This window comes from Conexibacter arvalis (genome assembly GCF_014199525.1).
GTDB classification, from domain to species: domain Bacteria; phylum Actinomycetota; class Thermoleophilia; order Solirubrobacterales; family Solirubrobacteraceae; genus Conexibacter; species Conexibacter arvalis.
Genome location: NZ_JACHNU010000008.1, coordinates 1 through 54,177 on the forward strand (window position 1 = coordinate 1; position 54,177 = coordinate 54,177).

58 protein-coding genes, 3 tRNA genes and 2 pseudogenes (1 of these 63 only partly in view) are annotated in these 54,177 nt (G+C 72.7%); 20 read left to right on the forward strand and 43 right to left on the reverse strand.

Annotated elements, in window-relative coordinates:
• Positions 1 to 115 precede the first annotated feature (115 nt).
• The 4 genes from BDZ31_RS20760 to BDZ31_RS20775 form a co-directional block, all read right to left on the reverse strand.
• Positions 116 to 188 (reverse strand) — tRNA-Val (locus BDZ31_RS20760).
• Between the two features lie 125 nt (positions 189 to 313).
• A tRNA-Cys gene (locus tag BDZ31_RS20765) sits at positions 314 to 384 on the reverse strand.
• Positions 385 to 489: 105 nt separating this feature from the next.
• Complete coding sequence (locus tag BDZ31_RS20770) at positions 490 to 1,176, reverse strand: GntR family transcriptional regulator (RefSeq protein WP_343075652.1); 687 nt, start codon at positions 1,174 to 1,176, stop codon at positions 490 to 492.
• Positions 1,173 to 2,447: a hydroxyacid-oxoacid transhydrogenase gene (locus BDZ31_RS20775; protein ID WP_183344737.1), complete on the reverse strand. Its 1,275-nt coding sequence runs from the start codon at positions 2,445 to 2,447 to the stop codon at positions 1,173 to 1,175. The genes BDZ31_RS20770 and BDZ31_RS20775 overlap by 4 nt, the downstream gene beginning before the upstream one ends.
• Before the next feature lie 79 nt (positions 2,448 to 2,526).
• Here BDZ31_RS20775 and BDZ31_RS20780 point away from each other — a divergent pair, with 79 nt between their 5' ends.
• Positions 2,527 to 3,900 (forward strand): FAD-binding oxidoreductase, encoded by a 1,374-nt coding sequence (locus BDZ31_RS20780; protein ID WP_246345684.1) that lies wholly within the window; start codon positions 2,527 to 2,529, stop codon positions 3,898 to 3,900.
• Between the two features lie 55 nt (positions 3,901 to 3,955).
• On the opposite strand, the pseudogene BDZ31_RS20785 reads toward BDZ31_RS20780, so the two are convergent.
• Positions 3,956 to 4,422, reverse strand: a pseudogene (locus BDZ31_RS20785) (peroxiredoxin).
• 72 nt (positions 4,423 to 4,494) lie between these two features.
• Here BDZ31_RS20785 and BDZ31_RS20790 point away from each other — a divergent pair.
• A tRNA-Gly gene (locus BDZ31_RS20790) sits at positions 4,495 to 4,568 on the forward strand.
• Positions 4,569 to 4,795: 227 nt separating this feature from the next.
• Entirely contained in the window at positions 4,796 to 5,659 is an 864-nt protein-coding gene (locus tag BDZ31_RS20795; protein WP_183344739.1) for a hypothetical protein, read from the forward strand.
• Between the two features lie 100 nt (positions 5,660 to 5,759).
• Here the strand turns inward: BDZ31_RS20795 and BDZ31_RS20800 are convergent, their stop codons facing one another.
• A complete protein-coding gene (locus tag BDZ31_RS20800) occupies positions 5,760 to 6,083 on the reverse strand; it encodes a helix-turn-helix domain-containing protein (protein WP_183344741.1) in 324 nt (107 codons plus the stop codon).
• Between the two features lie 284 nt (positions 6,084 to 6,367).
• Here BDZ31_RS20800 and BDZ31_RS20805 point away from each other — a divergent pair, with 284 nt between their 5' ends.
• Both BDZ31_RS20805 and BDZ31_RS20810 read left to right on the forward strand, forming a co-directional pair.
• The gene (locus tag BDZ31_RS20805) at positions 6,368 to 6,646 is read left to right on the forward strand and encodes a helix-turn-helix domain-containing protein (RefSeq protein WP_246345686.1); all 279 of its coding nucleotides are present in this window, start codon (positions 6,368 to 6,370) and stop codon (positions 6,644 to 6,646) included.
• A gap of 18 nt (positions 6,647 to 6,664) precedes the next feature.
• Positions 6,665 to 6,895, forward strand: coding sequence for a hypothetical protein (locus tag BDZ31_RS20810; RefSeq protein WP_221243238.1), 231 nt, complete (start codon positions 6,665 to 6,667; stop codon positions 6,893 to 6,895).
• Positions 6,896 to 6,933: 38 nt separating this feature from the next.
• On the opposite strand, the gene BDZ31_RS20815 is transcribed toward BDZ31_RS20810, so the two are convergent.
• Both BDZ31_RS20815 and BDZ31_RS20820 read right to left on the reverse strand, forming a co-directional pair.
• The gene (locus tag BDZ31_RS20815; protein WP_183344747.1) at positions 6,934 to 7,368 is read right to left on the reverse strand and encodes a putative toxin-antitoxin system toxin component, PIN family; all 435 of its coding nucleotides are present in this window, start codon (positions 7,366 to 7,368) and stop codon (positions 6,934 to 6,936) included.
• Complete coding sequence (locus BDZ31_RS20820; RefSeq protein ID WP_246345688.1) at positions 7,365 to 7,586, reverse strand: hypothetical protein; 222 nt, start codon at positions 7,584 to 7,586, stop codon at positions 7,365 to 7,367. Before BDZ31_RS20820 ends, BDZ31_RS20815 begins: the two co-directional genes overlap by 4 nt.
• A gap of 348 nt (positions 7,587 to 7,934) precedes the next feature.
• Here BDZ31_RS20820 and BDZ31_RS20825 point away from each other — a divergent pair, with 348 nt between their 5' ends.
• Positions 7,935 to 8,222: a helix-turn-helix domain-containing protein gene (locus tag BDZ31_RS20825; RefSeq protein WP_183344748.1), complete on the forward strand. Its 288-nt coding sequence runs from the start codon at positions 7,935 to 7,937 to the stop codon at positions 8,220 to 8,222.
• 17 nt (positions 8,223 to 8,239) lie between these two features.
• Here the strand turns inward: BDZ31_RS20825 and BDZ31_RS20830 are convergent, their stop codons facing one another.
• Positions 8,240 to 8,716: a tyrosine-type recombinase/integrase gene (locus tag BDZ31_RS20830; protein WP_183344750.1), complete on the reverse strand. Its 477-nt coding sequence runs from the start codon at positions 8,714 to 8,716 to the stop codon at positions 8,240 to 8,242.
• A 20-nt stretch (positions 8,717 to 8,736) separates the two neighbouring features.
• A complete protein-coding gene (locus tag BDZ31_RS20835; RefSeq protein ID WP_183344753.1) occupies positions 8,737 to 9,159 on the reverse strand; it encodes a site-specific integrase in 423 nt (140 codons plus the stop codon).
• Between the two features lie 75 nt (positions 9,160 to 9,234).
• Here BDZ31_RS20835 and BDZ31_RS20840 point away from each other — a divergent pair, with 75 nt between their 5' ends.
• Positions 9,235 to 9,495: a type II toxin-antitoxin system Phd/YefM family antitoxin gene (locus BDZ31_RS20840; RefSeq protein ID WP_183344756.1), complete on the forward strand. Its 261-nt coding sequence runs from the start codon at positions 9,235 to 9,237 to the stop codon at positions 9,493 to 9,495.
• Entirely contained in the window at positions 9,483 to 9,884 is a 402-nt protein-coding gene (locus BDZ31_RS20845) for a PIN domain-containing protein (protein ID WP_183344758.1), read from the forward strand. Before BDZ31_RS20840 ends, BDZ31_RS20845 begins: the two co-directional genes overlap by 13 nt.
• A 19-nt stretch (positions 9,885 to 9,903) precedes the next feature.
• On the opposite strand, the gene BDZ31_RS20850 is transcribed toward BDZ31_RS20845, so the two are convergent.
• Entirely contained in the window at positions 9,904 to 10,800 is an 897-nt protein-coding gene (locus BDZ31_RS20850; RefSeq protein WP_183344760.1) for an oxygenase MpaB family protein, read from the reverse strand.
• Positions 10,801 to 11,032: 232 nt separating this feature from the next.
• Here BDZ31_RS20850 and BDZ31_RS20855 point away from each other — a divergent pair, with 232 nt between their 5' ends.
• The 5 genes from BDZ31_RS20855 to BDZ31_RS20875 all read left to right on the forward strand — a co-directional run bounded on the left by BDZ31_RS20855 (position 11,033) and on the right by BDZ31_RS20875 (position 16,799).
• Complete coding sequence (locus tag BDZ31_RS20855; RefSeq protein ID WP_221243239.1) at positions 11,033 to 11,596, forward strand: PadR family transcriptional regulator; 564 nt, start codon at positions 11,033 to 11,035, stop codon at positions 11,594 to 11,596.
• 16 nt (positions 11,597 to 11,612) lie between these two features.
• On the forward strand, positions 11,613 to 12,368 hold the full coding sequence (locus BDZ31_RS20860) for an ATP-binding cassette domain-containing protein (RefSeq protein ID WP_183344764.1): 756 nt from the start codon (positions 11,613 to 11,615) through the stop codon (positions 12,366 to 12,368).
• A gap of 6 nt (positions 12,369 to 12,374) precedes the next feature.
• The gene (locus BDZ31_RS20865; protein WP_183344766.1) at positions 12,375 to 13,100 is read left to right on the forward strand and encodes an ATP-binding cassette domain-containing protein; all 726 of its coding nucleotides are present in this window, start codon (positions 12,375 to 12,377) and stop codon (positions 13,098 to 13,100) included.
• Positions 13,100 to 15,652, forward strand: a complete 2,553-nt coding sequence (locus tag BDZ31_RS20870; RefSeq protein ID WP_343075666.1) for an FtsX-like permease family protein — start codon at positions 13,100 to 13,102, stop codon at positions 15,650 to 15,652. The genes BDZ31_RS20865 and BDZ31_RS20870 overlap by 1 nt, the downstream gene beginning before the upstream one ends.
• 214 nt (positions 15,653 to 15,866) lie before the next feature.
• Entirely contained in the window at positions 15,867 to 16,799 is a 933-nt protein-coding gene (locus tag BDZ31_RS20875) for a formylglycine-generating enzyme family protein (protein ID WP_246345690.1), read from the forward strand.
• A gap of 28 nt (positions 16,800 to 16,827) precedes the next feature.
• On the opposite strand, the gene BDZ31_RS20880 is transcribed toward BDZ31_RS20875, so the two are convergent.
• Complete coding sequence (locus BDZ31_RS20880; RefSeq protein ID WP_183344770.1) at positions 16,828 to 18,756, reverse strand: sulfatase-like hydrolase/transferase; 1,929 nt, start codon at positions 18,754 to 18,756, stop codon at positions 16,828 to 16,830.
• Positions 18,757 to 18,896: 140 nt separating this feature from the next.
• Here BDZ31_RS20880 and BDZ31_RS20885 point away from each other — a divergent pair, with 140 nt between their 5' ends.
• Complete coding sequence (locus BDZ31_RS20885) at positions 18,897 to 19,784, forward strand: MYG1 family protein (protein WP_183344772.1); 888 nt, start codon at positions 18,897 to 18,899, stop codon at positions 19,782 to 19,784.
• A 39-nt stretch (positions 19,785 to 19,823) separates the two neighbouring features.
• Here the strand turns inward: BDZ31_RS20885 and BDZ31_RS20890 are convergent, their stop codons facing one another.
• The gene (locus tag BDZ31_RS20890; protein ID WP_183344774.1) at positions 19,824 to 20,513 is read right to left on the reverse strand and encodes an ArsR/SmtB family transcription factor; all 690 of its coding nucleotides are present in this window, start codon (positions 20,511 to 20,513) and stop codon (positions 19,824 to 19,826) included.
• On the reverse strand, positions 20,510 to 20,977 hold the full coding sequence (locus BDZ31_RS20895; RefSeq protein WP_183344776.1) for an RNA polymerase sigma factor: 468 nt from the start codon (positions 20,975 to 20,977) through the stop codon (positions 20,510 to 20,512). Before BDZ31_RS20895 ends, BDZ31_RS20890 begins: the two co-directional genes overlap by 4 nt.
• A 116-nt stretch (positions 20,978 to 21,093) precedes the next feature.
• Here BDZ31_RS20895 and BDZ31_RS20900 point away from each other — a divergent pair, with 116 nt between their 5' ends.
• Positions 21,094 to 21,897: a methyltransferase domain-containing protein gene (locus BDZ31_RS20900; protein WP_183344778.1), complete on the forward strand. Its 804-nt coding sequence runs from the start codon at positions 21,094 to 21,096 to the stop codon at positions 21,895 to 21,897.
• 208 nt (positions 21,898 to 22,105) lie between these two features.
• Entirely contained in the window at positions 22,106 to 22,858 is a 753-nt protein-coding gene (locus tag BDZ31_RS20905) for a Crp/Fnr family transcriptional regulator (protein WP_183344780.1), read from the forward strand.
• Positions 22,859 to 22,945: 87 nt separating this feature from the next.
• Here the strand turns inward: BDZ31_RS20905 and BDZ31_RS20910 are convergent, their stop codons facing one another.
• The 7 genes from BDZ31_RS20910 to BDZ31_RS20940 form a co-directional block, all read right to left on the reverse strand.
• The gene (locus tag BDZ31_RS20910; RefSeq protein ID WP_183344782.1) at positions 22,946 to 23,515 is read right to left on the reverse strand and encodes a hypothetical protein; all 570 of its coding nucleotides are present in this window, start codon (positions 23,513 to 23,515) and stop codon (positions 22,946 to 22,948) included.
• Between the two features lie 140 nt (positions 23,516 to 23,655).
• On the reverse strand, positions 23,656 to 24,057 hold the full coding sequence (locus BDZ31_RS20915) for a reverse transcriptase-like protein (RefSeq protein ID WP_183344784.1): 402 nt from the start codon (positions 24,055 to 24,057) through the stop codon (positions 23,656 to 23,658).
• Positions 24,054 to 24,263, reverse strand: coding sequence for a hypothetical protein (locus BDZ31_RS20920; protein WP_183344787.1), 210 nt, complete (start codon positions 24,261 to 24,263; stop codon positions 24,054 to 24,056). Before BDZ31_RS20920 ends, BDZ31_RS20915 begins: the two co-directional genes overlap by 4 nt.
• Positions 24,264 to 24,343: 80 nt before the next feature.
• The gene (locus tag BDZ31_RS20925) at positions 24,344 to 25,048 is read right to left on the reverse strand and encodes a hypothetical protein (protein WP_183344789.1); all 705 of its coding nucleotides are present in this window, start codon (positions 25,046 to 25,048) and stop codon (positions 24,344 to 24,346) included.
• Between the two features lie 52 nt (positions 25,049 to 25,100).
• Positions 25,101 to 27,173, reverse strand: a complete 2,073-nt coding sequence (gene fusA / locus BDZ31_RS20930) for an elongation factor G (protein ID WP_183344791.1) — start codon at positions 27,171 to 27,173, stop codon at positions 25,101 to 25,103.
• Positions 27,174 to 27,293: 120 nt separating this feature from the next.
• Entirely contained in the window at positions 27,294 to 28,112 is an 819-nt protein-coding gene (whiG, locus tag BDZ31_RS20935) for an RNA polymerase sigma factor WhiG (protein ID WP_343075667.1), read from the reverse strand.
• Positions 28,099 to 29,001 (reverse strand): tyrosine recombinase, encoded by a 903-nt coding sequence (locus BDZ31_RS20940; protein WP_343075654.1) that lies wholly within the window; start codon positions 28,999 to 29,001, stop codon positions 28,099 to 28,101. The genes whiG and BDZ31_RS20940 overlap by 14 nt, the downstream gene beginning before the upstream one ends.
• 22 nt (positions 29,002 to 29,023) lie before the next feature.
• Between BDZ31_RS20940 and BDZ31_RS20945 the strand changes: the two genes are divergently transcribed.
• Positions 29,024 to 29,326 (forward strand): hypothetical protein, encoded by a 303-nt coding sequence (locus tag BDZ31_RS20945; protein ID WP_183344794.1) that lies wholly within the window; start codon positions 29,024 to 29,026, stop codon positions 29,324 to 29,326.
• Here BDZ31_RS20945 and BDZ31_RS20950 read toward each other — a convergent pair.
• On the reverse strand, positions 29,314 to 30,351 hold the full coding sequence (locus BDZ31_RS20950) for a L,D-transpeptidase family protein (protein WP_183344797.1): 1,038 nt from the start codon (positions 30,349 to 30,351) through the stop codon (positions 29,314 to 29,316). The two genes, BDZ31_RS20945 and BDZ31_RS20950, sit on opposite strands and share 13 nt — an antisense overlap.
• 128 nt (positions 30,352 to 30,479) lie before the next feature.
• Positions 30,480 to 31,052 carry a 5' nucleotidase, NT5C type gene (locus tag BDZ31_RS20955; protein WP_183344799.1) on the reverse strand — a complete coding sequence of 191 codons (573 nt, stop codon included), beginning with the start codon at positions 31,050 to 31,052 and terminating at the stop codon, positions 30,480 to 30,482.
• Positions 31,053 to 31,148: 96 nt separating this feature from the next.
• Here BDZ31_RS20955 and BDZ31_RS20960 point away from each other — a divergent pair, with 96 nt between their 5' ends.
• A complete protein-coding gene (locus BDZ31_RS20960) occupies positions 31,149 to 31,985 on the forward strand; it encodes an alpha/beta fold hydrolase (RefSeq protein WP_183344801.1) in 837 nt (278 codons plus the stop codon).
• Between the two features lie 146 nt (positions 31,986 to 32,131).
• Here BDZ31_RS20960 and ilvD read toward each other — a convergent pair whose 3' ends face one another.
• The 6 genes from ilvD to BDZ31_RS20990 all read right to left on the reverse strand — a co-directional run bounded on the left by ilvD (position 32,132) and on the right by BDZ31_RS20990 (position 38,542).
• Positions 32,132 to 33,820 (reverse strand): dihydroxy-acid dehydratase, encoded by a 1,689-nt coding sequence (gene ilvD / locus BDZ31_RS20965; protein ID WP_343075655.1) that lies wholly within the window; start codon positions 33,818 to 33,820, stop codon positions 32,132 to 32,134.
• A complete protein-coding gene (locus tag BDZ31_RS20970; RefSeq protein ID WP_183344805.1) occupies positions 33,817 to 34,617 on the reverse strand; it encodes a hypothetical protein in 801 nt (266 codons plus the stop codon). Before BDZ31_RS20970 ends, ilvD begins: the two co-directional genes overlap by 4 nt.
• Before the next feature lie 11 nt (positions 34,618 to 34,628).
• Positions 34,629 to 34,865, reverse strand: coding sequence for a hypothetical protein (locus BDZ31_RS20975; RefSeq protein ID WP_183344807.1), 237 nt, complete (start codon positions 34,863 to 34,865; stop codon positions 34,629 to 34,631).
• Positions 34,866 to 35,071: 206 nt separating this feature from the next.
• Positions 35,072 to 35,887 carry a bifunctional hydroxymethylpyrimidine kinase/phosphomethylpyrimidine kinase gene (thiD, locus tag BDZ31_RS20980; protein WP_343075656.1) on the reverse strand — a complete coding sequence of 272 codons (816 nt, stop codon included), beginning with the start codon at positions 35,885 to 35,887 and terminating at the stop codon, positions 35,072 to 35,074.
• Positions 35,888 to 35,897: 10 nt separating this feature from the next.
• Positions 35,898 to 37,019, reverse strand: coding sequence for a DNA-processing protein DprA (dprA, locus tag BDZ31_RS20985; protein WP_183344811.1), 1,122 nt, complete (start codon positions 37,017 to 37,019; stop codon positions 35,898 to 35,900).
• Complete coding sequence (locus tag BDZ31_RS20990) at positions 37,016 to 38,542, reverse strand: YifB family Mg chelatase-like AAA ATPase (RefSeq protein ID WP_183344813.1); 1,527 nt, start codon at positions 38,540 to 38,542, stop codon at positions 37,016 to 37,018. The genes dprA and BDZ31_RS20990 overlap by 4 nt, the downstream gene beginning before the upstream one ends.
• A 145-nt stretch (positions 38,543 to 38,687) precedes the next feature.
• On the opposite strand from BDZ31_RS20990, the gene BDZ31_RS20995 reads away from it, so the two are divergent.
• A complete protein-coding gene (locus BDZ31_RS20995; RefSeq protein WP_183344815.1) occupies positions 38,688 to 39,056 on the forward strand; it encodes a YraN family protein in 369 nt (122 codons plus the stop codon).
• A gap of 1 nt (position 39,057) precedes the next feature.
• On the opposite strand, the gene BDZ31_RS21000 is transcribed toward BDZ31_RS20995, so the two are convergent.
• From BDZ31_RS21000 to ftsY, 12 genes and pseudogenes are all read right to left on the reverse strand, one after another.
• Positions 39,058 to 39,732 carry a ribonuclease HII gene (locus BDZ31_RS21000; RefSeq protein ID WP_183344817.1) on the reverse strand — a complete coding sequence of 225 codons (675 nt, stop codon included), beginning with the start codon at positions 39,730 to 39,732 and terminating at the stop codon, positions 39,058 to 39,060.
• Positions 39,733 to 39,795: 63 nt separating this feature from the next.
• The gene (gene lepB, locus BDZ31_RS21005) at positions 39,796 to 40,428 is read right to left on the reverse strand and encodes a signal peptidase I (RefSeq protein ID WP_183344819.1); all 633 of its coding nucleotides are present in this window, start codon (positions 40,426 to 40,428) and stop codon (positions 39,796 to 39,798) included.
• A gap of 261 nt (positions 40,429 to 40,689) precedes the next feature.
• Positions 40,690 to 41,031, reverse strand: a pseudogene (gene rplS / locus BDZ31_RS25180) (50S ribosomal protein L19); the annotation flags it as partial.
• A gap of 81 nt (positions 41,032 to 41,112) precedes the next feature.
• Complete coding sequence (gene trmD, locus BDZ31_RS21015) at positions 41,113 to 41,841, reverse strand: tRNA (guanosine(37)-N1)-methyltransferase TrmD (protein ID WP_246345692.1); 729 nt, start codon at positions 41,839 to 41,841, stop codon at positions 41,113 to 41,115.
• Positions 41,841 to 42,506, reverse strand: a complete 666-nt coding sequence (gene rimM / locus BDZ31_RS21020) for a ribosome maturation factor RimM (RefSeq protein WP_183344821.1) — start codon at positions 42,504 to 42,506, stop codon at positions 41,841 to 41,843. The genes trmD and rimM overlap by 1 nt, the downstream gene beginning before the upstream one ends.
• 3 nt (positions 42,507 to 42,509) lie before the next feature.
• Entirely contained in the window at positions 42,510 to 42,743 is a 234-nt protein-coding gene (locus BDZ31_RS21025; protein ID WP_183344823.1) for a KH domain-containing protein, read from the reverse strand.
• 29 nt (positions 42,744 to 42,772) lie between these two features.
• Complete coding sequence (gene rpsP / locus BDZ31_RS21030) at positions 42,773 to 43,018, reverse strand: 30S ribosomal protein S16 (RefSeq protein WP_183344825.1); 246 nt, start codon at positions 43,016 to 43,018, stop codon at positions 42,773 to 42,775.
• A 70-nt stretch (positions 43,019 to 43,088) separates the two neighbouring features.
• On the reverse strand, positions 43,089 to 44,423 hold the full coding sequence (gene ffh / locus BDZ31_RS21035) for a signal recognition particle protein (RefSeq protein ID WP_183344827.1): 1,335 nt from the start codon (positions 44,421 to 44,423) through the stop codon (positions 43,089 to 43,091).
• An 88-nt stretch (positions 44,424 to 44,511) separates the two neighbouring features.
• Positions 44,512 to 45,495, reverse strand: a complete 984-nt coding sequence (locus BDZ31_RS21040) for an SPFH domain-containing protein (protein ID WP_183344829.1) — start codon at positions 45,493 to 45,495, stop codon at positions 44,512 to 44,514.
• A 52-nt stretch (positions 45,496 to 45,547) separates the two neighbouring features.
• A complete protein-coding gene (locus tag BDZ31_RS21045) occupies positions 45,548 to 45,979 on the reverse strand; it encodes an NfeD family protein (protein ID WP_183344830.1) in 432 nt (143 codons plus the stop codon).
• An 88-nt stretch (positions 45,980 to 46,067) separates the two neighbouring features.
• Entirely contained in the window at positions 46,068 to 48,668 is a 2,601-nt protein-coding gene (locus tag BDZ31_RS21050; protein WP_183344831.1) for an MMPL family transporter, read from the reverse strand.
• Between the two features lie 146 nt (positions 48,669 to 48,814).
• Entirely contained in the window at positions 48,815 to 49,807 is a 993-nt protein-coding gene (gene ftsY, locus BDZ31_RS21055; RefSeq protein ID WP_183344832.1) for a signal recognition particle-docking protein FtsY, read from the reverse strand.
• Positions 49,808 to 49,829: 22 nt separating this feature from the next.
• Here ftsY and BDZ31_RS21060 point away from each other — a divergent pair, with 22 nt between their 5' ends.
• The gene (locus tag BDZ31_RS21060) at positions 49,830 to 50,348 is read left to right on the forward strand and encodes a GNAT family N-acetyltransferase (RefSeq protein ID WP_183344833.1); all 519 of its coding nucleotides are present in this window, start codon (positions 49,830 to 49,832) and stop codon (positions 50,346 to 50,348) included.
• Positions 50,349 to 50,363: 15 nt separating this feature from the next.
• Here BDZ31_RS21060 and BDZ31_RS21065 read toward each other — a convergent pair whose 3' ends face one another.
• Entirely contained in the window at positions 50,364 to 53,615 is a 3,252-nt protein-coding gene (locus tag BDZ31_RS21065; RefSeq protein ID WP_183344834.1) for a chromosome segregation SMC family protein, read from the reverse strand.
• Positions 53,616 to 53,622: 7 nt separating this feature from the next.
• Positions 53,623 to 54,177 carry the 3' portion of a ribonuclease III family protein gene (locus BDZ31_RS21070; RefSeq protein ID WP_343075668.1) on the reverse strand. Its footprint extends 123 nt past the window's final position, so 555 of the gene's 678 nt are visible here — the last part of the coding sequence; its start codon lies beyond the right edge, outside the window — the gene reads right to left on this strand; the stop codon is at positions 53,623 to 53,625.

The following is a 54,177-nucleotide window of genomic DNA, read 5'->3' on the forward strand; positions in this document are numbered from 1 at the left end:
CAGCACCTCCCCGACGACGCCGACCACGGCATCGTCTTAAAGCCCCCGGACAGCACAAACCCCGGCCACAGGCCGGGGTTTGTGCGACACCCTCACTTGCGGGGCTTTCGAGGAGTGGGCGATACTGGGCTCGAACCAGTGACCTCCGCCTTGTCGAGGCGGCGCTCTCCCAGCTGAGCTAATCGCCCTGGGAGATCGGAAGCATACCGTGGCGCTTCCGTTCGTGCTGCCCGGCTGTGCTCTTGCGAGGCCCGGACGAGCGGAGCGGCATCCTAACCGAATCGCCGCCCGCGGCGCGCTGCGGCGCCGGCGAAGGCGACGACCGGAATCGAACCGGTGTACACGGCTTTGCAGGCCGCTGCGTAGCCACTCCGCCACGTCGCCAGGGAGGCGTAAGGGTAGATGATCGGGGCCTCTCGCGGTCGGCTTGCCGTCAGCGCGGCGATGCGCCGGCCGCGCTGGTCGGGCCGGACGGGGCGGCGCGGCCGCTCACAGGCCGCCCGCGGCGGCGACGAGCAGCTCGCGGGTGCGCTCGAGGTGGGTGCGCATCGCGGCGGCGACGGCGGCCGGGTCGCCGGCGCGGAGCGCCTCGACGATCGCGACGTGCTCGTCGTAGATCGCGCGCAGGTCGCGGCCGCGGCCGACGGTGCTGGCGCCGCGGAGGCGGACGTGGTCGCGCAGGTCCGCGACGATCGCGGCGAGGCGCGCGTTGCCGGCGGCGCGCAGGAGCAGCTGGTGGAAGTCGCGGTCGCGGGCCATGAAGGCGTGCTCGTCGGGCGGGTCGAGCTGGGCCTCCATCGCCGCGAGCATCGCCTCGACCTCGCGCACCAGCGCGTCGTCGGCCCGCCGCGCCGCCTCCTTGGCGGCGGGGACCTCGAGCAGCAGCCGCAGCGCGAAGACCTCGTCGAGGTCGCGGGCGCTCGTCTCCAGCACGCGCGCGCCGCGGTTGCGCTCGAAGCGGACCATCCCCTGCCGCTCCAGCAGCAGCAGCGCCTCGCGCACGGGCGTGCGCGAGACGCCGAGCCGGTCGGCGAGCCGGGCGACCGAGTACAGCTCCCCCGCTCTCAGGCGGCCGTCGACGATCGCCGAGCGCAGGGCGTCGGTGGCGCGGTCGGTCAGCGTCTCGCGCCGCTCCCGACCGTCCTCCCGGAGCGGATCGAGCGGCGGCCCGCTCACCAGTTCTCCAGGGAGGCGGTGAAGATGTCGCGCAGGTCCTCGGCGCTCGGCTCGCGCGGCGCGATCACGAGCAGCCGCTGCTGCTTGAGCGCACCGTCGACGAGCGCCGGGACGTCGTCGGCGTCGTAGCCCAGCTCCGCGATCCCGCGCGCGGCGCCGACGTCGCGCATCAGCTCCCGCAGCGCGTTCGGCAGCGCCTCGGCGCCGGCCTGCTCGTCGCGCGAGCCGGTCAGCAGCCCGGTCACGTGGTGGTGGCGGTCGGGCATCGCCTCGTAGGTGAAGCGGAAGGCCGCGGGCGCCGTGACGATCACCGAGTGGCCGTGCGGGACGAACGGGTGGTCGGAGGGGTAGCCGGGCGGCTGGTAGAGGTGCTTGAGGCCGGCGATCGGATACGCGCAGGCATGCGGGATGTGGACGCCGGCCGAGCCGAAGCCGACGCCCGCGAGGCTGGCGGCGAGCATCATCGCGCCGCGCGCCTCCATGTCGTCCGGGTTCTCGACCGCGCGGCGCAGGTAGCGGCCGCCGTACTCGAGCGCCTTCGCCGACCAGACGTCGGCGACCGGGTTGGAGCCCTGGTAGGGCGGGCGGTCGTCGGGCGTGGCCGGGCGCGGGCGGGCGTCGAACGGCTTGGAGAGGAACGACTCGGCGGCGTGGCAGACGACGTCGAGGCCGGCGGAGGCGGTCACCTCGGGCGGCAGCGTGCGCGTCAGCTCGGGGTCGACGATCGCCTGCGCGGGGCGCAGGTAGCGGTGCGAGATGCCGCTCTTCACCCTCAGCTCCGGGATGTCGAGCACCGCTACGGTTGTCGCCTCCGAGCCGGTGCCCGACGTGGTGGGGATCGCGAGGTGGGGCATCAGCGGCGACGGCGGCTTGCGTCCGCCGCCGACCGGGGCGTTGACGTAGTCCATCACCGGCGCCGGGTGGCTGGCGACGAGGTTGGCGACCTTCGCGGTGTCGATCGCCGAGCCGCCGCCGATCGAGACGAAGCCGTCGACGCCGTGTGCGACGGCGACGTCGGCGGCCTGCTGGAAGGAGTCGAGCGTCGGCTCGACGCGGCTGTCTTCGAAGCGGACGACCTCGATCCCCTCCGCGGCGGCGAGCGCGGCGACGCGGTCGGGAAGGCCGAGCGCGGCGACTCCTGGGTCGGTGACGAGCAGGACGCGGCGGACGCCGAGCCGCTTCAGCTCCCAGCCGGCGTCCTCGACGGCGCCGGGACCGAACTTCACCGGCGTCGCCTCCAACGTGAACACGGTCTCGCGGCCTGCGGCCATCGGGTGCAGCCTCCTCGATTCGTTCCGTGCGGCGGCGCCGGGGCGGTCGATCCCGCCGGTGAGTAGCATGCTACATGCTATGGGCCTCGCAGATGTGCTGCGCGACGTCGTCGGACCCGCTCACGTCCTCGACGACCCCGACACAACCGCCCCCTTCGAGCGCGACTGGACCGGCCGCTTCGGCGGGCGGGCGGCGCTCGTCGTGCGTCCGGCCGACACCGCGCAGGTCGCCGCGGTCGTCGCGGCGTGCGCGCGGGCCGGCGCGGCGATCGTCCCGCAGGGCGGCAACACCGGCCTGGTCGGCGGCGGCGTCCCGCGCGGCGGCGAGGTGGTCGTGTCGCTCGTGCGGCTGAACGCGATCGGCGCGGTCGATCCGGCGCTCGGCGTCGTCGAGGTCGGAGCGGGCGCGACGCTCGCGGCGCTGCAGCAGACGGCCCGCGCCGCCGGCTTCGACGCCGGGCTGGACTTCGGCGCGCGCGACTCGTGCACGATCGGCGGCGCGGTCGCCTGCGACGCCGGCGGGGCGCGGGCGCTGAGCCACGGGACCGCGCGAACCCGGGTCGCCGGCCTGGAGGCGGTGCTGGCCGACGGGACGGTCGTGACACGGATGGCGGGCCTGGCGAAGGACAACGCCGGCTACGACCTGCCGGCGCTGCTGGTCGGGTCGGAGGGGACGCTCGGGATCGTGACGCGCGTGCTGTGGCGGCTGGAGCCGCGGTTCGACGCGCGCGTCGCGGCGCTCGTGCCGGTCGCGTCCGCGGACGCGGCCGCGGCGCTGCTGACGGCGCTGCGGGCGGAGGCCCCGACGCTCGAGAGCTGCGACTTCTTCCTCGACGACGGGCTGGAGCTGGTGCTGCGCTACCAGCGCAGAGCATCGCCGATCGAGCCGCGCGCCCCGTTCTACGTGCTCGCCGAGTGCGCCGGCCGCAGCGACCCGACCGACGAGCTGGCCGCGGCGCTGGAGCGGGCGGGGATCGAGGAGGCGCTGATCGCCGACGACACGCCCGGGCGCGACGGGCTGTGGGCGCTGCGCGAGCTGCACCCCGACGCGATCAACGCCGTCGCGGTGCCGCACAAGCTCGACGTCGGGGTGCCGCTGGCGGCGCTGGGCCGCTTCCTCGACGCGGTGCCGCGGGTGCTGGCCGAGGCGGCGCCGGACGTGCCCGACGCGCGCGCGATCCTCTTCGGCCACCTCGGCGACGGCAACGTCCATGTCAACCTGCTCGGCCCATCGCCCGACGACGAGCGCGCGGACGACGCCGTGCTGGAGCTGGTGCTCGCCTCCGGCGGCACGATCAGCGCCGAGCACGGCGTCGGCGTGGCGAAGGCCCGGTGGCTGGAGCGCGCCCGCGGCGCCGGCGAGGTCGCGGCGCTGCGCGCGCTCAAGCGGGCGCTCGATCCCGACGGCATCCTGAACCCGGGCGCGGTCCTTCCCTCCCCCGGCCTTCGCTGAGAGCGCCGCGCGATCGGGCCGGTCGGGCGGAACCGCGCCGCGCCGGCCCGGCGCTTCAGCCCGCGGCCGCCGGCAGCCCGGCGATCACCCGCTGCAGCTCGTCGACGGTGACGTAGGTGAGACCGACTGCGTGGACCTTCTTCCACACGACGGTCCCCGCCTCGTCGACGAGGAAGGTCGCGCGCTTGGTCCCCGTCAGGCGCGAGCCGACGCCGTAGAGGCGCGCGACGGCGTGGTCGGGGTCCGCGAGCAGCGGCACGGTCAGCCCGTGGCGGTCCCGGAACGCCTCCTTCTGGCGACGTCCTTCCCGCTCACGCCGATCACCGTGACGCCGAGCGCGGACAGGTCGTCGGCCCGATCGCGGTAGGAGCACAGCTGTTTGGTGCAGACCATCGTCTCGTCGCCCGGATAGAACGCGAGCACGACCCGCTGCCCACGCAGCGAGGAGAGCGTGCACGGCCCGTTCGTCCCGTCGAGCGTAAAGTCCGGCGCCGGATCGCCGACCTGCGGTGTGGATGCCATCCGACAACCCTACGCACCGCCCCCGACCACGCCGCATCGCGCGACGAGTTCTGGCTATACTCGCCGGGCGTTGCGGATGTAGCTCAGTTGGCTAGAGCGTCTGCTTGCCATGCAGAAGGTCGAGGGTTCGAGTCCCTTCATCCGCTTCACCCGAAAGCCCCGCTCCGGCGGGGCCTTTCGGCGTTCTGGGGGTGCCGCACGCACTAGTGATGGGCGGAGTGGGTACCGGGTGCGGGTACCGGACGGTGGATTGACGGACCGTGCCTGCCCCGACTTATGCGTTCGTATCGGCCACGCGGTGACCGGTGCGCATGCGCTCCACCATTCTTTGACTGACTCCGCTTGCGTCTGGTTCATGTGGGACGCTTCGGCTATGGCCTATCGGCCGCTGTCAGCGCGCGGGCAGTCGAGCACGTCGTTCGACACCCTTCACGAGGGGATTCCTGCCTGGTTGCTGGAGCCAGTGCGCGCGTGGCTGCGTCCGTTCATCCGATCTCGCGCGACCACCGGCGGCCTCATCTACCACGCCGATTGGATGCGCAATCTCCAGGCACGGATGCACCTTGAGCCACCGTTGCCATGGCACTTCGCCATCTCGGATGTCGCGCACGCCTTGGAGGAACGCGTTGCGAGGAACAACGGCGAAGTCGGTCTCGACATCATCGATTACGTTCTCCACCATCTTCCCGAGGCTCGCCGCTACGGGAGCGATGAAGCTGCGGAGGAGATAGCAGCGATCCTGCTCAGCGGCGGGTCGGCATGGGAAGTAACTCCGGTGGGGAATGACGGCAGCTACAGCCTCACACGACGAGCTGTCGGTCCCGTCCGCGAGGCCATCGACGAGATCATGCCGGTCGCGGAGCGAGCCGGACGCCATCTCACTGACGCTTGGAGATACCTCGCGAGTCGCGATCCGATTCCGGATCAGGCGTACTTTCAAGCGCTCATGGCGGTCGAAGCGGCAGCGAAACCGATTGTCTCCCCGAGAGATGGGGACGCAACCCTTGGGAAGATGCTTCGCGCGGTTCGGGACGCGCCCCAGAAGTTCAGATTTGTCCTGGGCGATGTGTCGACGGTTGTTCCGATGATGGAGGCCATGTGGACAACACATGTACGCCACGGCACGGACGATCGCGAAGCTCCGATGGGCATGTCGCAGGACGAGGCCGACGCCGGTGTGCACACGGCTCTCACGCTCGTTCGGTGGTTCGTCGGCGGCGCGATCACGCGGGATTGAGGTTCACCGACCGCAGGCTGGCCCCTGGACGATCGCAGCGGTGTCCGCCCTTGTTGCCTCGCTCGCTTCACGAAGCCGACTCTGCAAACGGCGTCGCGCCCTACACGTCGAAGCTGCCGCGCAAACGCTTGAGATTTCGCCAAGCGGTGTCAAACCCAGACAGGCTCTCGCTGAACAGCGCCCGCGCACGGGCGAGGTCGTAGGCGGGGAACTCGCCGGGGTCGGGGTCGAGCGCTTCTCCAAGGATCAGGATGGTCTGATCGGTCGGGCGGCGGTCGGGGTTGCGCTCCAGCGCCTCGATGCCTGACGGCGAGATGCCGGGGTCGCCGACGCTGCCGGTGCGGTGGGAGAGGACGCTGCGGCTGATGTCGCGCGCCTCGCGGACGCGGCGGAGCTGTGTCGCGAACGGTTCGTCTCTGGGCACGCCCGGGATAAAACCCGGTATGCCTACTCTTGACTACATACTGCGGTAGGCATCCCGTGGTTGCTCGGTGGGTTCGTTGCGGCGGCATCGCCGTCGTTAAGTAGGTGCCCCCGCGACGCTGGAACGTCCGGGGGCGTGGCACCGAAGGAGTGATCTTCGATGCGAATACACCGTATCGAGTGCATCGTCGTGTGCGCTGAGTTGATCGGCGCCGCCGCCCGACCGTGGCAGCGCGGAGCGCAACAGCTTTCGCGACGCTGCAGAGCGACGCAGGCGACCTCATGATGAGCCGTTCTCCTCAATCGCCGCAGTCGGCGGATCACGTCGCGCTCGGCGTCGCCGTCCGGGTGCAGCGAACCCGCGTGGGCTTCACACAGGAAGGTCTCGGCTTCGCGGCCGAGATGCACCGCAACTATGTCGGTGCGATCGAGCGTGGTGAGATCAACCCGTCGTTCGCGCTGCTGATGCGGCTCAGTCACGGCCTCGAGCTGCCGGTCTCGGAGCTGATGATGCGGTACGAGGCCGAGGCAGCGCGGCGCGGGCAGACAAGCCGAGGCGCTTAGCGAACCGTCGTGCGCAGATTGCACACGACGACGGTGCGCTTCGACGCCGACGCCTGGGAGGCGATCTGCCGCGAGGCCGATCGCCTCGGCGTCGCGCGCTCGATGTTCATCCGCGAGGCGCCCACGGCACGCATCGCACGGTGCGAGCAGCGCTCGGAGCTACGCGACCTGGCCGACCGGGTCGAGCACATCGAGCGTCGCTTGGCGCTCGCCATCGTCGCGCTGCGTCGGCTGCTTCGTCGCGGATAGCGCCGGGATGCCCGCGGAGTCCATCGCGCTCCGTGCATCTAGTCTGTCCTTGCTTCCTGAAGGCCAAGCAGCTCGCAGGCGGCGCGCGCATCGATCGCCGGCGGTCGCAGCTCGGGATGGTCGAGCAGATCGCGATCGCCCGTGACGATTGCGTCAGCCGTTGCCACGAGGGCGAGGGCGACGAGGAAGTCGTCGTTGGGGTCGCGCAGGATCGTCTTCGGTGACTCCGGATCCGGAAAGACCGTCGCGATCAGCTCCAACGCGTCGAGCAGCGAGTCGGCTTCCGCGGCGGTCACCCGTGAGCGGAAGTACGGCTTGGCGAGCCCGCGTCGAAGCTCCTCGAAGACCAGCGGGCAGGCGACCAGCTCGAACGCTCCCGTCCGTGCAGACGCCAGCAGCCGGCCCGGTGGGCTGCTCGATCCCGCGACAGCGCCAGAGAGCAGCACGCTTGTGTCCAGGACGAGCCGCGTCAACGCCGCTCCGCGCGCACTTCGCGCACGGCGCGAACGGCGAGGTCGGTGGCCTCGTCTTCGCTCAAAGCGTTGCGACGCTGGACCTCACGCAAGGTCTCGAACCCCAGCTCGATTCGCGCCAGTTCCTCAAGCAGCGTCCGGTCGTCCTTCCCCGGACGGCGCGCCCGAAGCTTCGCGAGCAAGTCGCTGTCGAAGTCGATCTTCGTCGTCGCAGCCATAGTCCAAAGCGTAGCCTGGCCGGCGCCAAGCTCCAACACGCTTCGGCGAAGCATGGCGACTCGCAGCGCGGCGCAACCCTGGTTGTCACCGCGCCTCCGAGCCCTCACACACCGTGACAACTCAGTTATCACGAGCCGCGTCCCGCTCCTGGCCTCCGGATCCGCCGTGTTTGCAGCGCCTTCGCGTTCGAGGAAGGGGGTCACCGCCCGCTCCCCCGGTGACCCCCTTCCTCGACCTGCACTTAGAAGAACCAGCTCGGGGAGATGAGGTGCGAAGGCGAAAGGAAGGGCCGGAGGCCAGGAGCGGGATGCGGAACTCCATGACGGAAGTCGTGCAGCCAGCGGCCTGTGGCCCTGGTGCAGCTGATGAGTGTTGAGCTGGGAGCGACGGGCGACGGAGGAAGCGGACTGGCGAGGCCGAGACGACGACCCGTCCCCGACAACGAGCGACCGGTCTCGAAGCGAGGCATCACGCGCGAGGATGTGCTGACGGCGGGCGAGGTGGCGGCGGTGCTCGCGTTGCCGAAGTCGACGGTCTACGAGCTTGCCCGACGCGGCGAGCTGCCGTGCGCGCGTCTCGGTCGTGCCGTCAGGTTCCTGCGCGACGACATCGAGGCCACTCTCCGCGACTGCTGAGCAGCCGACGTGGCCTCTCAGCCGGACGCTGGCACGTCAGCAGACGACGACTCGACAACGCCGAACGCCGCATTCACCGCGACGATGGCGGCCGGATCGATCTTGCTGTGCAGGTAGCGGTTCGTGGTGCGCAGTTCGGCGTGGCCGAGCACATCACGCACCGTCACCAGCGGCAGCGAGCGGGCAAGGACCGAGCCGGCGGCGTGGCGCAGACCGTGCAACTTCACGGGCCGCAGCCCCGCAGCCGCCGCCGCGCGCTTGTAGCGGCGACGAATCGCCGAGGGATCAAGCCGGGCGCCGTAGCGGTTGCAGAACACGTAGTCGCTCGGCCCGGTGAACTCGTCGCGCCGGCCGAGGCGGGCAAGCGCCTCCGCCGCAGGACGAGGCAGCGGGACCTGCCGGCCGCGTCTGCCCTTCGGTTCCTTCTCGACGCCCGCGCTCACCGCCCGCTCGACGTCGAGCACCGCGCCGGACAGGTCGGCCAGGAAATGCACGTGCCGTTATCTCAACGCGATCACCTCCCCCAACCGCACCCGCTGTAGAACTGCACGCGGAACAGCTCGGCGTCCTGCCGGTCCTCCAGCGAGCGCGCCGCCAGCTCGGCGTCGCCGATCGCGGCGAGGCGGCCTCTGTAGTTCGGCACCGACGCACGCTGCTCGCCGCGCTCGCACGCTCGCGCAAGCGCCTCGATTTCGTCGACCTCGTAGTGGTCGAGCGGCGCCGGCGGCTGCTCGTAGCGCTTGTCGATCCTGGTGACCGGGTTCGCGGCCAGCGCGTACGTCTCCGGCTTCATCGCGTACGCGAAGACGGCGTGCAGGATCGAGCGGTGCAGGTTGACGTTCCGCGCCGACAGGCCCTCGGCGTCGAGGTCGCGCAGGAACGCCGCGACCTCCGCCGCCGTGATCTCGTCATGGGGCCGGTCGCCGAAGCGTTCCATCACGCGGCCCTTGACCTTCCCTCTGCCGCGCTTGTACCTCGAAAGGGCATCAGATTTGTCTGATACGGTCGGAACATGGTCCGGCTCAGCGCTACCGACGTCGCTCGCAGCTTCTCGTCGGTCATGAACCGCGTCGACGCGGGCGAGGAGATCGAGATCGTCCGCAATGGCGTGCCGATCGCGGAGCTGCGCCCCGCACCGCGCCGTCGAACGATCTCCGCCGAACGGTGGCGAGAGCTGCTGGCCACCGCGCCAGCCGTCGACGACGACTTCGCCAGCGACGTCGCACGCGCGCGCGAGGCGACGGAACCAGCGGATGGCGCATGGCCGTCCTGATCGACACCTCGGCCCTCATCGACATCGAGCGTGGCCGCTCCGACCTCGATGCCGCTGCCGGCGACGAGGACCGCGCGATCAGCGCCATCACCGCGAGCGAGCTGCTCCATGGCGTCCACCGTGCCACCGACGAGCGCGTCCGGGCCCGTCGCCAGGCGTTCGTCGAGCACATCCTCGCTGCACTCGACCCGATCCCGATCGACGGTCGCGTCGCCCGCGCGCATGCCGCCGCATGGGCGCAGCTCGACGCGGCCGGAGCGCGGATCGGCGCGCACGACCTCTGGATCGCCGCCACCGCCATCGCCCACGGCCATGCCCTCGCGACCGCCAACGTCCGGGACTTCGCACGGGTGCCCGGGCTGGCCGTGGTGCAGCTGCGCCCCGGCTGAACGACGAAGCCGGCACCGCCTACCGCGGCGGCGGCTGCAGGCACGACCGCCGCGCCTGCGCGTCCGCGCCGGGTCCCGCCGCCATCGCAACGGCCCCCGCGCCGCCCCCGCTCCTCAACCGCCCCGCCGCTGCCCGCGCCGACCGCACGCGCCGCGCCCGCGCCGGCAGGGACGGCCGCACGCGCCGCACGACGACCGCGAACGCACGCAGCACCCGCTCCCGGCGCGGCGACCAGCGGACGCCCAGCTCATGCCGCAGCGGCTCCGGCAGGAGTCCGGCGGTCGGCAGGCCGCCGAGCGCGGCGAGCGGGGCGGCCGCCGGCGGCAGGCCGAGCGGGTTGAGCGCGAGCGCGGCCGCCTCGCGCGCGGCCGGCGTCGCCTCGAGCGTCTCGCGCACGACCTGCTCGACGTACGCGCGGAACGCGGGCAGCGTCGGCGGCACGGCTTCCGGCGGGACGCCGCACAGCTCGGCGAAGCGGCGCTGCTCGGCGTAGAACCGCTCCTGCTCGGCGGCGCTCAGACGCCCGACGAACAGCTGGAAGACGATCAGCGACGTGTCGACCAGCGTCGCCCACACCCACAGCACCAGCGCCGGGTCGGCGGCGTGGTAGGACGCTCCGGCCTCGCGCCCGGCCGGCACGACGCCGCGGTAGCGGACGTGGAGCCGCCGCATCCGCTCGGCGCTGCGGACAGCCGTCTCCGTGTCGCCGAAGAGGATCTCGCCGACCGTTCTCAGCGTGTGTCTCAACCGCCCCCAGCGATCGTCGCGATAGCGCGAATGCTGCTCGACGGCGGCTCCGATGCGCGGGTGCGCCATCTGCAGGATCAGCGCCCGACCGCCCCCAAGGATCATCGCCGTCTCCCCGTAGACGCGCCACGTGACCGACCCGGGGCCGAACAACCCGGCGGCGCTCATCGCCGCACCCCCTGGCTCGTGTGGACGAGCCAACCCTAGCCCGCCGGCGGGTCCGCATGCGCACGTGCCATCCCAAATCTGCGCACGCCCTCCTCGCCTCGCTCTAGGATTGCCGCAACGTGCCGATTTCGGGGGAGTGGGTCCGCCGGGGTGGATCTGCCGGGAGCGCCGCACGCGGATGCGGCGGAGGAGGCTCAGGGGAGTGTCGGTGAAACTGGCAGTGCTGGGGTTGTTGACCGAACGGCGTGGCTACGGCTACGACATCGCCAACCGCCTGCAGGAGCGGCTCGGGCCGAGCTTCAGAGCGGTCTCCGGCGCCGTCTATGTCTCGCTCGACCAGCTCGTCAGAGAGCGGCTGGCAGCCGAGGCCAAGCGGGTCGAGTCGCGCCGCCAGGTCAAGGTCTACTACGAGGCGACGGCGCAGGGGCGCGACCGCTTCTCGGCGTGGATGAGCCAGTCGCCGGCCCGCGAGCCGCTGCGCGGCGAGCTGTACCTCAAGCTGGCCGTCGCCCGCGGCCAGCACCTTCCCCTTCTCAGAGCTGAGCTGGAGCGGCTCGAGCGCGAGTGCATGACCGAGCTGCAGGCACAGACCAACACGATGGCGCTCGGCCCGGGAGCCCACGACCAGGTCGGCTGGGAGGTCGCCGCGCGCTGGCTGACCGACGCGGCCGCGCTCGAGCGGCTGGGCGGAGACCTGCGCTGGATCCGCATGGCGCTGCGCACGATCGAGCAGACCGCCGACGACGGCTCGATCCCCACCGAGGCGCTGATGCGCGCGACCGCCGCCGGCCTCTGACGTCCCCGTCGATGCGATGAGCGCTCCCCTCCTCTCGCTCGACTCGATCCGCGCCTCCCACTGGCGCGGCGCGCGCGAGGTGGTCGTGCTCGACGGGGCGTCGCTGACGCTGCACGCCGGCGACTTCGCCGCCGTCCTCGGCGAGCGGGCCGCCGGCAAGACGACGCTGCTCGAGATCGCCGCCGGCCTGCGCCGCCCCAGCGCCGGCCAGGTCCGCTACGCCGGTCTCGACCTCGCCGCCCTGGACGATCGCGCCCGCGGCCGCCTGCGCCGCTCCGAGATCGCCTGCGTCTGGAGGCGTGCGCTACCGACGACCCACGCCGGCAACGTGCTCGACCACGTGGCGCTCCCGCTCGTCAGCGCCGGCGTCCGCCGCGCCGAGCGCCGCCGCGCGGCCTCCGAGCTGCTGGAGCGCGTCGGCGCGACCGACTGCGCCCAGGCGCGCGTCGACGAACTCTCCGACGCCGAGCGGGCGCGCGTCGCGCTCGCCCAGGCCGGCGTGCGCCGGCCGCGGCTGCTCGTGCTCGACGAGATCACCGACACGCTCGACCTGGTCGAGCGCAACAGCGTGCTCGGCATCCTCCAGCGCTTCGCCCGCGACGGCGCCGCGATCCTCCTCACGGCCGCCGACGCCCACGGAGCGGCCGGCTCCAACCGGCTCTTCTCGCTCTCCGGCGGCCGCCTCGTCGGCGCCGCCGAGCCGACGCCCGCCGACGTGATCGAGTTCCCCCGCCCCACCCCGCGCACCGGCGCGGGCGGCCGCTCCGGTTAGCCGACGGTGCTCGAGTTCCGCGACGTCGTCAAGCACTACCGCAGCGGCGACTCCGTCGTGCGCGCGGTCGACGGCGTCTCGCTGGAGGTCGCCGCCGGGGAGCTCGTCGCCCTCTACGGGCCGAGCGGATCGGGCAAGACGACGATGCTGATGCTGGCCGCCGGCCTCGACCGGCCCGACCGCGGCGAGGTCCGCTGCGACGGCCGCTCGGTCGCCGGCATGTCGGCGGAGGAGGCGACCCGCTATCGCCGCACGCAGCTCGGCTTCATCTGGCAGCAGTTCCACCTCGCGCCGGGCATGTCGGCGCTCGACAACGCGGCGATGAAGCTGATCGCCGAGGGGCTCGGCCGCCGCGCCGCGCGCAGACGAGCGGCGAGATGGCTGGAGCTGGTCGGGCTGGCCGAGCGCACGAGACACCCGCCGGAGCAGCTCTCGACCGGCGAGCGCCAGCGGGTCGCGATCGCCCGCGCGCTCGCGAACGAACCGCGCCTGATCCTCGCCGACGAGCCGACCGGCAACCTCGACACGACCCGCGGCCAGGCGGTGCTGACGCTGCTGGCCCAGATCACGCGCGACGCCGGCGTCGCGACCGTGCTCGTGACCCACGATCCGACGGCGGCCGCCTACGCCGACCGCGTCCGCACGCTGCGCGACGGGATCCTGCTCGACGGCGCCGCGACCGCGGCCGAGGAGGTCGCCCGCGACGCGGCCGCCAAGGGCACGGCGCCGTGATGCGCTACCTGTGGGATCTGCCGTGGCTGTGGTGGCTGCGGGCCCGCAAGCGCCCGGGCCAGGAGGCGCTGGCGATCGTCGGGATCGCGATCGGCGTCGCGCTGCTGTTCGCGGTCCAGATCGCCAACACGAGCGTCACCGGCTCGGTGCGCGAGCTGACGGAGGGCATCACCGGCTCGGCGTCGCTCGCGCTCGTCGCACGCGACCCGCACGGGATCGACGCCGCGCACGCGACCGCCGCCCGCTCGGTCGAGGGCGTGACCGCCGCCGCGCCGGCGCTGTTCGTGCGCGCGAACGTCAGCGCGGCCGACGGCGGAGGCGAAGCCGCGCCGGTCCAGCTCGTCGGCGTCGACGACCGCTTCGCCTCGGTCGCCGGCCAGCTCGTGAAGGGCTTCGGCGGCCAGTTCGGCGTCAAGCTCCGCCGCGCGCTGCTGATGCCGCGCGGGCTCGCTGACCGGCTCGGCGTCGACACCGGCGACCGGCTGCGGCTCGCGGTCGGAGGCCGCTCGCACGAGGTCTTCGTCTCGACCGTCGTCGGCGCCGGGCAGGTCGGGCCGCTGGCGCAGAGCGCCGTCGTCGTCGCGCCGCTCGGCTACGCCCAGCAGCTCGCCGGGCTGCCGGACCGGCTGACGCACGTCCTGATCGCGACCGCCGACGGCCGCGAGGGCGCGGCCCGCGCCGGGCTCGCCGCGGTCGCCGACGACCGCGCCGACGTCGTCGCGAGCGACCACGACGCGCGGCTGATCGAGCAGGCGGCCGGCCCCAACGAGCAGTCGACCGGGATGTTCGCGGCGATCAGCATGCTCGTCGGCGTCCTCTTCACGTTCAACGCGATGCTGCTGACGATGCCCGAGCGGCGCCGCTTCGTCGCCGAGCTGCGGATGCAGGGCTTCGGCCGCGCGCAGCTCGCGACGCTCGTGCTGTTCGAGGCGCTCGCGATCGGCGTCGCCGGCTCGCTGCTCGGGCTGCTGCTCGGCGACCTGCTCTCGCGCCACGTCTTCCACGCCGAGCCCGGGTACCTCGCGTTCGCCTTCCCGATCGGGACCCAGCGGATCGTCAGCGCCGAGGCGGTCGCGCTCGCCTTCGCCGGCGGACTGGCCGCGACCCTCGTCGCCTCCGGCCGGCTGCTGGTCGACGCGATCGCATCGGTCCCGCTCGCCGCCGCCTACCGCAGCGCGGACGAGCCGGGCGAGGGCATCCCGCGCCGGCTGCGGCCGTGGCTCGCGGTCGCGGCCGGGGCCCTGGTCGCGTTCGCGGTCGCGATCTACCTGCTGGCGCCGGCGCTGACCGTCGTCGGCGTCGGCGCGCTCGGCGTCGCGGCGGTGCTGCTGCTGCCGGCCGCGATCGACGGCGCCCTGCGGCTGGCCGACCGTCTCGCCGACACGGGCGTCGGCGGCCTGCTGTCGATCTCGGTCTCGGAGCTGCGCGCCAACGCGACGCGGGCGGTCGCGCTTGCCGCGACCGGCGCGCTCGCCGTCTTCGGCTCGGTCGCGATTGAGGGCGCCCATCGCGACCTGCTGCGCGGCCTCGACGACATGCAGGGCTCCTACATCGGAACGGCCGACGTATGGGTGACCGCCGGCGGCGACGAGAACGTCCTGACGACGACGCCGTTCGCCGCCCCGGCGGCGCTGAGAGCGCTGACGGCGAGCCCGCTCGTCGCCTCCGTGCGGCCCTACCGCGGCGGCTTCCTCGACGTCGCCGGCCACCGCGCCTGGGTGATCGCGCGCGACGCGGCCGGCGGCGACCCGATCCCCGCGGGTCAGCTCGTCGCCGGCGAGCGGGCGCGAGCGGCGGCGGCGCTGCGCGACGGCGGCGCCGTCGTCCTCTCCGACGGGCTCGCCGACCACCTCGGCGTCGACGTCGGCGACGAGCTGGCGCTGCCGACGCCGTCGGGGACCGAGCGCCTCCGCGTCGCGGCGACGACGACCAACCTCGGCTGGGCGCCGGGGACGCTGCTGCTCGGCGGCGACGACTTCCGCCGCGCGTGGGCGAGCGAGGACGTCAGCGGCGTCGAGGTCTCGCTCGCCCCGGGGGTCGCGCCGGAGCAGGGCCGCCGGCTGGTCGAGAGCGCGCTCCCCAGGGACGCTGCGCTGACGGTCGAGACGGCGGCCGAGCGGCTCGACCGCTTCCAGCGGCTGTCGCGCGCGGGCCTCGACCGCCTCAGCCAGATCTCGACCCTGATGCTGGTCGCCGCTGCGCTGGCGATGTCGGCCGCGATGAGCGCCGCGATCTGGCAGCAGCGCCGTCGCCTCGCCGTCCTGCGGATGCAGGGCTTCGACGTCGAGCAGGTGTGGGCGACGCTCGTGCTCCAGAGCCTGATCGTGCTCTCGGTCGGCGCCGGTGTCGGCGCCGCAGCCGGGCTCGCCGGCCAGGTGCTCGCGACCCGCTGGGTGACGCTGACGACCGGCTTCCCGTCGATCTTCTCCCCCGCGCTCGCGCTCGCCGGCCTGACCTTCGCCGGCGTCGCCCTCGTCGCCACGCTGGTCGTCGCGATCCCGGGCTGGTTCGCCGCACGCGTCTCCCCGACCGCCAGCTTCCAAGGCGACTGAGACGCCGGCTCCAGCCGGCGGACCCCTAGCTCAGAGGAACGCGAGCGAGGGATGGCGGTCGCCGGAGCGGCGGCGTACGGTCTCCGAGAGGTCGCTCGCACTCCCCTTCCAGAGCGGCCCGACCGCGCCCCGCCGCGCGGCACGAGGCGAGGCCCGCCGCTCCACTCCCCCTTTCGAGCGGCGGCCTCGCTTCTTGCCACTATCGTTCCCGAGGATGGCCGACCAACCGCCCAAGGACATGGTGTGGATTCCGGGCGGGACCTTCCTCATGGGCTCGGACGACTTCTATCCCGAGGAGCGGCCGGCCCATCGCGTCGCCGTCGACGGCTTCTGGATGGACGAGCATCCCGTGACCGTCGCGGCCTTCCGGCGCTTCGTGAAGGCGACCGGATACCGCACCGTCGCCGAGCACGCCCCCGACCCGGCCGACTATCCGGACGCCGACCCGGCGCTGCTCGTGCCGGGATCGCTGGTGTTCCGCCAGACCGACGGGCCGGTCCCGCTCGACGACCTCCGACGTTGGTGGGCGTGGACGCCCGGCGCCGACTGGCGCCATCCCGAAGGGCCCGGCAGCACGACGCACGGCCGTGAACGGCACCCGGTGACCCACGTCGCCTATGAGGACGCCGCAGCGTATGCCGCATGGGCGGGCAAGGCGCTGCCGTCAGAGGCCGAATGGGAGCGGGCCGCGCGCGGTCTCCTCGAAGGCGCCGTCTACTGCTGGGGCGACGAGCCGCATCCGAGAGGCAAGATGATGGCCAACACCTGGCAGGGCGCGTTTCCGTGGAGAAACGACCTGACCGACGGCTACCTCGGCACCTCGCCCGTCAAGCGGTTCCCGCCCAACGGCTTCGGCCTCTACGACATGGCCGGCAACGTCTGGGAGTGGACCGCCGACCTGTTCGCCCCGCGCCATCGCGACGGCGCCGCCGGCAGCTGCTGCGTCCCGCGCAATCCGCGCGTCACCGACCACGGCGCGAGCGGCGACCGACCCGGCGCGCAGATCGCGCGCCGGGTGATCAAGGGCGGCTCGCACCTGTGCGCGCCGAGCTACTGCCTGCGGTACCGCCCGGCCGCGCGCCAAGGCGAGGCGGTCGACAGCTCCACCACCCACATCGGGTTTCGCTGCGTCATCCGCCCGGCGTGAGCCGTCACGGATCGGCGCGGCGGCCGGGTCACGGCTTCGCCTGACCGGGCACCGATCCGGTGGAGGGCGTCTTCCGCTTCGCCGCGCGCTGCTGCTTGAGCGTCCGGCCCAGGCGCGTGAGCGTCACGCGCACCGCCGGATCTCTGCTGTGGACGAGGTTGTCCAGCTCCAGCGGATCGCGAGCGAGGTTGTAGGCCTCGAACTGCTCCCGCGCCGGCCGGCGCTTGACCGTGGTGACCGCGGCCTTCCCGCCTCTGCGCTCGACGTTTCCGCGCAACAGGGTGACGACGTCCTTGCCGCCGTCCCTCCCTCTCCCGCCGCCGGATCCGGGGTCGCTCCAGTACTGCTCGGTGTCGTAGTAGCGGCTGTACTTCCACGTCTCCAGCGCCCCGCCCGGGCCCGTGCGCAGCTGCGTGACGATCGTCTCCACGTGGTTGGGCTGGACGACCGACTCGTACATGCGTCTGGAGATGCTCACCTGGTGCTCGCCCTGGCTGGGATCGTCGTCCGTCATGAAGTAGACGGGATCGTCGACCGTCGCGGCGCCGGCCTTCCCAAGGATGAACTTCGACAGGTCGCGTCCGACGAGCGGATGGACCTCGGTGTGGGTCCGCTCGAGCTTCCCGCGCAGCTTGCCCTCATTCAGCCCGGCGAGCCCGAGCAGCGTCGGCAGCACGTCGGCGTGGCTGGTCAGGACGTCCGCTCTCTGGCGGCCGGAGAACAGCCGCGGGTTGTGGACGATGAATGGGACGTGCGTCGTCTCCTCGTAGGCCTGATGCCACTTCTGGTGCATCCCGCCGTGGGCGCCGAGCATGTCGCCGTGGTCGGAGGTGAAGATCACGATCGTGTCGGCCGCCATCTGCGGGTCGGCGGCGAGCTGGTCGAGGACCTTCTGGATCTCCCTGTTCACGTTCTGCATCAGCTGGTAGTAGAACCGCTGATACTCGAGCGTGTTGGGCGACGGCTGCAGCATCTTCGGGTACGTCGCGACGTAGCTGCGCTGGCAGGTCGGCTTGCCCCTCAGGTCCTCTCTGCTCGTGGCGGCGTACATCGCCTCGTCGAACAGGTCCGACGGCACGTCGGTCCCCTCGAGCTGCCCGGTCAGGTTCCAATCCGGCAGCCGCTTGGTGAACGATCCCCAGGCCGCGATGTCGTGCGGGTTGACGAACGAGCTGACGACGAGCCACGGCGCCTGCTGGCCTCTGCGCTTGCTGAGCGCGCGCAGCAGATCGACCGTCTGGCCGGCGTACTGCGCGTCGCGTCCGCCGGCCCCTCTCGCGGACGATCCCGAGTTGAGCGGGTCGTCGCCGTGCGGCTCGGGCCCGATCCAGCCGTCGAACCCGTATCCGTCGAGCCGGTTGGCGCGCAGATAGGTCCGCTCGGCTCTGGGGTCGCGCCGGCCCCGCTGGTCGTAGCTCGGCAGCGACTGGTGGGTGCCCGGGGTCGTCAGATCGGCGTGCGAGACGTGCCACTTGCCCTTGTAGTAGGTCTCGTAGCCGCCGGCGCGGAAGTAGTCGCCGAGCGTCGGCACGGTGTCGGGATCGAGCCAGTGCATGTCGCTGTCGGCGGCGCCCTTGGCGATGCCGTCGGTCTGCGACACCCCGTGCAGCGGCGGGTACTGCCCGGTGAAGAACGACGTGCGGCTGGGAGCGCACGCCGCGGTCATGATGTAGTGGCTGTTGAATTCCAGGCCGCTGTCGCGCAGCGTCTCCTCGGCCGTCAGGTGGCGCGAGCGGAACGCTCTCGTGGCCGCGGACTCGTAGGCCGGCGGAAAGCGGTACTCGTCGGCCATGATGACGAGGAAGTTCGGCCGTCGCGGGCGCCTGCCCGGCGGGGGCGGCGGAGCCGATCGTTCCCTCGCAGCGGCCTCCCCCGCTTGTGAGATTCCCACTGCCGCGACACCGGCGCCCTGGATGAACCGGCGCCGCGAAACCGCGCGGTCGTCATGACCCGCCATCTCTCGACCTCCCTGACGAATGAGCGTGGCGACTGTATCGGAACGGCTGGCGCAACCGCGCGCCCCTCCCGACGCCTCGGGGTCGGGCCGCCGTCGCCCGCCCGGTCCTCGCCGCCGCGCGCCCCGCTACGGTGAAACGCATGAGAGTCGCCACCCACAACGGTTCATTCCACGCCGACGACGTCTTCGCGATCGCGGTCCTGCGACTGCTGCACGGCGACCGGCTCGAGGTCGTCCGCACGCGCGACCCCGAGCAGCTCGCGGCCGCCGACCTGCGCGTCGACGTCGGGCTGCGGAACGACCCGGCGACGGGCGACTTCGACCACCACCAGCGCGGCGGTGCCGGCGAGCGGCCGAACGGGATCCGCTACGCCTCCTTCGGGCTCGTGTGGAAGGCGTTCGGAGCGGAGATCTGCGGCAGCGACGAGATCGCGGAGGAGATCGACCAGCTGGTCGTCCAGGGGATCGACGCCAACGACGTCGGCCAGACGATCGTCGAGCCGCTCGTCGGCTCGGTCACGCCGCTGACGGTCTCCCACGCGATCGGGATGATGAACCCGAACTGGGACCAGGAGAACGGGGCCGCCGCGAAGGACGCCGCCTTCCTGCAGGCGGTCGGCTTCGCCGAGGGGATCCTTGGCCGCGCGATCGCCTCGGCGCAGGCGCAGGCGCGCGCCGCCGAGCTGGTCCGCGGCGCGATCGCGCGCGCCGAGGACCCGCGCCTGATCGAGCTCGACCGCGGCATGCCGTGGCACCGGGAGCTGGTCGCCAACGCGCCCGAGGCGCTGTTCGTCGTCTACCCGCGCGAGCAGGACTGGGGCCTGCAGGCGGTCCCGCGCGTGCTCGGCGACTTCGCCAACCGCAAGGACCTGCCGGAGCGGTGGGCCGGGATGACCGACGCCGATCTCGCCGCCGTCACCGGCGTCCCGGACGCCCGCTTCTGCCACGCCGGCCGCTTCATGGCCGTCGCCGGCAGCCGCGACGGCGCGCTCGCGCTCGCGCGGCAGGCGCTCGCCGACGGCGGCTGACGCGCCCGCGCCGCGGCGCGCGCGGCCGCCGCGCCGCGACTAGTCGAGATCCCCGGCCGCCGCCGCGTGCAGCGGCCGCGGGCGGCGGCTGGAGCGACGGCCAAGGTGCTTGCCGTCGCCGTTGCCGGCCTGTCTGCCGTCCTCGGGCACGCCGGCGGCCTCGAACAGCATCAGCACGACCCCGCTCGGCATCGCGCTCTTGCCGTGCTCGTCGCCGGCGTCGCGCAGCCGCGCGGCGCTCTCGCCCTCGATCTGCTCCAGCTTCGACATCAGGTTCTCGAGCTCGCCGGCGAGATCTCTCCAGCCCTGCTCGTCGAGCGTCACGGCGCGACGGCTGAGATGGGCGTCGCCGCGATCGAAGCCGCCTCTGGCGGCGGCGGTGTTGACGTAGCCGGTCACCTGCTCCAGCGACGCGCCGACCATCGCGCGCTTGACGATCGACGGCGTCTCGGCCCAGCCTTCGTCGGTCACGACCGGGCGCGCCTTCGCCCGGTAGTGGTGCTCTATCGCGCCACGGCGCGGGGTCCGCTTGACCAGCTCCAGGAACCCGAGCGCGTGCAGACGGCGCACGTGGTAGCTCATGACGCCGAGCGACACGCCGAGCAGCTCCGACAGCTCGTTGGGGCTGGCCAGCTCCCGGTCCTCGAGGATCGCGAGGATGCGGATCCGCAGCGGATGCGCGAGCGCCTTGATCAAGCGCGGGTCGGTGATGTCGCTGTACGGCTTCATCGGGTCGTCTCGAGTTCCTTCCGCAGGCGTCCTCGGAGTCGGTGGAGTCGCACTTTCACGGTGCCCTCGGGAATGCCGAGTATCCGGGCCATCTCCGGTTGACTCAGATCTCCCTCATAGCGTAGAGCAAGCAAGCGGCGGTCATCAACGGAGAGGCGCTCGACGACCTGCCCGACCTGGAGCCGCAGCAGCAGCCCCTCGCGCTCCTCCTCCGCCTCTTCGTCGGCGACGGTCGCGAGGACCGACTCGTCGTCGAGCAGCTCCCGCTCGGAGCGCGTTCTGCGTCGCGCGAGCAGTCGCAGCGCCTCGTTGCGGGCGATCTGGCGCATCCACGGCACGCGGTCCTCGCTCCGGCAGGTGGCACGCCGACGCCAGGCGCGCAGCAGCGCCTCCTGAACGGCGTCGTCGATGTCTTGTGCTGCCGGGAGGAATCGTCGGGCCTCTCGCGACGCTGCGGCCCGCATGCGCTCCCAATCCCAATCCTCGTCTCCCGGCCTCTGCACGCGGATCCCCGCGACTGCTCGGGCCACAAGGCAAATATCGAGGTTTCGTCAAAGTTGGCGAAGTATGTGAAACGGTCGTGAGCGCTCAGCGGGTCTACGTGGTCATGGAGACGACCACACCACCCGCGGCGCTGATCGCATATGAGCGGCTCGCCCCCGTCTACGACCGCTTCACCGACTCCTACGACCACGACGGCTGGGTCGGGCGGTTGGAGGCGCTCGCACGCCGCCACGGCCTCGCCGGCCGCCGCGCGCTCGACGTCGCCTGCGGCACCGGCAAGAGCTTCCTCCCGCTCGTCGCCCGCGGCTACGACGTGTGGGCGTGCGACTTGTCGCCGGCGATGGTCGACCGGGCACGACGTGTCACCGGCGACGTCTCACCTGCGCGCGTCACGGTAGCGGACATGCGCCAGCTTCCGGCGCTCGGCTCCTTCGACCTCGTCACCTGCCTCGACGACGCCGTCAACTACCTGCTCGACGACGACGGCCTGCGCGCCGCCTTCGCGAGCGTCGCGCGCCTGCTCGCGCCCGGCGGGATCTACCTCTTCGACGCGAACACGCTGGCGACGTATCGCGACGGCTTCGGCGCCCGCGCCACCTTCGAGCGCCCGCTCGCGGACGCGATCTGGCGCGGCGAGACGACCGGCCCGATCGTGCCGGGCGCGATCTGCTCGGCGTCGATCGAGATCGGCGGCCCCGCCGCCGCCGTCAGCCGTCACGTCCAGCGCCACCACCCCGAGGCGACGGTGCGCGCGCTCTTGGCGTCGGCCGGGCTCGACTGCCGGGCCGTGATGGGCCAGTCCCCCGGCGGACTCCTCCACGAGGAGCCCGACGAGGAGGCCCACACGAAGCTCGTCTACGTCGCGCGGCGACCGGTTTGACGCTTTCCCACCGCGACCACGGAGAGGAGGTGAACCCAGTCATGCAGATCATCCGTCCGATCATCCGCCCGGCGATCATCCGCCCGTAGCCGGGCGCGCTCCGGACGGGCGCCGCCGAGCCGGGCAGACGGCCGGCGGCGCCCGCCCTCCGGGCTCCGAGGAAATCCGGGAGAGCGATCCGCGCCGAACGGGTAGTGCAGGAGACGGGATGAGTGTCAGCGATACAACCACCCGCTCCGGAGACCGCTTCGTCTACGTGCTCGACCACGACGCCGGCCTGCGCAGCGTGCTCCAGGAGGCCGATCGCGCCCGCTGCCGCCAGCACGCGGTCGCCGCGATCGCCGAGGTTCCCAGCGGGCCTTGGGATCCGCAGGCCAACCCGATGCCCGAGGCCGAGCTCGGCCTGCTCGTGCTCGACGGGCTGCTGATCCGCGACGTCACGGTCGCCGAGGCCCGCTGCGGCGAGCTGATCGGCCCCGGCACGATCCTGCGCCCGTGGGACGAGAGCGGGCTCGACGCGCCGATGCGCCACGAGGTCGACTGGCAGGTGATCGAGCCGCTGCGGGTCGCCGTGCTCGACCAGCACTTCCTGCGCGTCGTCGCCCACTGGCCGCCGCTGATCACGGCGCTGGTCGCGCGCGCCAACGAGCGCGCCCAGGATCTCGCCGTGATGGTCAGCATCCACAGCCTCAAGCGCGTCGACGTGCGGCTGCTCGCCTTCTTCTGGCACCTCGCCGACCGCTACGGCAAGGTCACCTCCGACGGCGTGCTGGTGCCGCTGGCGCTCACGCATCGGCAGCTGGCCCTGCTGGTTGGCGCCCAGCGGCCGTCGGTCACCTCGGCGCTCGGCACGCTCTCCGAGCGCGAGCTGCTGCGACGCGACGACGACGGCAACTGGCTGCTGACCGGTGAGCCGCCCGAGGACCTCAGCGTGCTCGCGCCCAACGGGGTCGCGGCTTAGGTAGGAGGCCGCGTCCGACGACGCCGGGCCCGACGCCTTCCGGCGCCGGGTCTGCGTCGCCGTCTCCGGCGAGCGGCGTCGCCGCGCTCAGCCGAGATGGGAGGTGGCGGCGTGCGGCTTGTCGGCCGCGCGGCCGGTCCGCTTGGCGTCGCGCACCGTGCGCTCGTCGCGGCCCATCGCGAGCAGCTCGTCGACCAGCGCCAGCGCCGCCGCATGGGTGCGGTCGGTGTGGCGGCGGATCGAGCGCGCCGCGTACGTGCCGGCGGCGTCGAGCCCCAGCCGCCGGTCGACGACCGCGGGCGAGGCCCGTGTGACCCACCGCAGCGGCCTCGACCGCTCGCGCTTGCGCTCCTCGGCCCACTCGAGGCAGCGCTGCTCGCGTGCCCGTTCGATCTCCGCGCTGCCGCGCGAGCCGACGACCATCGAGGCGTAGCGGTAGAGGTCCTGCCTCCGCTCCTCGTCGATGCGGTCGTTGTACGCGCGCAGGAAGCCGCCGATGACCGGGCACGCCGCGGCCGGGCGGTCGCTGAACGGCTCGCCGGCGAGCATCGACGCCAGCTCCATCACACAGGCGCCTTCCGACGGCGCCGCGTGCTTGCCCTTGCTGAGGCGAATCGTCTGGTAGTTGACCTGCTGGGCCTCGCGCTGCTCCGACATTGGCAACCCCTTTCTGACGCTCAGCGCCATTTCGGGATACCCGCGAGTTCGTGCTGTCAGGCACGAGCGCGCGAAGCGGGCGGCTGGGCGTCATGATCCGGACGTCCGCTCAGCAGCGGCTGCGCGGTCGCCGCGGCCGGTCAGGCGAGGCGGTCGAGCGCGGCGTTGACGAGCGCGTCGGCCTCGGCGTTCTGCGCGCGCGGCACGGAGCGCACCGTCCAGCGCGCGAAGCCGCCCAGCGCCGCCGTCGCGGCCGCGTGCAGCGGTCTCATCGCGGCGTGCTTGACGCGGTACTCGCCGTTGACCTGCTTGGCGACCAGCTCGGAGTCGTTGACCACCTCGACCTCGTCGGCGCCGAGCGCCCGCGCTCGCTCCAGGCCGAGCAGCAGCGCGCGGTACTCGGCGACGTTGTTGGTCGCCTCGCCGATCGCCTCGGCCCGCCGCTCCAGCACCGCGCCGTCCGCTCCCGCCACGACGACGCCGATCGCGGCCGGCCCCGGATTGCCGCGCGCCCCGCCGTCGACGTGGACGACGAGCTTCACACGCTGCCGTCGATCCGGGGCAGCGGGAGACGGTCGATCGCGGCGCGCTGGCGCCGGTCGCGCAGTGCGCGCGCCTGCTCGCCGCCGTTGGAGCGGGCGCCGCGGCCGCGACGCTCGCCTCTGCGGCGATCGACGATCACGGTGACGTTCTCGTCATCGGCGTAATACGCCGTCAGCTTGTCGTAGAGCTCGTCCTCGAGCTCCACGGGCACAACGCAGTAGATCAATGGTCCTCGCCGGTCTCGACGACCTTGTCCGAGCGGATCCTAGTCGACCGGCGCGACGGCTACGCCGGCGTCAGCAGGCCGTACTCGTCCGCCGCGGCGTTCGCCTCGACGCGGTCGGCCGGCTCGAGCTCCTCGAGCTCGTAGCCCTGGCCCGCGGTGCGGACCGAGCCGCCGTCGAGGTCGACCTCGTAGCGGTACCAGCACAGCTCCCAGGAGACGACGATCGTGACGATGCTGGTCGACTCCTCGACGGCGCGCGCGACGACAACCGGTGCGCCCAGCGAGCGGGCGACGCCGGCGACGGTGCGCGGGTGCTCGCTCTGGTTGAAGCGCTCGATCGCGGTCGCGGTGCGCTGCTCGATGCTGGTCGGCACCGCCTTGACCTGGCGCAGCTCGCGCTGCGGCTCAATCCGCTCGACGCGCTCGACCCGCTCGACGCGCGAGGAGCCCGCGCGCGCCTGCTGCTCGTGGACGTGGTCGTCGTGGCCGTTGGAGGGAGCGGCGGCGTCGTCGTTGCGCGGCCGGCGCAGGCGGCTCAGCAGCGAGCGGCGGCGCTCGCCGGGCGCCGAGCGCGTGCCGCGCTCGAGCACCGCGTCCTCGCGGACCCAGCCCTCGTGCAGCGCACGCGGCTGGCACAGCTCGCAGACCTCGCGACGGGTGCCGCCGGCGATGTACGTCTCCGCACGCTCGCCGCGCAGCAGGGTCCGGCCGCACACGTCGCACGAGACATGCGCCTGCGTCGTCCGGATGTCCTTCGTCGTCATGAGGCCGCCGAGGGTAGCAACCCCCGACAGCCGTCAGGAACCAGGAGCGGTGCTATCCGTGGACCGCGGCGGCCTCCTCGCGCGCCTGCTCGACCACTCTCCCGGCCAGGTGGGGCGGCAGCTCCTCGTAGCGCAGGAACTCCATCGAGAACTCGCCCTGACCGCCGGTGATCGCACGCAGATCTGGCGCGTAGGAGAGCATCTCCGCCATCGGCACCTCGGCGCGGACCTCGGTCATCCCGCCGGCCGGCTCCATCCCCAGCGGTCGCCCGCGGCGGCTGTTGAGGTCGCCGATCACGTCGCCGACGGAGTCCTCCGGGACGGTCACGGTCACCTGCATCACCGGCTCGAGCAGGACCGGACGCGCCTGTTCCAGCGCCTCTCTCATCGCAAGCGAGCCCGCGACCTTGAACGCCATCTCGGAGGAGTCGACCGAGTGGTACGCGCCGTCGACCAGCCGCACCCGCACGTCCTTGACCGGATAGCCGGCGACGGCACCGTGCTCCATCGCCTCGACGACCCCTCTCTCGACCGCCGGGATGAAGCCGCCGGGGATCGCGCCGCCTCTGATCTGGTTGACGAACTCGAACCCCTCGCCGGGCGCGAGCGGCTCGACCTCGATCCGGCAGTCGCCGAACTGGCCGCGACCGCCGCTTTGCTTCTTGTGGCGGCCATGGGCCTTCGCGCCGGCGCGGATCGTCTCGCGGTAGGGGACGCGCGGCGGCTTCAACGTGACCTCGGCGCCGAACCGCTCGCGCAGCCGCGCGATCACGACCTCGACATGGATCTGCGACAACCCCGCGACGATCTGCTCCCCGGTCTGCTCGTCGCGGTGGAGGTCGATCGTCGGGTCCTCCTCCTGCAGCCGTCTCAGCGCCGTGAACACCTTCTCCTCGTCGCCCTTCGTCTTCGGCTCGATCGAGAACGCCATCACCGGCGCCGGCAGCGGGATCGCCGGCATCGAGATCGGCTCGTCGCGGGCCGCCAGCCAGTCCCCCGCGCGCGTCTCCTTCAGCTTCGCGACGGCGCCGACGTCGCCGGGGCCGAACGCGTCGGCGTGGACCGTCTCGCGCCCGTTGAACGTCAGCAGCTGGCCGATCCGCTCCTTCGCGTGGGCGCGCGTGTTGAGCACGTGGCTGTCGTGTTCGATCACGCCCTGGTAGACGCGGAAGAGGTTGATGCGGCCGGCGAACGGGTCGGCGCGCGTCTTGAAGACGTAGGCGTAGAGGTCGGCCTCCTCGTCGGGCTCCAGCGTCATGCCCGCGACCTCGAGGCCGCCGTGCTTGACCGGCGACGGCAGGTCCTCGACGATCGCGTCGAGCAGGCGATTGGTCGCCAGGTTGCGGGTCGCGACGCCGCAGGTGACGGGGAACAGCGCGCCGTGGTTGGTGCCCTCCTTGAGCGCGTCGACGATCTCCTGGTGGGAGATCTCGTCGCCCTCGAGGTAGCGCTCCATCAGCGCGTCTGAGTTCTCGGAGACCTCGTCCATCAATCTCTCGCGGTAGGCCTGCGCCTCGTCGGCGAGCTCGGCGGGGATCGGGATCTCGCGGCAGTTGTCGCGGCCGTCGCCGTCGTAGGCGTACGCCTTCATGTCGACCAGGTCGATCACGCCGCTGACCTCGTGCTCGCGGCCGATCGGGATCTCGGTCGCGACGACGTGCGGCCCGAAGGCGGCCTTGAGCGCGTCGAGCGTGCGGGCGAAGTCGGCCCGCTCGCGGTCGAGCATGTTGACGAACAGCAGCCGCGCGAGGTCGAGCTCGGCGGCCCGCTGCCACAGCCGCGTCGTCGAGACCTCGACGCCCATCACGGCGTTGACGACGAAGATCGCCGACTCGCAGACGCGCAGGGAGCCGAGCGCGTCCGCCACGAAGCTCGGCTCGCCGGGGGTGTCGATCAGGTTGACCTTGCGGTCCTGCCACTCGAAGCTGGCGAGCGCGGCCGAGATCGACATCTGCCGCGCCTTCTCGTCCGGGTCGGCGTCGGAGAACGTCGTCCCCTCGGTGACCTGGCCGAGCCGGTTGACGGCGCCGGCGGTGAAGAGCAGAGCCTCGTGCAGCGAGGTCTTCCCGCTGCCGCGGTGTCCGACGAGGGCGACGTTCCGGATCCTGCCGGCGGACTTGTGCATGCCCGATCTCCTCTGCTCGTGGAGATCGGACCCTACCTGCGGCCTCCAGCCCCCGCCAGGGGGCTGGTTCGCACGGTGTCACGGCATGTTTCAGACGCGCCGGCGGCGCGCCGGGGCGGCCTACAGGCCGGCCTGGGCGTCCTCGCTCTGGAGCCTCGAGCGCAGCCGCAGCACGGCCTTCGTGTGCAGCTGCGAGATCCGCGACTCCGTCACCCCGAGCACCTCGCCGATCTCGCGCAGCGTCAGGTTCTCGTAGTAGTAGAGGGCGATCACGAGCTTCTCGCGCTCGGGCAGGCGGGCGATCGCGTCGGCGACGCGATCCTTCAGCTCGCTGGCGTCGACGATCTTCTCCGGATCCGGGGCGTCCGGGTCCTGGAGCGTGTCGAGCAGCGATATCTGGTCGCCGCTGGCATCCGAGACGGTCCACAGCTCGTCGAGCGCGGCGATCGTCGAGTTCGAGATCTGGATCAGCGCGTCCTGGAACTCGTCCATCGACATGTCGAGCTCGTGCGCCATCTCCTCGTCGGTCGGCGCGCGCTGGAGTCTGTGCTCCAGCTTCGCGTTCGCCCGCTCGATCTCCCGCGCCCGCGCCCGCACCGAGCGGGGCACCCAGTCGAGCGAGCGCAGCTCGTCGATGATCGCCCCGCGGATGCGCGGGATCGCGTACGTCTCGAACTTGATCTCGCGCCCCAGGTCGAAGCGCTCGATCGCGGAGATCAGGCCGATCAGGCCGTATGAGATGAGATCGGCCTCTTCGACGTGCGCCGGCAGTCCCGAGGCCATCCGCCCCGCGACGTACTTCACCAGCGGTGAATAGGCCACGACCAGTCGCTCGCGCGCACGTCCATCACCGCTCGCCTTGTAGCGGCGCCAGAGATCCTTGAGCTCGATCGCTTTGACGTTCGTTTCCAGCGCCGCCCCCTCGCTATGCCCGAGGATGGCTCTTGGCGTATGCCGACCTCAGCCTCGCGGACTCTACCCGAGTGTAGACCTGCGTCGTAGAGATGCTTGCATGGCCGAGCAATTCTTGGATGGACCGGAGATCCGCTCCATTTTCCAGCAAATGCGTCGCGAAGGAGTGTCGCAGAGCATGCGGGGAGACCGCGCCGACGGTCGAGACGCTCGCGGCCTGACGTGCCCAGACGCGCAGCCGTCGGCGCACGTCGGAGGTCGACAGCCGCCGCCCGGACTTCGACAGGAACAGCGCGCGGTCGCTGTCGACGGTCGCCAGCGCCCCTCGCGCCTTCTCCAGGTAGCGCGCGATCGCCGCCATCGCCGGCTCCCCGGTCGGCACGATCCGCGTCTTGGAGCCCTTGCCCTCCACGCGCACCAGCTCGCCGTCGAAGTCGACCGACTCGACGTCGAGCGTCACCAGCTCCTCGGCGCGCAGCCCGGAGGCGTAGGCCAGCTCGAACAGCGCCCGGTCGCGCAGCGACAGCGCCGTGTCGGCCGGGATGCGGTCGAGCAGCGCGGCGACCTCGGCCGGCTTGAGCACCTGCGGGAGCTTCTGCGCCTTGCGCGGCGCCGACAGCAGGTCGGCGGGGTTCTGCTGCAGCTCGCCGTGCTCGACGAGCGTGCGGAACAGCGACCGCAGCGACGCGAGCTTGCGCGCGACCGTCGTCGGCGCCTGTCTGGCCTCGGTCAGGCCGGCGGCATAGCGGCGCAGCGCGCGCGGCGTGACGCCGGCGGGCTCCAGCCCGTGGCGGTCGGCCCAGCGCACGAACTGGAGCGAGTCGACGGCGTAGGCGTGGCGCGTCTTCTCCGCCGCGCCGCGACGGCGCAGGTCCTGCTCCAGCAGCCCGAGCGCCCTGCGCCAGGGATCGCTCACCGGCGCGCTAGGCTGCGGAGCCATGGCGTTGTTCTTCATCGACACCGGCACCGGTCAGGTCGCCACTCGCAGACAGCTGGTCGAAGCCGGCCTCGCGACCGAGGCCGACGGGCCGGAGCGGCCGTGGTTCCGCATCCAGGGGACCGACGACGCGACGACCCTCTGGTATGCGGTGATGCGGAAGCGAACGCGGGGAATCTTCATCGGCGCTCTCGCTATTCGCCACAGCGACCATCATGCCTCTTTGCTGAATGAAGGTTGGGAGGAAGTCGTGGTCGAGGAGCTGCGCGAGGGGCCGTCCAGCGGCAGCGCTCAGGCGATGTAGATCGGCGCCCCGACCGGCGTCCTGTCGTACAGCTCGATCACGTCCGGGATGGCCATGCGCACGCAGCCGTGCGACGCCGCGGTGCCGAGCGAGTAGACGGCGTCGGTGCCGTGTATACCGGCGCCGTCGTATATCCCCATCCAGCGTGACTTGATCGGGTTCGACGGCCCGGGCGGGATCACCTGGCCGGCGAGGTCGCCGGCCCAGGCGCTGTTCGGCACGCTCCACGCCGGGTCGACGGCCTTGTTCTGGATCTCGTAGAGACCGGCCGGCGTGTCGAGCCCCACCTGGCCGATGGCGATCGAGTAGCTCTTCTCCAGTCTGAGGTTCTTCCACAGATGGAGCCTGAAGGCGGCGCGGTCGACGGTGATCACGGTCGGATACCGCTTCGCCAGCTGCGCGGTCGTGACCTTCGGCGCGACCCGTCTGACGCGGGCCGGGACGGTGCGGTCGCCGTCGACCGAGCGCAGCGCCCGGCCGACCGCGCGGCGCAGGCGCCGTCTCTGCAGCGTGATCCCGTCGTGGCCCTCGACCGCCCCCAGCGAGCTGCCGGCGAAGGCGACCGTCGCGTCCTTCGGCGACCGGTCGAGCCTCGCCGCGACGCGCGCGACGAAGCGGTCGACGGCGCGCCGGTCGAACGCGACCTCCGGCTGCACGTCGGCGTCGACCGTGCCGCCGGTCAGTCCGCGGCCCAGGCGCGTGAAGATCGTCCCCTCGCGGCTGCGCGCGAGCGCCTCCTCGACCATCGCGTCGTAGTCGACCTCGACGCCGGCTCTCCGCGGCGACAGCGGGAAGCGCCGGCGCTCGAAGGTGACGACGACCCGCTCGCGCAGCGGCGCTCTCAGCTCGGCGGCGAGCTTGGCGCGCGCCTCCTCCGCCTTCAGGCCGCCCAGCTCGACGCCGCCGACCTCGACGCCGTCGGCGATCGTGTCGCGCTGGCTGCGGTCGACGGCGTAGGCGCCGACCGCCCCGACCAGCAGGACGGCGGCCAGAATCCCCGCGACGATGGCTCGACGTGTGCGCACCCCGGTCTCTCCCGGCGAGCGATTCTACGGGTGCGCCAGGCGGAATCGCCGCGATGCACAGGTTCTCGTAGCGAAGCTGACGGCGAACCGCGCGACAGGCGCGTCGGCGTCGGCGTCGGTGTCAGCGCTCAGCCGCGCGGCGCGGCGGAGCCGTCTATGACCGGCGCGAGCAGCTTGCCCAGCTCCGCCCAGTCGGCGGCGGCGATCACGCCCTCCTCCTCGACCAGCTCGCGGTTCCACGGGTGGAGGATCGTCGCGGGCACGATGCCGGCCTCCTGCGCGCGGAGGATGTTGTCGGGGCTGTCGTCGATCAGCACGTCGATCGCGATCTCCGTGCAGCGGGAGATCTTGTCGAAGGAGCAGTAGAGCTCGTCGTAGGGCAGCCCGACCCGCTCGAGCCACTGCGCGGTCGGCTCGTGCGCCTCCTGCGCGCGGTGGCTGGTGATGTGGATGAAGTGGCCGGCCTCCTTCCACGCCGCGACCGTCTCGACGGCGCCCGCGTACGGGACGGCGTCGAGCACGTGCTCGGCGGCGTGGCTCTCGGCGGTGAGCGCGGCGACCTGCTCGGGACGCAGCCGGTCGATCTCGTAGGTGATCTGGTGCTCGTAGTCGAGCGTGACGCCGAAGCGCTTGCGCGCGAGCCGCGAGAACAGCTGCCAGTAGTCGTGGAGGGTGGAGTCGATGTCGATGGCGATGCGCATTGGTCGAGGTAGGGTAGACGGGCGATGAGGCGGGCGACGGCAGCCGCGGCGGGGCCGCGCGGGGAACGTGTGCGGGGCGTCGATCCGCCCGCGTGGATGGCCGTCGACTGGCGCGAGCACGCCCGCTGGCTCCGCGTCGACGATCGCTGGGTCAACGTCGTCGAGCTCGGCGCGGGGCCGCCGATCCTGTTCGTGCACGGGCTCTCCGGCTGCTGGCAGAACTGGCTCGGCCAGCTGCCCGTCCTCGCCGACCGCCATCGCGTGATCGCGGTCGACCTGCCGGGCTTTGGCGGCTCCGAGCTGCCGGCGCGCGAGATCACGATCGCCGGCTACGCTGCCTTTCTCGACCGCCTCTGCGACCTGCTCGGGGTCGACGAGCCGCTGACGGTCGTCGGCAACTCGATGGGCGGCTTCGTCGCCGCCGAGCTCGCGATCGCCGTTCCCGAACGGGTCGAGCGGCTCGTGCTCGTCTCGGCGGCCGGGATCTCCTCGGACCGCCTCAGACACCAGCCGGCGATGACGGTCGCGCGCGCGGTCGGGATCGTGACGGCGTGGGCGGCGTCGCGGCACGAAGCGCTCGCGCGCCGCCCGGGGCTGCGCCGCGTCGCGCTCAGCCTCGTCGCGCGCCACCCCGAGCGGCTGTCGGCGCCGCTCGCCTTCGAGCTGATGCGGGGGTCGGGCAAGGCCGGCTTCCTGCCGGGGCTGGCCGCGGTGATCGGCTACCCGCTGCGCGATCGCCTGGAGCGGATCGCCTGCCCGACGCTGATCGTCTGGGGCGAGGACGACCGCGTGGTCCCCGTCAGGGACGCGGGCCGCTTCGAGCGGCTGATCCCGAACGCCCGCGCCGTGGTCCTCCCCGACACCGGCCACGTCGCGATGATCGAGCGGCCCACGATCTTCAACGGCCTGCTGGAGAGCTTCCTGGCCGAGTGAGCGCAGGCGCGCGCGTTGGCGCTGGCCCCGGGCATGGCCGCGCCGCGGCTCTTCTCTCCGACCGCTTGACACGGCTCGGCACACGGGGCCGCCGGCGGCGCCGCGGCTCCTCGCCCGACCGCTTCTCGGCGGCCGGCCTGCGCCGCTCAGTGCGTGACGGCGCCCTTCGAGGCGCTGCCGACGAGCTTCGCGTACTTGCGGATCGCGACCTCGATCTCGCCGTCGCGGCGCGGCGGCGGCGCGTAGTCGCGCAGGCGCGCCGCGAGCTCGTCGTCGGCGAGGTCGACGTCGATCCGACGGGCGTCGACGTCGATCGTGATCGTGTCGCCGCTGCGCAGCGCCGCGATCGGCCCGCCGTGGACCGCCTCCGGCGCGACGTGCCCGGCCATGAATCCGTGGCTGGCGCCGGAGAAGCGGCCGTCGGTGATGAGCGCGACGCTCTCGCCGAGCCCCGCGCCGATGATCGCGGCGGTGACGGCGAGCATCTCGCGCATGCCGGGGCCGCCGGCCGGCCCCTCGTTGCGGATCACCACGATGTCGTCGGCGACGACCTCGCCGGCGAGCACCGCCCGCATCGCCGCCTCCTCGCCGTCGAAGACCTTCGCCGGCCCGACGTGGCGGCGGCGCTCGTGGCCGGCGAGCTTGATCACGCAGCCGTCGGGCGCCACGTTGCCTCTCATGATCGCGAAGCCGCCGGTCGGCTTCAGCGGCTGCTCCAGCGGCCGCACGACGCGTTGGCCGGGCGTCTCGCTCGCGGCGTCGGCGATCTCGCCGGCGGTCTGGCCGGTGACGGTGATCGCCGACTGGTCGAGGCGGCCGTGCTCCCGCAGCCGCTTGAAGACGAGCGGCACGCCGCCGGCGGCGTACAGGTCGACGGCGTTGTACCTGCCGCCGGGCTGGAGGTCGCACAGCAGCGGCGTCGCCTCGCTGATGCGGTCGAACTCGTCGATCTCCAGCGGGACGCCCATCTCGTCGGCGACCGCGAGCAGGTGGAGGATCGCGTTGGTCGAGCCGCCGCTCATCGCGACGGCGGCGATCGCGTTCTCCAGCGCCGGCTTCGTGATCACGTCACGCGGCCGCAGCCCGCGCCGCAGCACGTCCATCACCAGCCGCCCGCAGTCGCGCGCGACCTCCCGCTTCCTGCCGTCTTCGGCCGGCACCATCGACGAGCCGGCCGGCGAGATGCCGAGCACCTCGAAGGCCATCGCCATCGTGTTGGCGGTGAACTGGCCGGCGCAGGCGCCGGCGCCCGGCGAGGCCGCCTCCTCCAGCTCGCGCAGCTCGGCGTCCGTGATCCGTCCGACGGCGTGGGCGCCGACCGCCTCGAAGACGTCGAGGATCGTCACGTCGCGCTCTCTCCAGCGGCCGGGCCGGATCGACCCGCCGTAGAGCATCAGCGACGGGAGGTCGAGCCGCGCCAGCGCCATCACCGTGCCGGGGATCGTCTTGTCGCAGCCGCTGATGACGACGAGCGCGTCGAAGTGGTGTGCGCTCGCGACCAGCTCGATCGAGTCGGCGATCAGCTCGCGCGAGACGAGCGAGGCGCGCATGCCGGAGGTCCCCATCGTGATCCCGTCGGAGATCGCGATCGTGTTCAGCTCCATCGGCGTGCCCCCGGCGGCGCGGATCCCCTCCTTGACCGCGGCGGCGAGCACGCGGTTGTTGAAGTTGCACGGCATCGTCTCGATCCACGAGTGCGCGACGCCGACGATCGGCTTGGCGAGGTCGTCGGCGCCGTAGCCGATGCCGTGGAGGTAGGCGCGCGCGGCGGCGCGCTCCGGACCGTCGGTCAGCGCACGGCTGCGGTGCTTCAGGTCGACCGCGCCGTCGCTCACGAACGGACTCTGCTGTCCCCGGCGGCAGCGCCCGCGCGGGCGCGCTCGCGCTCCCATTGGCGCAGGCGCCAGAGGTCGCGCTTGACCTGGCGCGGGTCGATCTGCCGGCCGGGCAGGTGCATGTTGGCCGAGTCGAGCAGACGCTGCTCGTCACCGGTCAGCGCCATCCACTTCGCGAGCACGTCGTCGGAGTCGGGCAGGCGGGCGCTGCCGTACGGGCGCGTCTCGTCCGGGAACTCGACGCAGTGCTCGCTGAGCAGGCGGCCGGTCTGCGGCACGAACGCGAGGATCGGCTTGTGGGGGTAGATCAGGTAGGCATACGGCGCCTCCCCCGCTCCTCCGCCGACACCGCGCCGACGCAGCTCCCAGCGGCGGCCGCGGCTCCGCGCCGCCGGCTCGACGATCCCCTCCAACTCGTCCCACAGCGGATCGTGCTCGGCGGCGCCGGGCTCGTCGCAGGCGCTGTCGCCGTCCGCGCCCGCCCCGGTCTCACCGACCGCGCCCGCCGCCGCCGCGCCGGACGCACCGGCCGCGGGACGGCCGGCCTCGATGCTCCAGACGCGGATGAACCCGAGGTCGCGGTACATCTCCCACTCCTCGTCGTTGACGCACGACTTCAGCAGCAGGCGCGCCCGCGCCTCGGCCCGGCGGTCGCGCCCGGGGTCGAACTCGGCGGTGACGGGGAGGCGTCGCCGACGGGCGCGGAAGCGGCCGACCGCCTCGTCGATGCGCGGCAGCAGCATCTCGCCGAGCAGCGCGGCGATCACGATCCCGGTGGCGGCGAGCGCGAGGACCATCGGCCGGCCCCCTACTGCCCGCCCGCGGCGCGTGGGAAGAAGATGACGCGCTCGGCGTCGCGCGGGACCTCCTCGAAGCTGCGCGCCATCTGCGCCTCGCGGCGGCCGGAGCGATCGTCGACGACCGGCACGGCCGCCCACATCCCGCTGTCGAGCTGCCGCCTGAACTCGGCGATCAGCAGCTCTTCCTCCGCGCGCACGTCCACGTCCCCCTCGGCGATCAGCACCTCGCCGTGACCTGGTCTCATGCGAAGGAACCTCATGGCCGGATTATGCCACGGGGTTATGTCCCGCCAACCCCGCCGGGCGGTCGCCCCGCCTGCCGCACCCTGGGTACTCGTCTACCGCTCCCGGGCCGATCGTCTACCGCTCCCGGGCCGATCGCCTACGGCGCCGCTGGCCGCTCGCCTACCGCGCTGCTGGCCGATCGCCTACCGCGCCGCCGGCCGATCGCCTACCGCGCTGCTGGCCGCTCGGCCGCGCCTGCGCGGATGCCGAGCGCGTCGACCGGACCGGCCCCCTGGCCGATCTCGCGCAGCCCGTCCCGCACGGCACGGGCGGCCACCTCCTTCGCGGCGCGCGCGGCGTCGGCCGGATCGAGACCGAGCGCGAGATGGGCCGCGAGCGCCGACGAATGGGTGCAGCCGGAACCGTGCGCGGCGCCGTCGGGAAAGCGCTCCCCGGGGATCTCGGTCGTCGTCTCGCCGTCGAAGAGGACGTCGGTCGCCTGCTCGCGATGGCCGCCGGTGACGAGCACGTAGCGCGGGCCGAGCCGGTGGATCGCCCGCGCAAGCTCGGGCGCGTCGTCGTCGCTGCCGACGATCGTGCGCGCTTCCGGCACGTTCGGCGTCGTGACGGTCACACGGGGGAGCAGCAGCTCGACCAGCGCGGTCCGCGCGTCCGGGGCCAGCAGCGGCGCGCCGGACTCGGAGACCATCACGGGGTCGAGCACGACCGGCGTCCCGTCGTCGAGCTCGTCGAGCGCCGTCGCGACCGCCTCGATCGTCGCGACCGTGCCGAGCATCCCGATCTTCACCGCGTCGACGCCGATGTCGCGCGCGACCGCCCGCACCTGCGCGACGATCATCTCGGGCTCGATCGCCAGGACCGCGTCGACCCCGACGGTGTTCTGCGCCGTCAGCGCCGTGATGGCGGTCATGCCGTGGACGCCGCACGCAGCGAACGCCTTCAGGTCGGCCTGGATCCCTGCCCCGCCGCCGGAGTCCGAGCCGGCGATCGAGAGGACGGCCGGAATCGCTCTTTCAGTCACGGCCCTGAGCTTACGACAGACGTGCATAGCGCCCTCCCGCGGTCCGGCGGATCCGCCCGCGCAGCTCCAACTGGGAGAGCCCCGCGAGGACGGCGTCGAGCCCGCTGCCGCCCGCCACCAGCGCCCCGACCGTGTCCTGCCCGGCTCCGACCCGCTGCAGCAGCTCCCACAGGTCCGCCGGCAGGTCCTCGTGCCCGCTCTCCCGCCGCGCCGCCTCCGCCGCCTCCGCTCCCAGCAGCGCCTCCAGCACGTCCTCCGGTCCGCGCACCAGCCGTGCGCCGTCGGCGATCAGCGCGTTCGTGCCGGCCGCAAGCGGCGACGTCACCAGCCCGGGCACGGCCGCCACCTCGCGACCGAGGTCGAGCGCGAGCGCGGCCGTGATCAGCGAACCCGACCGCTCACCCGCCTCGACGACGACGGTCAGCCTCCCGAGCGCGGCGATGACGCGGTTGCGGGCCGGGAAGCCCCAGCGGTGGGCGCGTGCTCCCGGCGGCAGCTCCGAGACGACGGCGCCGCGTGCCGCGAGGTCGGCGTGCAGCTGTCGCTTGCTCGGCGGATACGGCCGTTCCGGGCCGCCGGCGAGCACCGCCAGCGTCGGACCGCCCGCATCGAGCGCTCCGGCGTGCGCCGCGGAGTCGACGCCGAGCGCCATCCCGCTGACGACCGAGATGCCCGCTGTCGCGATGCCGCGCGCCAGCCGGCGCGCCTGCGCCAGGCCGTACGGGGTGGCGCGCCGCGCCCCGACGACCGCGACGCATTCCCCGGCGACCATCCGCTCGAAGCGGGCCACGTCGCCGTAGACGTGCAGGACCGCCGGAGCGTCCGGGAGCTCGCGCAGCCGCTGCGGATAGCGGCCGTCGCACGAGCAGACCGGGATGACGGAGGTCGCCCGGCAGAAGCGAAGCGCGGCATCGGCGTCGAAGCGCTCGTACTCGTTCTCGACCCGCTCCCGCTGCGTCCCCGCCAGCGCCGCGACCAGCTCGTCGTCGGGCAGCGCCAGCACGGCCGGCAGCGGACGGCGCGCCAGCCACGCCCGCTCGATGTGGCCCCCCAGCCGGGCGATCAACCAGGCCCGACGCAGGCAGCCGCGGCAGGCGCCCGGTCCCGCTTCGCTCTCGTCCAGCACGTTCACGCCGCGATCTCCCCTTCCAGCTCGTCCTGGGTCCTGAACGAGATCGCCGCCATCACGTCGGCCACCTCGACGCGGTCGCGATCGTCGAGGTCGGCGATCGTCCGCGCGACGCGCAGGACCCGGTCGTGTCCGCGTGCGCTGAACGATTTCGCGTCGTATGCGTCGCCGAGCGCCCGGCGGGCCTCATCGGTCGGCAACACATGGGAGCGCACCAGCCGCGCGTCCAGCTGGCCGTTGCACCGCGCATCGGTCCCCGCCAGGCGGTGCTGCTGGCGCTCCCGTGCCGCCAGCACGCGCTCCCGCATCTCCGCCGTCGAGGTGCGCGCGGGGGCGCGCAGCTCCGCCGCGCTCGGCCGCGACACCGTCGTGCGGACGTCGAGCCGATCGAGCAGCGGACCGCTGAGGCGGCGGCGATGGCGCGCCAGCTCGCTCTCGCCGCAGGAGCAGTGCCGGTCGCTGCCGGCGAAGCCGCACGGGCAGGGATTCGTCGCCGCGACGAGCGTGAAGCGCGTCGGGAACAGGAGGGCGCGCTGGCCACGGACGACGGCGACCCTTCCATCCTCGATCGGCTGCCGGAGCGCTTCGAGGCTCGGACGCGAGAACTCCGACAGCTCGTCGAGGAACAGCACGCCGTTGTGCGCGAGGCTCGCCTCGCCCGGCATCGGCACCTGACCGCCGCCGACCAGCCCGGAGGCGGAGATCGTGTGGTGGGGCGCCCGGAACGGTCGCGACGCGACGAGACCGCCGCGGCGATGGATGCCCGCGACGCTGTGGATCCGCGTCACTTCGAACGCCTCGTCGCGGGAGAGCGGCGGGAGCAGCGCCGGCAGCCGCCGCGCGAGCATCGTCTTGCCCGAGCCGGGCGGCCCCTCCATCAGCAGGTTGTGCCCGCCGGCGGCCGCGACCTCGAGTGCGCGCAGCGGGAAGGCGTGCCCGCGGACGTCGGCGAGATCGGGGAGCGTCTCCGCGGCGACCTCGGGACCGGCGTCCGGGACGGGCGGCCGCGGCGGGTCCTCCCCGTCGAGCAGGCGGGCGGCGCCGCGCAGGCTGTCGACCGCCGCGACGGTGATGTCGTCGACGAGCGCCGCCTCGCCCGCACGCTCGCTCGCGACGATCAGGCCGGTGAGGCCGTGACGCCGCGCGCCCTCGGCTGCCGCGAGCAGCCCGCGGCACGGCCGCAGCTCGCCGCCGAGCGAGAGCTCGCCGAAGATCGCCCAGCGCTCGAGCGCCTCGGCTCTGCACTGTCCGCTGGCGGCGAGCAGGCCGATCGCGAGCGCGGCGTCGAAGCCGGGACCGAGCTTCGGGAGGCTCGCCGGCGCGAGATTGGCGGTGATGCGTCGCGCGGGGAACTCGAAGCCCGAGTTGAGGATCGCCGCGCGAACCCGCTCCCGTGCCTCGCGCACCGCCTTGCCGGCCATGCCGACGACGTGGAACGCCGGGAGGCCCGGGCGGATGTCGACCTCGACCCACACGGGCCACGGGTCGATGCCGTCGATGGCGAAGGTGGCGACTCGACTGAGCATGAGCGATCACGGTACGGGCCTCCGAGTTGCGTGTGGCGCGCGGTTCGCAACGATTCTCAGGCGTCGTCTCTCGGCGCAGAAATCCCTGCATATCTGCGCAATCTCGGGGTGCGCCGCCGCGGTCGCCGCGGCTAGCGTCCCGGCCATGTCTGATGACCCGCGCCACCAACTTGGACGGCTCGGCGAGCAGCTCGCCGCCGCGCATCTCGAACGCCGTGGCCTCGCACTGCTCGCTCGCAACTACCGGACCCGCTGGGGCGAGCTGGACATCGTCGCGGGCGACGAGCGGCGGCTCGTCTTCTGCGAGGTCAAGACCCGTCGCGTCGGCTCGTCGCAACCGCTGGAGGGTCTGCGGGAGAGCCAGCAGCGGCGCATCCGCAAGATGGCGCTCGCATGGCTCGCGGACCAGCCGAACCGGGGCTTCGCGCCCGAGCTGCGGTTCGACGCGATCGGCGTGACCTTCGACCCGACCGGCCGGCTGGTCGAGCTGGAGCACCTCGAGGGTGCCTTCTGAGTCAGAGCGTCAGCTGCTGGTAGGCCGCCGACTGGAACGACATCCGATGCAACGGCGTCACTCCCAGCCGTTCGATCGCCTCGCGATGCTCCCTCGTCGCGTAACCGACATGCGAAGCGAAGTCCCAGCCGGGATGGAGTGCGTCGGCGCGCATCATGTAGCGGTCGCGCGTGACCTTCGCGACCACCGAAGCCGCCGCGATCGCGGCGCTGCGGCCGTCGCCGCCGATGACCGCCTGCTGCGCGCAGCCGAGATCCCTGACGGGGAAGCCGTCGCTCAGGCAGATGCAGTCCTCCCGGGCGACGCGGGCGAGCGCGTCTCGCAGCGCGGCGAGGTTGGTGACGTGAAGCCCGCGGCGATCGATGCCGGGCGCGCAGCGCGAGACGACCGCGACGCGGGTCGCGACGCGGAAGATCACCGGATACAGCTCCTCGCGGCCCCTGGCGGTCTGCTGCTTGGAGTCGTTGAGGGCGCTGAGCGCGCGGAGGTCGGCGCGGCTCAGCCGTTCGTAGTCGAACAGCACCGCGGCCGCGACGAGCGGTCCCGCGAGACAGCCGCGCCCCGCCTCGTCGGCGCCGGCGACGAAGCGGGCGCCAAGCGCGCGGTCGAACGCGAACAGCCTCCGGCCCGGAGGGCGCTTGCGTCTTCTTCTCGTCGAACCGGCCGTTGCGCTCATGGTCGCGTCGCGCGTTCGCGTGACCGCCTCATCATCGCGCACGGCACGGCCGGACGCCTCGTCTCACAAGGTGCCGATGCGCTTCGGCGGCCAGTAGCTGGCGAAGGCTCCGCCGATCACCCAGTCGCGATCGATCGGCCCCCAGAAGCGGCTGTCGTCGGAGGCGCCGCGGTTGTCGCCCATCATGAAGTAGTGGTCTCTCGGCACCGTGATCTCGCCGAGATTGCACTCCGACCCCTCGCCGCAGGCGTTGATGAACGGCTCACTCTGCAGCTCGCCGTTGCGGATGACATGGCCGTCGCGTATCTCGATCCGGTCGCCGGGGCCGCCGACCACCCGCTTGATGAAGTTCTGGTCGGAGCGCTGCTGCGTCGGGCGGGTGCAGGGGATGCGGCTCCTCGGCCCGTCGTAGAACGGCCCCTGGCCGGGGACGCCGCATTTGTTCGCGTCGCTGTCTGCACCGGCCGGCGGGTGGAAGACGAGTATGTCCCCCACCTTCGGGTCGGAGAAGTTGTTGCCGATCCGGTTGACGAGCACGCGCTCGCCGATTACGAGCGTCGGCTCCATCGAGCCGCTCGGGATCTTGTACGGCTTGACGATGAACGCCTGGATCCCGAGCGCGAGACCAAGGGCGATGGCCACGATGAAGACCAGCTCCAGCAGAGAGCCGGAGGCGGACTTCGGCTTGACCCTCACCCTTGCGGCTCGATGTCTGCGCTACTTGGCGTCGTCGGCCTTCGGCTCTTCAGAGCCGGCAGCCGCGTCGCCCGCAGGCTCGGACGACGCCTCGGCCTCGGGAGCGGCCGCCGCGTCGGCGGTCTCCTCGGCCGGAGCCTCAGCGACCGGCTCATCGGCGGGCGCGCCGTCCTGCACGGCGGCCTCCGCCTGGTCCGGCGCGGCCTCCTCTTCGAGGCCGGTGTGCAGCAGCTCGCGCTCGATCGCCTCCTCGGGCCCGATCGAGCGGCGCTCGCGGACGCGAGCCCGCTTGCCGATGCGGCCGCGGAGGTAGTAGAGCTTCGCGCGACGGACGTCACCGCGGGCGGCGACCTCGATCTTCTCGATCTTGGGCGAGTGCACGGGGAACGTGCGCTCGACGCCGACGCCGAACGACTGCTTGCGGACGGTGAACGTCTCGCGGACGCCATGGCCCTGGCGCTTGATGACTATGCCCTCGAAGACCTGCGTACGACGCCGGGTGCCCTCGATGACCTGGAAGTGGACGCGCACACGGTCGCCCGCGTCGAACTGCGGCGCTCGGCGGAGCTGCTCGCGCTCAAGTTTTTCGATAACAGTGCTCATGGCAAGAGAAAAGCGCGGGGCCATCGGGGCCACGCGGCTCGGGAATGGTAGCGGACTGCCTGCCTGCGTGAGGCGAGACCCTCAATCCTCCGGTCGGTCGCCGGCCGCGGGGCGCTGCGCGGCGTCGCGCGACGCCGCGGCGCGGGCGCGCTCGCGGCTCTGCTCCAGGCGCCAGTCGTGGATCCGTCTGTGGTGGCCCGACAGCAGCACGTCCGGGATGCGCCAGCCGCGGTACTCGGCCGGGCGCGTGTAGTGCGGGTACTCCGGCGCGCCCTCCAACGCCGCGCTGAACGACTCCTCGTGCGCCGAGTCGACGTGGCCGAGCGCGCCGGGCAGCTTGCGCAGCACCGCGTCGGCGACCACCATCGCCGCGAGCTCGCCTCCAGCGAGGACGTAGCGGCCGATCGAGATCGCGTCGGAGGCGAAGTGCTCGACGATCCGCTCGTCGAAGCCCTCGTAGCGGCCGCACAGCAGCGTGACCTCGGGCTCGGCGGCAAGCTCGTCGACGAGCGGGTCGTCGAGCTGGCGGCCGCCCGGGGTCAGGACGATCACGCGCCGGCGCTCGCGCAGCTCGACGGGGTCGCAGCCGTAGCGCGCGCGCAGCGCCGCCTCGACGACGTCGACGCGCAGCACCATGCCGGCGCCGCCGCCGAACGGCGTGTCGTCGACCTGACCGCCGCTCAGCGGCGTCGTGTCGCGGTAGTTGACGCAGTCGAGCGTGTGGCCGAGCCGCTTCGCGTTCTCGACGTGGCGCTGGGTCCGGAACCAGTCGAACCACTGCGGGAAGAGCGTGAAGACGTCGAGCTGCATCAGGGGCCGGGGTCGTCGGCGGACGGGGCGGCGGGGTCGGCGGCCGGCGGAGCCGCGGGGTCGTCGGCGGACGGGGCGGCGGGGTCGGCGGCCGGCGGAGCCGTGGGGTCGTCGGCGGACGGCGCCGCCGGCTCCTCGCCGAGGAAGACGAGGTCGACGTCGATCTCGCGCGCTTCGACGTCGACCGACCGGACGGCGTCGCGGATCAGCGGCACGAGCAGGTCCTCGGCGCCCTCGCGGGCGACCTCGAGCACATCGCAGGAGGGCAGCGGGCGCAGCGAGCGGACGACGCCGACCTCGCGCTCGCCGTCGCGGACGCGGCAGCCCTCGAGCTCCTCGGGCCACCACTCGTCCTCCTCCAGCTCCGGGGCGTCGGCGCGAGCGACGAGCAGCTCTCTCCCCCGCAGCGACTCCGCCTGGGTGCGGCTCGTGCAGGAGGCGAGGCGGATGATCGGGCGGGAGTCGGTGCCGGCGCGGCGGACGATCTCGTCGTCGCGGCCGTCGACCCGCAGCACGCGGCCCTGCTCGAGCAGCGCGACGCGCGGCTGCGTCACGTGCACGGAGCCGTCGAGGCCATGGGGCCGGCCGATGCGGCCGGCGTGGAGCCACCGCTCCCCGTCGCTGTTCTCAGCGTCCGGCGAGCGGCGAGCCGGATCGGGGCTCATCGCTCAGTCGACGATGTCCACCAGGACGCGGCGGTTGTCCTTGACCGCCGCGGCCTTCACGACGAGGCGCAGCGCGTTGGCGGTGCGACCGCCGCGCCCGATCACCTTGCCGTAGTCGTCCTCGGCGACGGCAAGCTCGAGCACGAGCGTGCCGTCGTCCTCCTCGAACTCCTCCACCTCGACCTCGTCGGGGTGGTCGACGAGCTGACGGGCGAGGTATTCGAGCAGCTCTCTCATCGGATGCACGCGCCGCCGACCGGCGACGGTCAGGCGGAGATGCCCTGCGTCTTGAGGAGCTTCTTGACGGTCGTGCTCGGCTGGGCGCCCTTCGAGAGCCAGGCGCGGACCTTCTCCTCGTCGAGCACGATCGTCGACGGCTCGGTCTGCGCGTTGTAGTGGCCCAGCGTCTCGAGCACACGGCCGTCGCGCTTGGAGCGCTGATCTGTGGCGACGACACGCCAGATCGGATTCTTCTTGGCGCCCACGCGGGTCAGCCGGATGCGAACTGCCACAGTTCCCTTTCGAGAGATTTGAGGTGAGACCGACGAAGGAGGGTAGCGGATGCGCGCGGCGCGCGGGCGCTCAACGGCCCTGCCGCATCAGCGCGCCGATGTCCGGCATCTTGCCCGACTGCATCGACTTCATCAGTCTCTGCATCTGGCCGAACTGTCTGATCAGCGCCTTCACCGCCTGGACGTTCGTGCCCGACCCTCTGGCGATCCGGATGCGGCGCGAGCCCTTGATGATCTCCGGGTTGCGGCGCTCCTCCGGCGTCATCGAGGTGATGATCGCCTGGATCCGGTCGAACTCGCGCTCGTCGACTCTGAGGTTGCGCAGCTGGTGGCCGCCGAGGCCGGGGATCATCCCCAGCAGCGACTGCAGCGGGCCGAGTCTGCGGATCTGCCTGAGCTGCTCGAGGAAGTCGTCGAGCCCGAACTCCGATCTGCGGATCTTGCGCTCGAGCTCCTTCGCCTGCTGCTCGTCGAACTGCGACTCGGCCTTCTCGATCAGCGTCAGCACGTCGCCCATGCCAAGGATCCGCTGCGCCATCCGGTCCGGGTGGAAGCGCTCGAACTGGTCGAGCTTCTCGCCGGTGGAGGCGAACAGGATCGGCTTGCCGGTGACCGACTTGACCGACAGCGCCGCGCCGCCGCGGGCGTCGCCGTCGAGCTTGCTCATCACGACGCCGTCGAACTGGACGACCTCGGCGAACTGCTCGGCGACGTTGACGGCGTCCTGACCGGTCATCGCGTCGACGACGAGCAGGATGTCGGTCGGGCTCGTCGCGCGCTTGATCTCGGCGAGCTCCGTCATCAGGTTCTCGTCGACGTGGAGGCGGCCGGCGGTGTCGATGATGAGGACGTCCTTGCCCTCGCGGCTGGCGCGGTCGAGCGCCCACTTGGCGATCGCGACCGGGTCGGCGTCGGTCCCTCTCTCGTAGACGTCGGCGCCGGCCTGCCCGCCGACGGTCACGAGCTGGTCGACGGCGGCCGGGCGGTAGACGTCGCAGGCGGCGACGGCGACCGACGATCTGTGCTGCTCGCGCAGGTAGCGCGCCAGCTTGGCGGTCGCCGTCGTCTTGCCGGAGCCCTGCAGGCCGGCCATCAGGATCACGGTCGGCGGGCTGGAGGAGAACTTCAGCTCCTCGGACTCGCCGCCCATCAGCGCCGACAGCTCGTCGTTGACGATCTTGACGACCTGCTGGCCGGGGTTGAGCTGTCCGATCACGTCGCTGCCGAGCGCCCGCTCCTTGACCGCGTTCGTGAATCTCTTCACGACCTTGAAGTTGACGTCGGCCTCGAGCAGCGCGAGGCGGATCTCGCGCATCGCGGCGTTGACGTCGTCCTCGGTCAGGGTGCCGCGCCCGCGGACGTCGGCGAGCGTGGCCTGGAGCTTCTCGGCGAGTGAGTCGAACATGGACCTCAGAGCCTACCTGGACGGGCGATCCGGCCGGGCGGGAGCGCCGGCGCGGGCGACGAGGACGGGAGCGGAGCCGCCGCGGGGCTCAGGCGGCCGGCGGCTCGGTGCCTCTCGGCGGCTCCGGCAGGGCGCGCGGCTCGGCCGGCTCCTCCTGCTCGGGCTCGCCGCCGTGCGCGCCGGGGGCGGGCTGCTGCGCCCCGCCGATCGCGCCGCCGATCGCGTTGCCGATCCCGCCGAGCGCCTGCGTGAACTCCGACGGGATCACGAACACCTTGCTCGCCTGCCCCTCGGCCAGCCGCGGCAGCATCTGCAGGTACTGGTAGCTGAGCAGCCCGTGGTCGGGGCGGCCCTCGTGGATCGCGCCGAAGACCGTCTCGATCGCTCTCGCCTCGCCCTCCGCTCTGAGGATCGCGGCCTCGCGCTCGCCCTGCGCTCTCAGGACCGCCGCCTGCTGCTCGCCCTGGGCGGTGAGGATCTGCGACTGCTTGATGCCCTCGGCGTTGAGGATCGCGGCGCGACGGTCGCGCTCGGCGCGCATCTGCTTCTCCATCGCCTCCTGGATCGTGCCCGGCGGGTCGATCGACTTCAGCTCGACGCGGTTGACGCGGATCCCCCACTTGCCGGTCGCCTCGTCGAGCACGACGCGCAGCTGCGAGTTGATGTTGTCGCGGCTGGTGAGCGCGTCCTCCAGCGTCAGGCCGCCGATCACGTTGCGCAGCGTCGTCACCGTCAGCTGCTCGATCGCCTGCAGCGGGTTGGCGACCTCGTAGGTGACCGCCTTCGGGTCGGTGACGGTGAAGTAGAGGACCGTGTCGATCTGGACGACGAGGTTGTCCTCGGTGATGACCGGCTGGGGCGCGAAGGAGATCACCTGCTCGCGCAGGTCGACCAGCGGCTTCACCTTGTCGATGAACGGCACGATGATCGTCAGGCCGGGGTTGAGCGTGCGGCTGTAGCGGCCGAGCCGCTCGACGACGCCCGCGCGCGCCTGGGGGATGATGCGGATCGTCCGCGCCGCTACGAACAGCACGAACAGCGCGATGACGCCGAGGACGATGAGGCCGGCCATGTAGAGGTCTCCTAGCTCGTTTGGGTTCGAGCGTCCGGGTTCCCCGACGCGCTCACTCTGACACGAGCGCCGTCGCGCCCCTGATCTCGATCACCTGCACCGGGGTCCCGGCCTCTATGACGTCGTCGTCGTCGTAGGCGCGCGCCGTCCAGACCTCGCCGTCGATGCGCACGCAGCCGACCGCCTCGTCGTTGGAGATCCGCTCGATCACCATCGCGCGGCGCCCGACGAGCGCGGCGGCCCCGGTCCGGATCTGCGCCGGCGTTCTGAGGTGCGCCCGCGCGATCGGGCGCACGAACAGCAGCAGCAGGACCGACACGAGGATGAAGACGGCGGCCGCCGCGACCGCTCCGCCGCCGAGCGCGGCGACGATCGCCGCGACGACCGCGCCGAGCGCGAACGGGCCGAGGAAGAAGCTCGTGCTGGCGATCTCTCCGACGCCGAACAGGCAGGCGACGATGATCCAGATGACCCAGGCGTCCATCAGGCCGCGAGCTTACCGCGAGCGCGGGCGACTGCGAAGCGGGCGGGGTCGGCTCGCTCCGGCGCGCCGCCGGGCTCGCCGGCCTCGGCTACGGCGCGGTCGCCGCGCCCTCGCCATGCGCAGGCGGCGGCACGGAGGCCGTCTCGACCAGCCGGTCGACCGCGGTCAGGTGCAGCACGCGGTCGACCTGCGTCCCGTCGTCGCGCACCACCACGACCCGTCGACGGGCGCGGCGCGCCCGCTGGTGCGCGCCGACCAGCTCGCCGATCGCGCTCGAGTCGAGGAACGTCGCCCGCCGCAGGTCGATCACCAGCGTGCTCGCGTCCCGCTCCGCGCCGGCGATCCGCTCGCGGAACTCGGGGGCCGTCGCGAGGTCGAGCTCGCCCGCGACCGCCAGCGACACGCGCCCGTCGCCGCGCGAGAGGTCGAACGACAGCCGTCTGCCCGGCGGGCCGTCGAGCGCAGCTCCGGCCGCCGCGGCGGCCAGCGCCGGCGCCCGCTCGGCGCGCGCGGTCTCCGGCGAGACGCGCGGCAGCCACTCCAGCCAGCTCGGCAGGTACCAGTTCCAGTCGCCGAGCAGCTTCATGCTCGCGGGCAGCAGCACCGCGCGCACGATCGTCGCGTCGATCAGCACCGCCAGCGACAGCCCGACGCCCATCATCTTGAAGTCGATCGAGCTGAGCGTCGCGAAGATCGCGAAGACGCCGACCATCACCGCCGCCGCGCAGGTGACGACGCCCGCCGTCGCGCGGATGCCGTGCGAGACCGCCTCCTCCGTGCTCATCCCGTGGTCGTAGCCTTCGCGCACGCGGCTGAGGATGAAGACGTGGTAGTCCATCGACAGCCCGAACAGGACGACGAACAGAAACAGTGGCAGCCACGAGGTGATCCCGCCGATCGAGGTGAAGCCGAACAGCGACTCGAGGTGCCCGTTCTGGAAGATCCACACGAGCACGCCGTACGCGGCCCCGACCGACAGCAGGTTGAGCACGATCGCCTTCGCCGGGATGACGATCGAGCGGAACGTGACCATCAGCAGCAGGAACGCGAGCGAGAGCACGAACACGAACACCCACGGCGCCCGCTCCTTCATCAGCTGGTTGAAGTCGTAGGACATCGCCGTCATGCCGGTGACCGGCGCCTCCGCGCCCGGCAGCTGGCCGAGCGTCGCGGGGATCAGCGAGTCGCGCAGCTGCAGCAGCGCGCGGTCGGAGGCGTCGTCGGTGCCGTTGCCGACCAGCGGGATGTCGATCGCGGCGACCGTTCCGTCCGAGCTCGGGGTGACGACGATCGGCTCGCGCATCAGCCCCGTCGCGACCGCGCGCTCGCTCAGCTCGGCGATCCGCGCTCTGACCACGGGCGCCGTCACGTCGGTCGTCTTCAACGCGACCGTCGCCGCGATCGGCTCGCCCGGGAAGGCCGCCTGGATGCGGTCGTAGGTCTGCATCACCGACAGGTCGCGCGGCAGCCCCTGCACGCCCGAGTTGACCGTGTGGAGGCTCAGCGTCGGCACCGCGAGCAGCAGCAGGAGGCCGGCGGCGAGCACGAGCGACAGCGCGGGGCGGCGCAGGACGCGGCCGACGATCGCGGCCCAGAAGCCCGCCTCGGTCCCCTGCCGGCGCAGTCTCGCCACGAACGGGACGCGCCCCTTGTCGATGCGGTCGCCGAGCAGCGACAGCAGCGCCGGCAGCACCGTCACCGATCCGACCATCGCGACGGCGACGACCAGGATCGTCCCGGTCGCGAAGCCCTGGAAGGTCGCGTTGCCGGTGATGTACATGCCGGCCATCGCGACCATCACGGTGCAGCCGGAGACGAGCACGGCGCGACCGGAGGTCGCCGCAGCGAGATCGAGCGCCGCCTCCTTCCCGCGACCGGCTCTCCGCTCGTCTCGCTCGCGGCGGATGTAGAAGAGCGAGTAGTCGACCCCGACCGCCAGGCCGATCAGCAGGATCACCGAGCTGATCGCCTCGTCGACCGGGAACAGCTGGCTGACCGGCGCCACCAGGCCGAGCGTGATCGCCACCGCCGAGAGACCGAGCAGCAGCGGGATCCCGGCCGCCACGAGCGCGCCGAAGGCGACGACGAGGATCGCCAGCGTGACCGGCAGCGACAGGAACTCGGCCTTGCGGAAGTCGTCCTCGAACGCCTGCGACAGCGCCTTGTCGGCGCTCGCGTCGCCGAACTCCTCGATCCGCAGCAAGGGATGGGCGTCGTCGACCGCGGCGACCGCGTCGAGGATCGGGCCGACGCGGTCCTCGGCGAGGTCCTCGTCGCCTCTGACGTCGAACTGGACCAGCGCCGAGCTGCCGTCTCTGGAGACCAGCTGGGCGTTGCCGGGCCGCAGCGGCGAGCGGACGTTGACGACCGACGGGAAGCGGTCGAGCCGAACGATCACGTCGCGGACGCCGGTTCTGAAGGCCGGGTCGGCGACCGTCAGCGCGCCGGTCGGCGACTGGACCAGGATCTCCTCGGCGGCGCGGTCCGCGAAGCCGGCGTCGGCGAGGATCTGGTCGGCCTGGCGCGACTGGCCGTTGCCGAGGTCCTCCTGAGCGAGGTGCTGGGTGCCGACGGCGCCGCCGACGAACAGGGAGACGAGCACGAGCGCCAGCCAACCAAGGATGGCGATCCGCCGATGGTCGGCGCTCCACCGTCCCGCACGCTGCGCCAGATTCGGGCGAGCAGCCATGACCTTCCTCCTCCCGCTCGAGGACCGGGGCCTGGTCGTCGCCGGAGGCTACTGGCGGCCCGGGGGCGAGCGGGTGCCAACAGCGCCCGCCGGGCGCCCCGACGCGGCAGCGCCGCCCGCCCGGAGCGGCGCCCACGCTGCTCAGCTCAGCTCAGCAGCGCCTTGGCGAAGTCGTCGGGATCGAACGGGCGCAGGTCCTCGAGCTGCTCGCCGATGCCGATCAGCTTCACTGGGATCCCGAGCTCTCTGGCGATCGCGAGCGCGATGCCGCCCTTCGCCGTCCCGTCGAGCTTCGTCAGCACGATGCCGGTCACGTCGACCGCCTCGGCGAACAGCTTCGCCTGACGCAGGCCGTTCTGGCCGGTGGTGGCGTCGACGGTGATGAGGATCTCGTGCGGCGCGTCGGGGATCTGCTTGGCGATCACCCGCCGGACCTTCGCCAGCTCGGCCATCAGGTTGTCCTGCGTGTGGAGGCGGCCGGCGGTGTCGACCATCACGACGTCGGCGCGATCGCGGACACCCTGGGCGACCGCCTCGTAGGCGACCGAGCCCGGGTCGGAGTCCGGCGGTCCTTTCACGAAGTCGACGCCGGCTCTGCGCGACCACTCCTCGAGCTGCTCGACGGCGGCGGCGCGGAAGGTGTCGGCGGCGCCGAGCACGACCTTCTGGTCGAGCTCCTTGCGCAGGTGCCAGGCGATCTTGCCGACCGACGTCGTCTTGCCGGTGCCGTTGACGCCGACCATCAGCAGCACGGTCGGCCCGGCGGTCAGGTCGATGCGGCTGTCGCCGACCCGCGCGACGTTCGCGAGCAGCTCGGTCAGACGGGCGGTCAGCTGCTCGCCGCCGGTCAGCTCGCCGCGGTCGGCCTCCTGCTCGAGCTGCTCGACGATCTCCGCGGTCGTGCGGGCGCCGACGTCGGCGGCGATCAGCGCCTCCTCGAGCTTCTCCCACGTCTCCTCGTCGAGGTTCTCGAACAGCGTCGAGCTGATCTCGCTCGTGAGCGCCTCGCGCGTCTTGCGCATGTTCTCGCGCAGGCGCTTGAAGAAGCCGCGCCGCTTCTCCTGCTGCTGCGGCTCGTCCTGAACGGCGGCCGAGGAGCCGTCGCGGGTGATGAAGAGGTCCTGCCAGTCGCGTGCCATGAGGATCGGCGACGATACCAGCGTGCACACCTCCCCCATCCGGTTCCGGCGCACCAGCCCCGACACGCCCGAGGCCGTCCGGCTGCTGCGCGCCTACGGCGCCGAGCTGGTCGGGCGCGGCCGACCGTTCTCGCCGGTCGAGCCGCCGGCCGGGAGGCGGCCCGGGATCTGGGTCGAGCCGCACGAGCTGGAGCCGCCCGGCGGCGCCTTCCTGCTGGCCGAGGATCGCGGCGTCGCGGTCGCCTGCGGCGGGCTGCGCACGCTCGCGCCCGGCCTCGGCGAGGTCAAGCGGATGTACGTCGTGCCGGGAGCGCGGCGGCGCGGCATAGCCCGCACGATCCTGTTCGAGCTGGAGCGGATCGCCCGCGAGCTGGGACACGGCCGGGTGCGGCTCGACACCAACGCCGTCCAGCCCGAGGCGGTCGCGCTCTACCACGCGACCGGCTACCGCGAGATCGCCGACTACAACGGCAACCCGTTCGCGACGCACTGGTTCGAGAAGGACCTGAACGCCGCCGGGCAGGCGCCTCGCCGCGCCTGAGGGCGGGCGATCGGGTCAGGCCGCGCTGCCGGCCGTCTCGGCCTCGGCCGCCTGCTCGGGCGGCAGTCTGCGCGAGATCACCTTCGAGATGCCGTCGCCGCCCATCGAGACGCCGTAGAGGCTGTCGGCGGCCTCCATCGTGCGCTTCTGATGGGTGACGACGATGAACTGCGCGTGCTCGCGGTAGGAGCGCAGCAATCTCAGGAAGCGGTCGATGTTGAGGTCGTCGAGCGCCGCCTCGACCTCGTCGAGGATGTAGAACGGGCACGGCTTCGCGAGGAAGACGGCGAACAGGAAGGCCAGCGCCGTCATCGACTTCTCGCCGCCCGACAGCAGCGTGAGGCGCTTCATCGACTTGCCGGCCGGCGTGATCTCGATCTCGACGCCGTGGAGGTCCTCGTCGTCGCGCTCCTCCACGTCGGCGTCGGCCTCGGCGGCGTCGGCGGCCGCCTCGGCCTCGCTGGCGTCGGCGCTCTGGCCGCCCAGGACGGGGCGCGGGCCGGCGTCTTCGCGCACCAGCCGCAATCTGCCGCGCCCGCCGGGGAAGACCTGCTGCGCCAGCTGCTCGAAGTTTCTCGCCGCGGCCGCGAAGGTCTCCTCGAAGGTCTCGCGGATCTGGCGGTCCGTGTCCTTGATCAGCGTGTTGAGCTCGCGCAGCGCCGACTCGAGGTCGTTGCGCTGGCGCTCCAGCTCCTCGACGTGGGCGAGCGCCTCCTCGTACTCGTCCTTCGCGAGCGGGTTGACCGGCCCGAGCTGCTCGCGCCGTCTCGTCAGCCTCGCGATCCGCTGGGCCAGCGCCGTGCGCTCCTCGTCGGGCAACGGCTGCTCGGCCGGCTCCGGCGCGAGGCCGAGCCGCTCGGCCAGCTCGCGCAGCTCGCCCTCGGCCTCCTGCGAGCGGTCGCGCGCCTGCTGGGCGCGGACCTCCGATCCGGTCACCGCCTCGCCGTCGCGCTTCAGCCGGCCCTGCAGATCGGCCTCCTCGCGGGCGCATGCGCGCAGCTCGACTGCGACGTGCTCGCCGGCGGCGCGGTGGGCGGCCAGCTCGGCGTCGAAGACCTCGACCTGGGCGGCGATCGCGCGCTCCAGCTCGGCGAAGGTCGCGACCAGCCGCTCGGCCTGCGGGACGAGCGCCTGCTCGGCGGCGAGCCGCGCCTGCGCCAGCTCGATGCGGCCGGCGCGCTCGGCCCGCTCGCGCTCGGCGCGCTCCGCGAGCCGCCGCTCGGCGGCCAGCTCGGCCTCGATCTGCGCTCTGCGGACCGCACCGGGACCGGCATCCTCGGCCTTGCGGCGCTGCTCGATCAGGAGGCGGGCGCGGTGCTCGGACTCGACCGCCTCGTCGAGCGCGCGGACGGCCTCGCGCTGCGCTCTCTCCGCCTCGTCGCGGGCTGCGTCGACGGCGCCGATCCCGCTGCTCGCCGCCTCGACCGCCTGCAGCGCCTCGTGCTCGGCGCGGGCGGCGGCCTCGCTCTTGGCGATCAGCGCGTCGCGGCGGTTGCGCTCGGCGAGGACCCGCTCGGCGCCACCGGCCGGGACCTGGCGCAGCACGCGCCAAGCGCCGATCCAGACGTGGCCGTCGGCCGTCACGGCGGTCCCGCGGAAGTCGTCGCCGACCGCGTCGAGCGACGCGACGACCCACGTGTCGGCGAGCAGCGGCCGCGCGAGCGCGAGCGTCGCGTCGGGGCCGCGGACGTGGTCGAGCAGGCGCGTCGCTCCGTCGCACGGCGGCGTGGAGGCGTCGTCGGCCGCCGGCCCGGCGCCGTCGGGCCAGGCGACGAGCGCGCTGCCGCCGTCGCGACCCGATCTCGCCAGCAGCGCGGCGCCCTCGGCGCGGTCGGCGACGACCGCGGCGCGCAGGCGGCCCTCCAGCGCCGCGGCGAGCGCCAGCTCGAAGCCCTCGTCGACCTGCAGTCTGTCCGCGAGCGCCGGGGCGCCGCCCGGTGCGCCGGCCTGCGAGCGCAGGAACTGGTTGGCCGCGGCCAGCTCGCCGCCGATCCTCGCCGCCTCGCGTCGCGCCGTCTCGACGACCTTCTCCGCCTCCCGGCGTGCTGCCCGCGCGGCGTCGGCTCTCTCCTCGGCCGCGACGAGGGCGGCCTTGCGCTCCTCGACGACCGCGCGCAGCCGGGCGACCTCCTCGGCCGCCGCGGCCCGTCTTGTCTCCAACTCGGCCAGCTCGCGCTCCAGCGCCGCTCTGCGGTCGCGCTCCAGCGTGGCCAGCTCGTCGTGGAGCGCGGCGATCCGTCTCTCGGCCTCGGGATCGGCGACGTCGGCGGCCGCCTGCTCTCGCAGCGCGGTCAGCTCGGCCTCGTGGCGGACGATCCGCTCGCCCAGCGACGCGGCGGTCGCGCGAATCGCCTCCAGCCGCATGCCGACGCGCTCGGCCGCCGCACGGGCGCGGTAGGCGCGGCCCGACAGCTCCTCGCGCTGCTCGCTGCGCTGCTGGAGTGCCTGCTCGGCCTCCTCGCGGCGCTTCGCGACGCCGGCGAGCGCCTGCTCGGCCTCCTCGCGGCGGGCGCGGGCCGTCTTGACGGCCTCCTCGGCCAGGGTCAGCTCCAGCCGCGTCGCTCGGACCGCGTCGCGGCCCAGCTCCCAGCGCGCCTCGACCATCTGGCGCTCGAGCCGCTCGTGCAGCTCGGCCGCCTCGGCCTGCCGCTTCAGCGGCCGCAGGCGCGAGCGCGCCTCCCGCTCGACGTCGAGTGCGCGATCGAGGTTGTCCTGCGTCCTGGCGAGCTTCAGCTGTGCCCGCCGGCGGCGCTTGCGGTGCTTGCCGAGCCCGGCCGCCTCCTCGATCAGCAGGCGCCGGTCCTTCGGCTTGGAGGTGACGATCGCCTCGACCCGCCCCTGCGAGATGACCGAGTGCGACTCCTTCCCGAGGCCGGTGTCGGAGAGCACCTCCAGCACGTCGGCGAGACGGCAGCGGGCGCCGTTGAGGCGGTACTCGCCGTCACCGTTGCGGTCGAGCCGCCGCATGATCGAGACCTCGGCGAACTCCATCTCGAGCGTGCCGTCGGAGTTATCGAGCACCAGCTCGACCTCGGCGCTCTGGCTGGCCTTGCGGCCGTGGCCGCCGCCGAAGATCACGTCCTGCATCGACTGGCCGCGGATCGCCAGCGGCGACTGCTCGCCCATCGCCCACAGGACGGCGTCGGTCACGTTCGACTTGCCGGAGCCGTTGGGTCCGACGACGACGCTCACGCCAGGGCCGAACGCCAGCTTGGTCCGGTCCGGAAACGACTTGAAGCCCTTCAGCGTGAGCGACTTCAGGTGCATCCGTCGCCTATGCCCCCATCGCGTCCAGCGCCGTTCGCGCCGCTTCCTGCTCCGCGTCCTTCTTGCTGCGTCCGCGGCCAGAGCCGACCGCCCTGCCCGCGACCTCTGCGACGACCTCGAAGATGCGGTCGTGCGGCGGCCCCTCCTCGGAGGCGACCGAGTACGCGACGACGTCGCCGCGGCGGGCGAGCCGCTCCTGCAGCGCCGACTTGAAGTCGACCGGGTGCTCGAGCGCCGTCTCGATCTCGGGCTCGAACGCCTCGACGACCGCCGCGGCCGTCCCGTCGTAGCCGTTGGTCAGGTAGCAGGCGCCGATCACCGCCTCGATCACCGAGGCGAGCACGCGCTCGGTGCGGACGAGCGCCTCGGCGTTCTGGCCGACGCCCTGCGGCGCGGCGGCGCGCAGCCGCTCCGGCACGCCGAGCCGCTCGGCGACCGCCATGCACGAGCGGCCCGAGACCGCCTGGGCGCGGATCTTCGTCAGGCGGCCGGCGCCGAACCTCTCGGCCTCCAGGCGCGGGTAGAGGTGGGTCGTGACGGCGAGCCCGAGCACGCTGTCGCC

Coding starts and splice junctions, on each gene's coding strand:
- BDZ31_RS20860 (WP_183344764.1), top strand. CDS start 11,613: ATGAGCGCTCCCCTCCTCTCGCTCGACTCGATCCGCGCCTCCCACTGG.
- BDZ31_RS21025 (WP_183344823.1), bottom strand. CDS start 42,743: ATGAGAGAGCTGCTCGAATACCTCGCCCGTCAGCTCGTCGACCACCCC.
- ffh (WP_183344827.1), bottom strand. CDS start 44,423: ATGTTCGACTCACTCGCCGAGAAGCTCCAGGCCACGCTCGCCGACGTC.
- BDZ31_RS20975 (WP_183344807.1), bottom strand. CDS start 34,865: ATGAGACCAGGTCACGGCGAGGTGCTGATCGCCGAGGGGGACGTGGAC.
- BDZ31_RS20840 (WP_183344756.1), top strand. CDS start 9,235: ATGGTCCGGCTCAGCGCTACCGACGTCGCTCGCAGCTTCTCGTCGGTC.
- BDZ31_RS20850 (WP_183344760.1), bottom strand. CDS start 10,800: ATGAGCGCCGCCGGGTTGTTCGGCCCCGGGTCGGTCACGTGGCGCGTC.
- BDZ31_RS20945 (WP_183344794.1), top strand. CDS start 29,024: ATGGCGTTGTTCTTCATCGACACCGGCACCGGTCAGGTCGCCACTCGC.
- BDZ31_RS20895 (WP_183344776.1), bottom strand. CDS start 20,977: ATGCGGGCCGCAGCGTCGCGAGAGGCCCGACGATTCCTCCCGGCAGCA.
- BDZ31_RS20995 (WP_183344815.1), top strand. CDS start 38,688: ATGTCTGATGACCCGCGCCACCAACTTGGACGGCTCGGCGAGCAGCTC.
- BDZ31_RS20805 (WP_246345686.1), top strand. CDS start 6,368: ATGAGCCGTTCTCCTCAATCGCCGCAGTCGGCGGATCACGTCGCGCTC.
- trmD (WP_246345692.1), bottom strand. CDS start 41,841: ATGCAGCTCGACGTCTTCACGCTCTTCCCGCAGTGGTTCGACTGGTTC.
- BDZ31_RS20885 (WP_183344772.1), top strand. CDS start 18,897: ATGAGAGTCGCCACCCACAACGGTTCATTCCACGCCGACGACGTCTTC.
- BDZ31_RS20910 (WP_183344782.1), bottom strand. CDS start 23,515: ATGTCGGAGCAGCGCGAGGCCCAGCAGGTCAACTACCAGACGATTCGC.
- BDZ31_RS20960 (WP_183344801.1), top strand. CDS start 31,149: ATGGCCGTCGACTGGCGCGAGCACGCCCGCTGGCTCCGCGTCGACGAT.
- BDZ31_RS20875 (WP_246345690.1), top strand. CDS start 15,867: ATGGCCGACCAACCGCCCAAGGACATGGTGTGGATTCCGGGCGGGACC.
- BDZ31_RS21000 (WP_183344817.1), bottom strand. CDS start 39,732: ATGAGCGCAACGGCCGGTTCGACGAGAAGAAGACGCAAGCGCCCTCCG.
- BDZ31_RS21065 (WP_183344834.1), bottom strand. CDS start 53,615: ATGCACCTGAAGTCGCTCACGCTGAAGGGCTTCAAGTCGTTTCCGGAC.
- BDZ31_RS21040 (WP_183344829.1), bottom strand. CDS start 45,495: ATGGCCGGCCTCATCGTCCTCGGCGTCATCGCGCTGTTCGTGCTGTTC.
- BDZ31_RS20795 (WP_183344739.1), top strand. CDS start 4,796: ATGGCCTATCGGCCGCTGTCAGCGCGCGGGCAGTCGAGCACGTCGTTC.
- BDZ31_RS21045 (WP_183344830.1), bottom strand. CDS start 45,979: ATGGACGCCTGGGTCATCTGGATCATCGTCGCCTGCCTGTTCGGCGTC.
- BDZ31_RS20905 (WP_183344780.1), top strand. CDS start 22,106: ATGAGTGTCAGCGATACAACCACCCGCTCCGGAGACCGCTTCGTCTAC.
- BDZ31_RS20890 (WP_183344774.1), bottom strand. CDS start 20,513: ATGAAGCCGTACAGCGACATCACCGACCCGCGCTTGATCAAGGCGCTC.
- BDZ31_RS20955 (WP_183344799.1), bottom strand. CDS start 31,052: ATGCGCATCGCCATCGACATCGACTCCACCCTCCACGACTACTGGCAG.
- rimM (WP_183344821.1), bottom strand. CDS start 42,506: ATGAGCCCCGATCCGGCTCGCCGCTCGCCGGACGCTGAGAACAGCGAC.
- BDZ31_RS20820 (WP_246345688.1), bottom strand. CDS start 7,586: ATGGCTGCGACGACGAAGATCGACTTCGACAGCGACTTGCTCGCGAAG.
- BDZ31_RS20835 (WP_183344753.1), bottom strand. CDS start 9,159: ATGGAACGCTTCGGCGACCGGCCCCATGACGAGATCACGGCGGCGGAG.
- BDZ31_RS20880 (WP_183344770.1), bottom strand. CDS start 18,756: ATGGCGGGTCATGACGACCGCGCGGTTTCGCGGCGCCGGTTCATCCAG.
- fusA (WP_183344791.1), bottom strand. CDS start 27,173: ATGCACAAGTCCGCCGGCAGGATCCGGAACGTCGCCCTCGTCGGACAC.
- BDZ31_RS20845 (WP_183344758.1), top strand. CDS start 9,483: ATGGCCGTCCTGATCGACACCTCGGCCCTCATCGACATCGAGCGTGGC.
- BDZ31_RS20780 (WP_246345684.1), top strand. CDS start 2,527: ATGGGCCTCGCAGATGTGCTGCGCGACGTCGTCGGACCCGCTCACGTC.
- BDZ31_RS21050 (WP_183344831.1), bottom strand. CDS start 48,668: ATGGCTGCTCGCCCGAATCTGGCGCAGCGTGCGGGACGGTGGAGCGCC.
- BDZ31_RS20775 (WP_183344737.1), bottom strand. CDS start 2,447: ATGGCCGCAGGCCGCGAGACCGTGTTCACGTTGGAGGCGACGCCGGTG.
- BDZ31_RS20970 (WP_183344805.1), bottom strand. CDS start 34,617: ATGGTCCTCGCGCTCGCCGCCACCGGGATCGTGATCGCCGCGCTGCTC.
- ftsY (WP_183344832.1), bottom strand. CDS start 49,807: ATGGCACGCGACTGGCAGGACCTCTTCATCACCCGCGACGGCTCCTCG.
- BDZ31_RS20870 (WP_343075666.1), top strand. CDS start 13,100: ATGCGCTACCTGTGGGATCTGCCGTGGCTGTGGTGGCTGCGGGCCCGC.
- BDZ31_RS20925 (WP_183344789.1), bottom strand. CDS start 25,048: ATGACGACGAAGGACATCCGGACGACGCAGGCGCATGTCTCGTGCGAC.
- BDZ31_RS20990 (WP_183344813.1), bottom strand. CDS start 38,542: ATGCTCAGTCGAGTCGCCACCTTCGCCATCGACGGCATCGACCCGTGG.